Below are 57,671 nucleotides of genomic sequence, written 5' to 3' on the forward strand. Positions count from 1 at the left end.
ACCAGTAGTTACCAACGTTTCACAGGCTACTTTAGACTGCGGGTCCTGCTTCAGGAATTCATCTAACAAGGCATCTGAAATCTGATCTGCCACTTTATCCGGGTGGCCTTCCGATACAGATTCAGACGTAAACAAGTAAGGCATTTTCTATGGGTTTAGGTATAAAGTATAAACCAGCTGCCTTTTATGACAGCGGGTACAAAGCTAAAATAATTCTACAACAGTTTAAAATATATAGATAAATGAGAAGAACTGTATAAGGAGCAATAAGGTTGCCTCATCATTCCCTTTAAATAATCCTATATTCCATCAGATTAAACACACACTGCCCCCGAAAGTAGCCGCTCCCGCCGCCAAAGGCTAAAACCTTTTAAAAAAATGCCCCGTTTCAAGAGCATAAACATATCACCTGACATAAGTATATAAGTATATATGAAACGCATACTAGCAGTACTCACCCTACTCACCTTTCTGGCAGGAGAAGGTTTCAGCCAGGATAACTCCCCCTACAAAACAAGCTTTAAAGTAGATGCCCCCATCATTGCGGCAAGCATGGGACTAAGCTACTATGGCCTTACCAAAATGCAGGATAAGAATGGCCTGACAGAGGAGGAAGTAGCGAACCTGAATAAAAATGACATTAACGGCTTTGACCGGTTTTCTGCAGGCTGGGACTCAGAATCAGCAGACAAAATCAGCGACTACCCCTTTTATGGGTCTTTTGTAGCGCCGCTGGCGCTGCTCCTGAATGACGACATAAAGAGCAATGCCGGACAGGTATTTGTGCTTTACTGGGAAACAATGGCCGTAACAGGAGCTCTTTTCACTATGGCGAACGGCCATGTAGAACGCGTGCGCCCAAATGCTTACAGCCCGGATGTGGCTTTATCAGAGAAGATGAGGGGCAACACCAAAAATGCTTTCTACGGAGGCCATAACTCCGCAACAGCTGGCGCAACCTTTTTTGCAGCCAAAGTTTTCCACGACTTTAATCCTGACTCCCCCGCAAGGCACTATGTATGGGCAGCGGCGGCTACTGTGCCTGCAGTAGTGGGCTATATGAGAATGCGGGCTGGCAAGCATTTCCTCAGCGACGTTATCTTAGGCTACATAGCAGGCGCCGGTGCCGGTATATTGGTACCACAACTACACAAGAAATCAAACAACACCAACCTCAGCCTGTTCCCTGTCGCTGCGCCAGATTACAGAGGTGCAGCCTTGTCCTACACATTCTAAAATTCAATGAAGAAACTCCTGCTGCTGTGGCTTGCTTTGTACGGCTTTGGGGGCCATTATGCCTGGTCCCAAACGGGTAACTCCCCTTACCACATAAACTGGCTCCGCGATGGCGCTATTACAGCAGGAGGCATCGGAGCATCTGTAGTGGGCAGTCTCCTGATCACGAACAAAGAAAGATTAACGGAAGCAGACCTTGTTGGCCTGAACCGAAACGATGTGAACCGATTGGATCGCTTTGCAGCAGGCAACTACAGCGCCAGAGCGGAGGGAACAAGCGACTATTTCTTTTATGGTTCGTTTGCCACGCCCTTCCTCCTGCTGTTGAACGATGACGTGCTGCAGGATGCGCCACAGGTATTTATGCTGTATGGGCAAGCGATGTCTATCGCAGGTGGCATGTACAGTCTCACAGCTGGGTTGATTAACAGGAAGCGGCCAAGCGTTTATGCCACTGATGCCCCGCTGGAAGCACGCTTGCACAAGTATGGCGAAAACTCTTTTTATGCAGGGCATACTTCCGCCACCGCCACGGCCACCTTCTTTGTTGCCAAAGTCTTTCATGACTTCAACCCTGATTCACCCGCCCGTCCCTTTGTATGGGCTGCGGCGGCAGCCGTACCCGCCACAGTGGGCTACCTGAGGCTGAGGGCAGGAAAGCACTTTTTAAGTGACAATATTCTGGGCTATGCCATTGGAGCCAGTATCGGCATATTGGTACCGGAGCTGCATAAGCGTGGCTCCCGCGTAGCATTGCTCCCTGCCAGCACTACCGCGTATGATGGCATGGCTTTCGTTTACACCTTCTAACTTTCGTTTGAAAAGCACCAAAATAAAAAGAGGCTCCCGCTTGGGAGCCTCTTTTTGATAAATAGGATTTAGATGATTAGTAACCAGGGTTTGGTGTAAGTAAATCATTCACCACCATTTCTGCCTGAGGGATTGGGTATTTCAGCTGGTTCTCGTCTGTTACGTTTGGAAGCACCTCCAGGGCTCTTCCTGTTCTGATAAGGTCATACCATCTGTGGCCTTCCACAGCAAGTTCCACCCTGCGCTCCTGCTCAATTTTTAGCCTGAACTCAGCAAGTGAGGAAGCATCTGTAGCACGTAGGCCCCGCGTCTCTCTCACCTGGTTCAATCGCTCCAGCGCACCTTCCAGGTCATTCTGCTCGGCACGGGCTTCTGCACTGATCAGGTACATCTCTGCAATACGCGCAACCGGCCAGGCATCAGAGCCGTCCGCACTCTGGCGGTACTTATAGGCCATGTTGTAGTCCTTGCCACCAAACGTAATTGGCTGCAGCGTGGTGCTCTTGCGCTCATCGCCAGCCTCAAACGCTGCTGCCAGAGAGTTATCGATTGGCAACTCGAAACGGCCACCATTGGTTTGCTGTCCTGTACTAGGCAAAATAACGTTTGCAATCAGGAAGTAGCTCATTGAGGTACCATCGTTTGGTGTGCTGTTCAGGTGGAAGATGTGCTCAGCATTGCCCTTGTTTGTGAAGATATTGTCATAGTTATCAGAAAGCTGGAAATTGCTGTCTGCTATTAGTTCTTCTGCAAGTCTTTCTGCCTCCGCATAGTTTTTGTTTGCAAGATAAACCCTTGCCAGCAGTGCCTTGGCAGCAGCCTTAGAAGCGTAAGCCGGGCTTCTGAATTCTCCTGCATTCTCAGCAGCGTAGGTTAAATCCTCTATAATGAAGTTCCATACTTCCTCTTCTGAGTTTCTGGCTACTTTATCACTCGTCGGCTCTCTCAGGACTGGAACACCGCCCCATCTTGTCACCAGGTTATAATAGCCGTACGCTCTCAGGAAGCGTGCTTCCGCTATCACTTCCTTTTTGCGCTCTGGTCTGCTAAAGGTAGACTCATCCAGCGACTCTACCGTTTGCAGGAAGAAGTTCGTTCTGTAAATTCCCTGATACAGCCCCTGCCAGAAATACTGGATAAGCAGGTTATTGGCTGCAATGGCATTGTTGTCTACCTCACCGTGCTGAAAAAAGGTAGCTCTGTAGGCCAGGTTATCCGCGGATAAGTCATCCGTCAGGAAAGCCAGGTACTGGTAAGGGCTTGAGCCACCCTGGAAACCGTCATACACACCGTTCAGCAGTACTTCTGTATCGCTCGGAGTAACGGCCTCCGGCGATATAGAGCCTCGAGGCTCTATATCTAATTTATCTTCGCAGGCAGTCAGTGATAAACCAGCCACTGCCATGCAAATAACTTTGAATTTTATCTTATGTATCATCTTTCTAAAGTCAATTAATTAAAAGCCGATGTTCACACCCAAGGTCAGGCTTCTTAACTGGGGCAGCGTGCCCTGGTCGTTGGCTGCTGTTACAGCATCCTGTGCATTACCGCTCACTTCAGGGTCAAATCCAGAGTATTTTGTGAAAGTCAGCAGGTTTTGGCCTGTTGCGTAAACCCTTACCTTTCTCAGTCCTACTCTGTCTACCAGTTGCGTTGGCAAAGAATAACCCAGGTTCAATGTTTTCAGGCGCAGGTAAGAGCCATCTTCCAGGTATCTGGAGGAGCGCTGTGTGTTATAAGTACCGGCAGCACCGTAAATAGCTCTTGGCACGGTGTTACTTGTACCCGGAGCAGTCCATCTGTTTTCTGCTTCGTCTCTGGCAATGGCGTTGTTGTTCTCACGGGCACCCAGGTTTCCTGCGGCATCCAGTTCTTTCCACATGGCGTAGATCTCGTTGCCAACACTGTACTGGAAGAACACGCTCAGGTCAAATCCTTTGTAAGAGAAGTTGTTGGTGATACCACCAAAATAGTCCGGCACGGCGCTACCGACAAATGTTCTGTCTGCACCCGTCGTAATGTCACCATCACCGTTCACATCCTTAAACTTTACATCACCGGCTCTTACACCTTTGGCATACAGCTTAGCAGGCACTTCTTCATTTGATTGGTAGATACCTTCCTGCTCCAGCAGGTAAAAAGCACCAATTGGCTGCCCAACCGCCACTCTGTTCACAAAGCCCCTGTCAAACGGCTCGTTGTTGTTCAGCCTTGTTACTTCGTTTTTGATGAAGGCAATGTTGAAATCCGTAGACCATCTGAAAGCGCCATCGAAGTTTCTGGTTGTAATGGCAAACTCAAAACCTTTGTTCTCCACAGAACCAATGTTTTCTGTGATACTGGTGTAGCCGGATGTTCTTGGCAACGGCCTGCTAAGCAACAGGTCGTCTGTTTGCTTGATGAAGTAATCTGCACCAAGGCTGATTCTGTTGTTAAACAAACCAAGGTCTATACCTACGTTGGTCTGCTTTGTCTGCTCCCATTTCAGGTCCGGGTTAGGAAGCTGCGAAGGGGCAATACCAGACTGGTCGTTGTAGTTACGGTCGCCGGTGATAAGTGCCATGGCAGCATAGTCACCAATACCTTCCTGGTTACCGGTAATACCGTAGCTGGCACGCAGTTTCAGGTCGCTCAGGAATTGAAACTGCTGCATGAAGGCTTCCTGCGACAGTCTCCAGCCCACAGAAACAGATGGGAAGGTACCATACTTGTTGTCTTCTGAGAATTTAGAGGCACCATCGCGCCTGATAGCAAGAGACAGCAGGTACTTGTCACCATAGTCCAGGTTAACACGCCCTAAGTAAGACTCCAGCGCATTCGATGTCCAGGTACTGGTACCTGACAGAATTTTGGCTGCAGAAGTAATGTAGCGGAAGCTGGCAGAAGGGAAATCTGTTCCCTGCACGTTTTGTCTTTCTGTTACAAACTCCTGGTAAGTATAACCTGCTAAAGCAGACAGGTTCAGCTCACCAAAAGACTTTGTATAGTTAAATGTGTTCTCGATCAGGTAATTGCTTGCGACACCGTTACCAGCCAGACCATAGCCTTTGGTACCGAAACCCTGGCCAGACGTGATAGGCTCGTACTGAAACTCTTTGTTGTTGTACCAGTCACCACCGGCAGAGAGCCTGTACTTCAGGCCCGGGATGATTTCGTATGAACCGAAAACGTTACCGAAAACACGGAAGATAGTCGTTTCATACTGCGGCTCCAGCGCGCCCTGTACCGGGTTGTTTCGCTGCGTGGCAAAGTAAGTACCGTCTTCGTTATAGGCAGGCTGGTCCGGGCGGGACTGCAGTGCATTTGGCCACGGCGCAAAAATGCTGTTGTCTCCGATGATACGGTTATTGACAGAGCGGCTGACACCTAAATTAGTACCTATTTCAATTTTATCGCTGATAGCGTGGTCTAAGTTCAGGCGCAGGTTTTTACGCTCATATTGATTGTTCAGGATAATACCTTCCTGCAAAAAGCGGGCACCTGAGATATAGAAACGCGTTTTGTCGTTTCCGCCTCTTACGCCTACCTGCAGGTTAGAAATGGTAGCGTTTTCTCTCGTTACTTCGTCTATCCAGTTCGTGTTAACAGCAGGTGCATCCAAAAGGTCAATCGTTCTGCCCGGGTAGTCATTCATGTAGTTCTGGCGCGCTTCGTTCACAATGTCCACATACTCGTTTGAGTTAAGGAAGTCTACTTTTTTGGTGAAGCTCTGCACACCGGAATAAGCATCAATGTCTACCTGTGTTCTGCCGGCTTTACCCTTCTTGGTGGTAATCAGCACCACACCGTTAGAGCCTCTTGAGCCGTAAATAGCAGCAGAAGAAGCGTCTTTCAGCACCTCAATCGACTCGATGTCGTTCGGGTTGATTTCAGACAGCGGGTTGATCTGCTGGTTACCGAAGCCACCCTGCGAGATGTCTGTGTTAGAAACAGGCACACCATCTACTACATACAGCGGGCTGTTACCTGCCGAGATAGAGCTTGTACCACGCACACGCACCGAGATACCTCCCCCCGGAGTACCTGAACTGGAGGTAACGTTCACACCGGCAATTCTACCCTGAATAGCCTGGTCAAAACCCGCCACCGGAAGGTTCTGAATTTCTTCTGATTTAACAGATGCCACGGAGCCGGTAATGTCACGCTTCTCCTGGGTACCGTAGCCTACTACAACAACCTCAGAAAGCGCCTTGCTGTCTTCTTTCAACGTAACGTTTACAGAAGTTTTGCCAGCAGTTTTGATTTCCTGGTTCACATAACCCAGGAACGAAAACACCAGCGTAGCGTTTCCCTCCGGCACATTCACAGAATACTCTCCGCTTGCTCCTGTGAAAGTCCCAACAGTTGTACCCTTCACTACCACGTTCACACCTGGCAGTGGTTGTCCATTCCCAGCGTCGGATACGACCCCTGAGATAGTCTGGCTTTGCGCCCACACCTGGCCTGCAAATGACAGGAGCATCGCCAAACTAAGAAATATAACTTTTCTCATGAAGTTAGATAAAAATAATTGTTGGTTGGTAAATGATTTAAAATTCTAAGTTACAACATTATTTTTTTATTCTTGACTATCACCTGAAAAATTCCTGTTTAACACTCTTTATCAAGGCCTTTGTCTACTACCACTCCTACTTTCTTCTAAAATTGTTAACATAAACGCAGTTGTGGCACACGGCACAAAAATAGACTTATCTAATACTGCAGCTCTTAGCTGCAGTACTTTATTCAGCTTAAATGTCACAACACCGATAGGTTGTTCCAAGGCGGAGGAACTTGATTTTTGCAGGCCTGTTGAACAAAACCATTATTTTCAGATTTCTTTACCCGAAGCAAGCTTAGCCAGGCATTCATGTACACCTAGTGTTACAAGCCCCTGGCAGCGGCTCTTTCCCTTATCTTGAACACCCAGTTTTTTGATGTTGCAGTTTTAAGATTTGCTGAGAGCTTACGAAGCACATACCTTACTTCTACACTTGAAGCAGCGTTTAATGCTAAACCTACTAAAGCCTATAAAAGCAAAAAGCGCATGATGCCAGGCACCATGCGCTTTTTGAAAAAAGGTACAAGAGAAGCTATTCTTTCAGGTTCTCCTCAAAAAGCTTGTAAATACGCTTATACTCATCTGTCCAGCTGGCTGGTTCTGTAAAGCCATGGTCTTCTACCGGATATACCGCCAGCTCCCAGTTGTCTTTACCCAACTCGATGAGGCGCTGCGTCAGGCGCACCACATCCTGGAAGTGCACGTTCGTGTCTACCATACCATGGCAGATTAGTAAAGCGCCCTTCAGACCCTCTGCATAGTAAATAGGAGAACTCTTCACATAAGCGGTGCTATCTGTTTGAGGCGTGTTCAGTATATTAGAGGTATAGCCGTGGTTGTAATGTGCCCAGTCTGTTACGGAACGCAGCGCGGCACCGGCTGCAAACACGTCTGGCTCCGTGAACATAGCCATCAGGGTGATGAAGCCGCCGTAGGAGCCGCCATAAATGCCGATGCGGTTCGAGTCTACATTATACTTCTCTACCAGGTGCTTCGCCCCATCTACATGGTCGCTCAGGTCTTTGCCGCCCATGAACTGGTAAATACCGGTACGCACATCACGTCCATAGCCAGCACTGCCTCTGTAGTCGATGTCCAGCACGGTATAGCCCTGGTCAGTTAGGAAGTTATGGAACATGTACTCCCGGAAATAGCTGCTCCACCACTTGTGGGCGTTCTGCAGATAGCCGGCGCCATGCACAAACACTACGGCTGGCCCGTTGTTCTCCGCGTTCTCCGGGCGATACAGGCGGGCATACACATCAGCGCCATCCTTTGCCTTGAAGGTAATTACCTCCGGCTCCCGCCAGTCATAGGACCTGAACTCCTCTGTCAGCGACTCCGTTACCTGCTTTGGTTTTGCGTTCTTTCTGTTGTCCATCACAAACAGTTCCCACGGCCTGTTACTGGTAGAAGAGCGGATGGCTAATGTCTTCTCATCCGGCGAGAGTGTTACTTCCTGGGCACCTGGCATCGTGGTTAGTTGCACCATCTCCCCTCCCTGCAAAGGCATGCGGTAGAAATGCTGCTCGCCCGGGTGCACTTTGTTTGCTGTGAAGTAGAAGTTTTTTTTATCATCGGACATCTGCACATCCGACACCTCAAACTTACCGCTTGTAAGGGCTTGCTTCCGGCCATTGGTAACATCTACAGCATACAGGTGCGAATAGCCGCTTTCCTCCGACTGGAACCACACGCGCTTGTTATCTGGCATCCAACCAATATCGCCAGGACCATAACCGATCCCGGGGCCGTTGATCCAGGCTTCATCGCGCTGGCGGTCCAGCACTGAGAGCTTGCCCGTGGCAGGCTCTAGCTTCATAATCCAGCGGTCTTTGTTATCCTGTGAACGGGCCACGACCACGGCATGCTGTCCGTTTTCAGACCAGTAAGGGCCATAAATTACTGTTGCGCGCTCCACGGCTTTCTTTGCCTCGCTTTCGCCTGCACTTTTTGCAGCACTGGCTTTTGCCTGGCTCTTCAGCAGGTAAGCAGGCTGCTCCGTTATGCCCTCTACGTCCTTCATGGAAACGGCGAACGCAGTATCACGCTGCGTATCGTACACAAAGAACTCATAGGTTGCCTGTGCGTCGCCTACTTTTGTGCGGGTATTGATGTCTTCGGTATAGCCGGAGGAAGTAACGTAATTGGGAACAATGGCCGTTTTAGCGCTCTTGGGTCTGTTCACCAGCTGGTATGTGACAAAGCGCTCGTCAGGGCTCAGGTTGATGCTGCTGACTGCCTTCTCTTCTATGTAAATTTCCTTCGGGCGGGATGGTGCATCGAGCTTCTTCTGTTTTTGCTGGGCTTCTTTTTCAGCCTCGCGGTCACGCACAATCTGCAGCAGCGACAGCTGCTGTGTCTTCAGCCACTCCCGCTGGGCATCCTTGCCTTCTTCTGCTGCCTTACGTCCTTTTTTGAAATCCGTGAGCTGCACGGTCTGGCCATTAGCCGCATGCCAAGCAAACAGGTTGTTGTCCTTGATATAAACTACCTTTTGCTCGTTATGGCTGAATGAAGGGCTACTCTCCCGCTCTACGGTATTTGTAATCTGCTGTGGCCGCCCAGACTTTACATCATACAGGAAGATATCGCCGTTCTTCTCGTACACTTTCTTTGTCTCGGCACGGTTGTACTCCCCGTAAGGGGACGGCAGGTTCCGACGTTCCTGAGGGCTTACCTTCCGGATGTTTTTTCCGTCAGCTGACACACTGTAGAGAGAATCGGATTTGTTCCCGTCCGGGTTCCAGTTAAAGTAGATCTTTTTGCCGTCTTCTGACCAGAAGATGTTGCTCGGAGAAGTACCCATCCACTTTGGGTCGCGCATGATTTTCTCCACGCTGAGCTCCATCTTCCCATCCTGTGCATGCATCGCTCCGCCACACAGCATCAGGTAGGCCACCAGGGCTACGGCTCGTTTTCTGAATAACATGAATGTTCTTTTGTAGGTTGATGTATTAGTAGCAACTAAAATTAGGAAAACATAAGGCTACAAACAAAACCGCCACCTGAGGCTTTCATTACAGGTGGCGGTTCCGAGGTTCCTTAAGATTTCTTCTTTTTCTTTCCGAAGTTCATGTCCGGGTGCTGCTCGTCGTGGGTTGTAATGCCCTGGTAGAACTTGGCCAAAGCCAGTACGTCTGCTTCACCGAAAAGCTTACCCATGAACGTGATAGTGGTAGGCATGCCATTTTTCTGGAAGCCGTTTGGCACCACCACACACGGATGCCCTGTCAGGTTGGTTACCACCAGGTTGTTGCTGGCAAAGGAAGGACTCAGGTATACATCCACATCTTTCAGCTTCTCCTGCATTTGCTGCACCAGCAAGGTTCGCACACGCTGCGCCTGCAGGTATTCTACAGCCGGCACAAAGCGGCCAGCCCGGAAGATGTTTGGCCAGGCATTCTTATGCTGTGCCACCAAAAGGCTGTCGCGGCCACTGCGGGTAAGCTCATCAAATGCCGCTGCTCCTTCTACAGAAATTGTCAGCGTCAGTTCCCGTGCCGGCAGCTCTGGCAGTTCAATCGGCACCAGCTCTATACCTGCCTGGCGCAGCGCCGCTAAAGTGGCCTCGTCATTTTCTTTGAAACCGTAGTTGCGCTCAAAATCCTTTTTCAGGTACCCGACACGCAGTTTCTTTGCATCGATGTTCGGGTTGTAGTTGAAAGGCGCATCATACACAGACTGATCTTTTCCATCCGGGCCATAAATGGCGTTAAATACAATGGCCGCATCTTCTGCAGATCGGGTGATAGGACCTATTTTATCCATTGACCAACTCAGGGCCATGGCACCATGGCGGCTCACCCGGCCAAAGGTTGGCCGCAGGCCTGTTGTACCACAGGCTGTAGACGGGGAAACAATAGAGCCTAACGTCTCTGTTCCGATGGCATAAGGCAACAGACCTCCCGCTACTGCCGCAGCAGAACCAGCCGAGGAACCACTTGAGCCTTTGCTGATATCCCATGGGGAGCGCGTTTTGCCACCGTACCATACATCACCCATGGCCAGGGCACCCAGTGTTAACTTAGCTACCAACACACCGCCGGCATCCTGCAGGCGCTGCACTACGGTGGCATCCTCATCTATTAGCTGGTCTTTGTAAGGCATAGCGCCCCAGGTGGTTTTATATCTTTTAGTAGACAGCAGGTCCTTTACACCAAACGGGATGCCATGCAGCATGCCTCTGTACTTACCTGCCTTTATTTCCTGGTCCGCCTGGCGTGCCTGCTGCAGGGCCAGCTCTTCTGTGAGTGTTGTTACGCACTCCAGTGTTGGCCCGTACTTCTTCAGGCGTGCGATGTAGAATTTGGTCAGCTCCTCGGAGGTTATTTGCTGCGTACGCACCAGCTCTGCTAACTGCGGAACGGTGTAAAACGCCAGTTCGTCCCGCTTTCTCGGCAGCTTTACGTTGGCAGGGCGCGCCACTTCAAAAGCTGTTTTTTGCTTCTCGAAGCTATACCCTACTGGTATCGGGTTGAACACCAGTGCCGGCGCCACATCATTCGGTAGCGGCACCTTGCGGATAGCCTCGTAACTCTCCTTAAACTCCTCCATCTCTGACAGTGTAGAGTCGAGTTGCGCATTTGTAAAGTTTAAGCCAATGAGTTTTTGCGCATCCTGCAGCACATCCAACGATATCTTATCTTCAGCGACTTTTGTGATAAATGCCCCGGAAACAAAACAGGCGGCACCTAACAAAGCAATTGCGTTCTTTTTCATTCTGGTAATTCGAAATTTTAAACAACTAATGTACTAAAATCAATTAAAAAAATAAGGGGGCAGACTTGATGTCTGCCCCCTTATTTTCAATTATGCAGGAGTAAAGGTTAGTATCCTGGGTTCTGCTCAACTAATTCCTCTGCATTCAAGATTTCTCTTTGAGGAATTGGCCAGCGCAACCTGTTCAGGTCAGTTATGTTCAACTCTTCTGCAGCTCTACCTGTACGGCGAAGGTCAAACCATCTGTGTCCTTCGTTTGCCAGTTCCACTCTTCTTTCTTGCAGAATAGCATCAATAAGCGCTTCCTGTGTTAGTGGAACTATAGGTGCAAGCTCAGCTCTTTCTCTAACTTCATTTAGCAGGTTAGTGGCTTCCAGCAGGTTCTCAGCACCACCTATTCTTGCCAGTGCTTCCGCTCTATTCAAAAGTACTTCTGCGTATCTGATTAGCAACACATGGTCAGTACCATCAGATATTCTGGTGTACTTGCCAGTGTAAGTAGATGTCAGAACGTTTGTATTCAAACGCTCGTCACCTTCCTCATGTGCTGCAGCTAAGCTTGTAGATGGAGACACCTCATTACGGCCTCCTAGTGCTGTTGGCAACCAGAAGAAAGCAATGGAGTTAGAGTTTACAGGGTCAAACTGAAGCTCCCAGATTGCCTCTGCTGTGTTTCGCTGCTCATAGATATCGCGGTAGTTATCTACCAAAGTAAACCTATCAGTCTCTATTACCTGCTGCGCAAGGTCAGCAGCCGCCTGGTAGTTTTTCTGGTACAACTGTACACGCGACTTCAGGGCAAGTGCAGCAGCCTGTGTAGCACGTCCTTTTCCGGCAGCACCGGCAAAAGACTCTGGCAGGTTCTCGATAGCGAAATCCAGATCCGCCAAAACTTGCGCTATCACTTCAGCCTCAGAAGCACGTGCGGTCGGAGCCGCATCCTCTGGCGTCAGCGTAGGCTCTGTACGAAGCGGTACCCCAAGGCCATTGTCGCCATATCCAGTAGTTGAGCCACCGAAGTAGTTGATCAGGTTGAAGTAGTGATAAGCACGCAGGAAACGGGCCTGTGCCAATACAGACTCTTTGTTGAAAGCCGGATCCTCTACATTCGGAACATTTGCAATCAGGTTGTTGGCTCTGTTGATACCAACATAAATTGCGTTCCACATGTTGCTAAGCTCCACGTTTTCAGGCAATATATTTCGTTGAGCAATTTGTGCAAAAGACGGAAACGTTCCGGTATGCATCGCGTTATCTGCTGTTAAGTCAGAAAACACGAAATAACGCAGTCCCATATAGTTGGCACTCTGTAAAGCGCTATAAGCACCTACCAGACCTGCCTCAGCACCTGTTCTGGTGTTAAAGGCTGTTTCTGCAGGCAGGGAAGCCTGTGGCTCCACATCCAGCGGGTCGCAGGCTGTAGACGACAGCAGCAGGCCCAGTGCAATTACTTTGAAAAATTTATTATGAATCATTTTAAGTCAGATTTACTAATTAAAGGCCAATGTTTACACCAAAAGTGATGGTTCTAGCTTGTGGATATACCAGGAAGTCTGTTCCAAGGGCAGTGTTGCTACCACTGAAAGTGTTTACTTCCGGATCAAATCCTGAGTAATCGGTGAATGTTAACAGGTTCTGAGACTGCACAAACACTCTGGCACGCTGCAGGTGGATACGCTCTGTTAAACTAGTTGGCAGGTTATAACCCAGTACAATATTCTTCAATCTTACATAAGAACCATCTTCTAACCATCTGTCAGAAGTTCTTCTGTTGTTGTTCGGGTCACCATATACCGCTCTTGGCACGCTAGTATTTGTGTTTTCAGGAGTCCATCTTTCTAATACACCAGCTGTCTGACCAAACACACCGTTCATACCTTCAGAGAAAGCACGCGTGTTGTTATAGATCTCATTGCCTTGTACAAACTGGAAGAAGAAAGACAAGTCAAAACCTTTGTAAGACAGGTTGTTTGTGATACCACCAGTATATCTAGGCTGTGCGCTTCCGATAATCTGCTGATCTTCACCTGTAATCACACCGTCTCCGTCAAGGTCTCTGAAGCGGATATCACCAGGGCTTGTAGCAGCAGACTGATAAGTAGCACCTGTGTTACCTGTAGCTGCTCTGGCAGCATCGTTCAGTGCATTGATCTCGTCCTGCGTCTGGAAAATACCATCTACTACATAACCTCTGAAGGCACCTAAAGGCTGGCCTTCTTCAACCCAGCTGGCAAAGCCGGCAGCAAATGGGTTTCCACCATACAGTTTCGTAATTTCGTTTCTGTTGAAGGCAATGTTGAAGTTTGTATTCCAGTTGAACCCACCCGGCTCGTTTGACTCGATGTTATAAGAAGTCAAAGCAAACTCAAGACCTTTGTTCTCCATAGAACCAATGTTCTCCTGCACACTTGTAAAGCCTGAGCTACCTACCAGTGGTCTTGCCAGCAGCAGGTTTTCTGTTACTCTTCTGTAAGCGTCAATATTCAACACGATTCTGTTGTTCAATACACCAAAGTCTAAACCTATGTTAGCCTGCTTTGTCTCTTCCCAGGTCAGGTTAGGGTTACCTAACTGTGTCGGGGCAAGACCAGCCTGCTGCAGGTAGTTTGCTCCTGCACCAACAAGTGCCAGGGCGTCAAAGTTTCCAATTTCAGAGTTACCAGTAACACCGTAGCTTGCTCTTAATTTCAGTTCGCTCAGGAAGTCAAGATCCTGCATGAACGCTTCCTCTGATATTCTCCAACCAACAGATGCTGCCGGGAACACACCAAAACGGTTGTTAGCACCAAATCGGGAAGAACCGTCCGCTCTGATGCTGGCAGAGAAGAGGTATCTGTTCATCAGGCCATAGTTGAATCTGGAGAAATAAGACTCAAGACCCCAGGCAGACTCAGAAGAGGTTGCATTTGTTTTAACAGATCCAGCAGAAAGCTGACGAATGTCGTTACCAGGGAAACCGGTAGCAGCAGCAAAAATCGAGTTGAAAGTAGACTGCTGGTAAGATATACCCAATAAAGCAGAGAAGTTATGTATCTCGTTGAACGTCTGGTTATAGTTTAAAGTATTTTCGTTCAACCAGGAAACATCCTGGCGGTAAGACATCTGGCCTAAGCCGTTTGAACCAGCACCAGTGTTAGTAGTAGTTGGTCTGAAGTCTTCTTCACGGAATGTCAGGTAGTCGATACCAAATGTTGTTCTGAATCTCAGGCTAGGAAGGATGTCCCACTCTGCGAATGTGTTACCGATAATACGGGCACTGATAGCAGACAAAATTGGCTCACGAGCCGCAGCAACCGGGTTTTCAGTAGAAGCACCAGGGTCTTTGGCATAAGTGCCGTTTTGCAGGTACACCGGAATATCGCTTGCCACTAACAGGGCCGTACTGATTACACCGTTGATGTTGTTGTCGTTCTGAATACGGCTGTTAATAGAACGGCTGATACCAAGGCTGGTACCAACACGAATCTTGTCGCTGATGCTGTGATCCAGGTTTAACCTACCGTTGGCACGCTCAAAAGCAGAACCAATTACGATACCTTCCTGGTCGAAATAAGTACCAGACACCAGGAACTTCGTGCGCTCGTTACCACCAGAGATAGAAAGGTCGTAGTTAGAGATAGGAGCTGTTCTGAAAACCTGATCCTGCCAGTTGTTATTTACTGCAGTAGAAGGATCTCTGAAAGCAGAAACAGGACGCAGACCATCTGGTCTGTCCAGGGCAACCCACTGTCCGTCAGCATTTCTTGTGCGTCTGAAGCCGTTGAAGATATAAGCGGCAAGGTCCGGAGCAGAAGCGAAACCAAGAGCGGCAGGGTTTGGATAACGGTTTGCCACCATTTCGTTATAAAGCTCAACCTGCTGCTGACCAGTTAAAGTTGGCAATCTTCTCCATGTTTCCTGTGTACCAGTGTAGTAACCGAAGTTGATTTTGGTTTTTGCATTTGCACCACGCTTTGTAGTGATCAGGACAACACCATTAGATGCTCTGGAACCGTAGATAGCGGCAGAAGCAGCATCTTTCAGGATTTCCATAGAGGCGATGTCGTTCGGGTTAAGGTCAGCCAAAGCGTTTGTCTGCTGGCCGCCTGTACCAATAGCAGAATAGTTACCTGTGTTGATAGGCACACCATCCACTACATAAAGTGGCTCGCTACCAGCACCGATAGAAGCCGCACCACGCACACGTACTGCAATACCGCTACCAGGAGTACCTGAGTTCTGCGTTACCTGCACACCTGCCGCACGACCCTGCAAAGCCTGGTCAACAGAAACAACCGGAATGTCTTCCAAAGCCTCTGCAGTAACAGATGCAATAGAACCGGTTAATTCTTCTCTTGTCTGCGTTCCGTAACCTACTACCACCACCTCATCAATATTTCTGGAGGCCTGTGCCAGGGTTACATCAATTCTGTTACGGTTACCAATCTGTACATCCTGGTCAGCAAAACCAAGATAACGGAACGTAAGCGTAGTTGCGTTTGCTGGAATGTTGTTGATGTTGTAACGGCCCTCAACGTCAGTGCTAGCTCCGACAGTTGTACCCTTCACAATCACACTTACACCAGGAAGTGGATCTCCGCCCGCCGAGGTCACTCGCCCCGTCACTGAACGGTTTAGCTGCGCCCATGATTGCACCACAATGGCAAACATAAGCAACATGCTAAGCAGTACTTGTTTCTTCATAAAATTGGTTGTTAAGAAATTGTTTGTTAGATATTGTTTGTAAAGCCCAAGATAGGCACAATAAAAGAAATGGAAAAAAAAATAATTAATTTAGGCAGCCTATCCACCAAGTTCATTTATTAATGCAAAAAAATTGTAGTTAAACAATATTATTACATTCTTTTTCATGGCTTCTCTTCGCTTGTCGTCCCTGCTGGCAGAAGAGACTCAAACGCCATTAAATAACCAAAAAATGCCATCTTAAGACCTGTGATTACGGTTAATACCCCAGTTACCCTAATAACAAATTCGCAGAACATAGCGACAAGCGCTGCAATACGCTTAATGAGACAAAGAAGTTATTCAAACTACCGCAACATCACTCCTACTTTCTGTCTTTTCCGATACCAAATGGTTTGGCCATGAAAGTAACTTTTAACACAATTTCAGGAAACTCGTCCACGCAGATGCTCAATTAAATGTTTAAACATTTTATATAAATAACAAAAATGTATCTTGTAAGGCGCTAAGGTATGTCCTGTGTTAAGTTGCATTGCAATACACCTGCTTCACATAAGCACACCTAAAATATTAATAATAACACATTATAATAGTATAATCGCTTTTCCTGAACTTTAAAAACGCTAGTGTAGCTGCGTAAAAAGGCTACTGTAAAACAGTCTGCCACGTCCCTCACACACTCTACTTCCGGCTTTTCCCTGAACACGTAAAGCAGAACCTCTATCATTGATAGCGCACATGTCAGTTGAAGCACTACACCTGGTTGAAGAACACATGAAGAGCAGTTGGGGGCAAACTCCTGGCCTGGCATCTACATGAACAGGCATAAGGATTGATCTCTCCGGAAAGGCAGGTAATGATTTCTGCTATACCAGGAGCCGGTTAAAAAAGCAGCCCGGAAAGGGAAAAGCGTTGTTCAATCCCATAAAGAAGCTAACCTACTACCTTCGGGTAATGATTTCCAGTTTATCACCTACTTTCACGGCACCTGTATTACCGGACAAGAGATTTTGCCCGAAAATAATCTTATGGCGGAGTTTACGGTAAGTAGCCAGCGTGCGAAGTGGCTCTGCGCTTTTCTCAGCCGTTTCCTGGTTGATGGTGGTCACCACACAGCGTGCGCAGGGCTTAACAGCCTGAAAAGGCACTCCACCAATCTTAAAGCTAGCCCAGGCATCTTCCTCAAATGGAATTCCACCCCTGAAAACAAAGTTAGGTCTGAACTGATTCATATGCACGGGCTGTTCTATCCTGCTGTTGAGGTCATCAAGTGAAGCCTGCCCGATGATAAGAAAAGGATAGCCATCTGCAAAACTCACCACCTCTCCATTATGCGCATAGTCAGGATCTACCAGACGCTGTGCCTGATCAGGCATACGCACCAGCCGCGCTGGCATTCCCAGGGCTTTTGTAAACCAGGCGCTTATTTCCGAATCTACCTCCTGCGCAGCCACTGTATCGTCCCATACAGTGACATGAAGCTCCGGATTGCCAGCACCCTTTGCTTCAAAAGGGATATAGAGTGTTTCCATTGCCCCTTTCTTGTGGCTCACTGACAAACCATCCTGCAACAGCTCCACCTGTAACAGCGCCATTTGGGCATGCTCCCGCTGCGTCAGGAAATTGCCGGCATCATCCACCAGCATCCAGCGGCGGTCGTAGCGCAGGCCACGTTCTTCTACTTCCGCTGCAGGCACACGTATGCCTCCAAGGGATTTGATAGGATAAATGTAGATATCAGCCAAGTACAGGTTGCTCATTTCGCTCAAAAGATGAAGTTGGTCCGGCCAGAGCACGAAGAAGTGCAGCAGGAAGCACAAAAATATACTATGCTTACCTTATATCAAGTAAATACGCCATGGCTGAGCCAATTTTGTATGACTGAAAGAAAATTCAGAACGGCTCTTCTTCCAATGGCACTGCTTATCATACTGCATTTTATCAGGTAATGGCAGCCGGAGGTGTACAACTGCTTATAAGCACCGTAAAGGATATTGTGGCAGGGCACCTTAACTTACGACTTTAAGAATAAAGAACTCCGCACGAGTTGCTTTGAATATTGTTCAGCCTGCCCGGCATCAGGACAAGATGAAACAATTCAACGCTTACATATGTGCACAAAAAGACCGGACCATGCACATCAAAAACCTACTCTTATTACTCTTAGCCTGTTTCTGCTATTTTAACGCATCGGCGCAAAACACCGCAGCCAGCTGCGCTGAAAGCCATTTGAGAACCATACAGCGGCAGGCGGCAGCCACACCTGAACATCAGCGACTGATGAACCAGTATGACATGACGTTCTACAAGCTGGACCTGCAACTGGAACGCAACAGCACGTATATAGCCGGAAACGTAACGTTAGTGGCCAGGGTGAGAAGCTCATCACTTGCCATATTTGCCTTCGAACTTCACCCGAACTTCCAGATTGACTCTGTGCTGCTAAACGGCAAGAGAGCAGCCGCCATCACCCGTAATGCCGGTGATGTAGCGGTAGCGTTATCCTCTCCTGCAGGTGCAGGCGCCACCCTTACCGCCACCATCTATTACAAAGGCACAGCTCCCTCCGGGGCCGGCGCTGCTATCGGGAATGGATTCAGCACCGCCATAGAACCCAACTGGGGCAACTCCGTTACCTGGAGCCTGAGCGAGCCATATGCTGCCTACGAGTGGTGGCCTACCAAACAAGTGCTCACTGACAAAGCCGATTCAGTACACGTCTTCGTCACCACCAGTGCAGAAAACAAGGTAGGCTCTAACGGACTACTGACACGGGTAGTAGATCTGCCTGGCAACAGGAGGCGCTTTGAGTGGAAGTCCCGCTACCCGATAGACTATTACCTGGTGTCGGTGGCGGTGTCTGACTACGAGGAGTACCTGATTACCGCAAATCCGAAAGGTGCTGCAGTTCCTGTACCCATCTTAAACTATGTGTACAGAGGAGGGGCGCTTGAGTTTTACCGGGAAGAGATAAACCACACAGCTCCCCTGCTGGAGTACTTCTCTCAGCTGTTTACGCTTTACCCCTTCCACAGGGAAAAGTATGGCCACAGTATGGCGCCAATGGGCGGCGGCATGGAACACCAAACCATGACCACACAAAGTACCTTCTTCTTTACACTCACGGCGCATGAACTGGCTCATCAGTGGTTCGGCAACCATGTTACCTGCGCTACCTGGCAGGACATCTGGCTGAATGAGGGTTTTGCCTCTTACGCTGAGTACCTGGCCTTGCTGCGCTACAGCCCCACAAACGCAGGCAGGTGGATGCAGGAGGCACACACTCTTGCCTTACAGCGTCCTTCCGGGAGCCTCAGGGTTAGGGACACCACCAGCGTCAGCCGCATTTTTGATTACCGCCTGACCTACAAAAAGGCAGCAGCTGTGGTGCACATGCTTCGTTTTGAGGTAAACAATGATGAGCTGTTCTTTGAGGCGCTGCGCAATTATATGCGGCAGTACGGCGGGGGCACGGCCTATACCGCGGACCTGCAGCGTGTATTCGAGGAAACGACTAATATGGATTTAGGCTATTTTTTTGACCAGTGGTACAACGGCGAAGGCTACCCTGTTTTTAACGTAGAGTGGAACCAGGACGGTAACCGGCTGCTCATCGTAAACCGCCAGGCAACCACCAGCTCCACCACTCTTTTTTTCAGGACCGATTTGCAGTACCTCATCACAACAAGCACCGGAACAAGCACTGTCCGCGTGACACAGGACGAGCCACTGGAACAGCACCTGTTAGAGGTAGAGGGCACTGTGACCAATGTTGAGGTAGATCCCCAGAACTGGATCCTCAACACGGCCCTGCCTGCCCGGCAGAATGTCGCTTTAGAAGTGCCGCCGTTAGAGGATATTGTCCTATACCCCAACCCAACGGCTTCCCTCCTGTATGTTCATAATCTTTCTTTTGGCCCCACTGCAGCCGCTATCTACAACACAGCAGGACAACTGGTAGAGCGCCTGCAGCTAGGAGGGAAACTGGACGCAAGGCTTGATGTTTCTGGCCTGGCAGCCGGATATTATATACTGCAGCTGAGCAACCACAGGCAACACTACCGTGGCCGCTTCATCAAAGTTGGCGGGAGGTAAACGCACGCCTGTTTATTCAGGACGCCTTTCAGTACCGCATCATAGTTATCACCCGCTGTGCTTCCTTCACGTTGTACTCAAAGGCAAGACGCTTGTGATTGATGGCATCAATAATGGTACCTATAAAGCAAAGCCCACCGGTAAAGAAGTACAGCAGGCCCATCCCGATCTGACCAAGTAAGAACCGATGCACACCAGCCACGCCTACTAGCCCGATCAGGGCAGTAATGAGCACCAATTGAGATTCTCTGCGGCGGGTGCGGTAAATGTTCACAAACTGCTGCGCCTCCTGGTCCGGCATATCCCTTACAAGCGTCTGTATATAGTTCATTTCCTCCGGGTCCAGTTCCGGCATCAGGTGTAGAATATTAGCCATAGTTTTATATTAGGTTTTGTTTACAGGTTGTTGATACGGCCACAGCAGCAGTTGCCCGCTGCGCCACAGTAAAATCAGGACGGTAGGCAGCGCCAGCGGATGCGCTGCCCATGATGCCCGCCACTCCCCCCGGAACAGCCAGGCAATGGCATGCCCCAGGCCACAGCCCCAGCACCCCTGCCCCCACACCCAACTGAAAGGACACAGGCTGAACAAATGCCCCCGGGCTGGCTCCATCAGCGCCAGCGCACCAATACCCAGCACCCAAAACAATCCCTCCCACAGGCTGTTCTTTTGTTTTAGCGCCATCAGCTGATGCTTTTGATGAAGGTTTAGTTTCAACTTCATAGAAAGGTGAGCCGTACTGAATGATGATGCTATAATTTAGTATAATATTCTGACAATCAAAAACTATGAAAACACACCTCCGCCTGCTGCCCCTGCTCCTGTTCTTCTGCCTGTGTGGCTGCTACCGCATCCTGCCATCTAAAGGAGGTGGCCAGGGCGACATCCGCACCGGGGCCCGGCAGGTAAACGCGAATGACATTGCGCTGCCAGCAGGCTACACCGCGGAGGCCGTAGCCACCGGCCTTACCTTCCCGACGGCTGTGGCATTTGATGCGCAAGGTCGGCTGCATGTAATAGAAGCGGGGTACTCTTACGGAGAAGTGTTCCTGGAGCCAAGGCTGCTGCGCGTAGAACAGGGAGGCAGCCTCACCACTGTTGCGACAGGGCAGAAGAACGGCCCCTGGAATGGAGTAACTTACCATAATGGCAACTTTTATGTGGCAGAGGGCGGCGTGCTGGCAGGAGGAAAAGTATTGCGCATCTCTCCCGACGGCAGCATCACCAGCCTGGTAGAGGACCTTCCCACCATGGGCGACCACCACACCAACGGCCCGGCAGTGGGCCCTGACGGCAAACTGTACTTCGGCCTGGGCACCGCCACCAATTCCGGCGTTGTAGGCCCTGACAACTACAACTATGGCTGGCTGGAGCGTCACCCTGATTTTCATGACATCCCCTGCAAAGATGTTGTGCTGGCAGGCAGGAACTACACCAGCCGGGTTCCCCTCGAGTCCAAAAGCGGAAAGCAGACCACGGGCGCCTATGTACCCTATGGCACCCCTACCACTGAAGGGCAGGTTATAGAGGGCAGGCTACCCTGCTCCGGCGCTGTTATCCGGGTATCGCCGGAAGGGGGAGAGATGGAACTGGTGGCATGGGGCTTCCGGAATCCTTTTGGCCTGGCCTTTTCTCCTGACGGCACGCTGTACGTAAGCGACAACGGCTACGATGTGCGGGGCAGCCGCCCGGTGTGGGGCAACGGCGATTACCTGTGGCAGGTGCAACCAGACCAGTGGTACGGCTGGCCCGACTATTCCGGTGGCCTCGCCTTTAACGGAGACAGGTTCGATCCGCCTGGCGAAAAGGCACCGCAGCCCCTGCTGGCAAAGCACCCTAACGATCCGCCTCAGCCAGCTGCCACACTCGGGGTACACTCCTCCTCCAACGGCCTTGACTTTTCACGCAGCAGCGCCTTCGGATACGAGGGGCAGGCGTTCATCGCACAATTCGGCGACCTGGCACCAGACGTAGGCAAAGTGCTGGCTCCTGTCGGTTATAAAGTAGTGCGGGTTGATGTAACAAACGGTACGATAAAAGACTTTGCTGCAAACAAAGGGAAAAAGGTGGCTCCGGCCTCTAAGCTAAAATCGGGTGGACTGGAGAGGCCTGTTGGCGTAAAGTTCTCACCGGATGGGCAAAGCCTGTACATCGTGGACTTTGGGGTAATGGAGGTAAAAGGCAAAGAGAAGATACCGCAGCGAAACACCGGCGTTATCTGGAAAATCACCAAAACGAGTAACTAAGCCAATGAAACGAACGATACAATGCTGCACACTTTGCCTGTTAATGTTACTGCTATGCTACTGCGGCACGGCTCGTCGTGGTATGCCTGTTTTTGCCCCTGTTCCTTTAGCAGACCAGGAGCTAGCCAAAGGAGAGGTAGTATACATGAACTACTGCCAGAAGTGCCATCCCGGCGGCGAGGCGGGGCTGGGTCCGGCCATCAACAATAAGCCTTTGCCCGGGTTCATGATAAAACTCCAGGTGCGCAACGGCCTTGGCATGATGCCGGCTTTCGAAGAAGAGGTTATTCCGGATGAGGAACTGGATGACATGGTAGCGTACCTAAAAACACTGCGCAAAGCGAAAAAGGAAGAGCAATAACCACAGCTAAAAAGTAAAACCAGCAAAGTAAAGGAGCTAAGAAATGGTAAAAGCCAGCCCTATGCGAAAGGTGGTGCTCTACATTGCAGCCAGCCTGAACGGCTATATTGCCCGCTCCGACGGCAGCACAGAGTGGCTGCACGACAAAGCCTATGCCATGAAAGGAGAGGACTTTGGGTACAGTGATTTTATGCAGACCATCGACACGACATTAATAGGGCACAGCACCTATAAAGTAATCCTTGGCTTCGATATGCCTTTCCCCTACCCTTACAAGGCGAACTATGTCTTCAGCCGCTCTGCCGGGCACCCGGACACAGCGCATGTTAAGTTTGTAAGCACTGATGCCGCAGGCTTTGTACAGCAACTTAAGCAACAGTCTGGCAAAGACATCTGGCTTATTGGAGGCGGACAACTGAACACGCTCCTGCTCAACCACAACCTCACCGACGAGGTAATCCTCACCTATTTCCCAATGGTTTTAGGACAGGGCATCCCGCTCTTTGCACCCGGGGTGCAGGAAACAAAGCTCAAAGTAAGCAGCAGCAAAAGCTACAGAAATGGCTTTGTGCAGATAAGGCTCAACCGGCAACCACTCAACACCTGATACCCCCACTTTATTTTTTACCTTTGCAGCATATATGCACTGACAACATGTGCAAAAGAATGCACGCTACACTTTGAAAAATAAAACACGAAATCAACTTAAGGCGCTGGCCATTTACCAGATTGCCGGAGGCTGCCTGGGTATCGCCCTTACTATTGTGGTGATGCTGCAGGGCGGCACAATTTTTACGCAGCAGGTACTGCGCACTTCTCTTTTCGCAGGAGGCCTGTTTGTGTTCTCTATTGTCTGCGGCTCTCTCCTGTTCCATAATCCAGCCCGCGGACTCTCTCTTTCGCTGGCAACCCAGGTGCTGCAGGTGGTGTACTTTACCATTGGGGAATACGGCTTCCAGTATGTGTCTGGCCTGCGCGTGGGTTTTGGCTTTGACATGGTTGGCTCCTGGACCTTTAAATTCCGCATGGCCCTCTCCTCCTTTCAGTTTCAACTTGGCACCGACACCGGCCAGAAATTCATTGGTATAAACCTGGTCGCACTACTTTTGATTGTCTGGATAGAAAATCTGCAGGATAAGGTAAAACCGGACCGTCGGGTGTAGTCGTTCCTGCCGTTTGCAAATCTGTGCACCAGGTTAATAACCTGTTCACCTGATGTTGCGGCAACCATTGCCAACTTTTTACCCTGGCAGAGCTATCGGTTTAAAACCGGATGGCTTATAAGCACCTATAGCTCTGGCGGAGCAATCTGTTGGCATAAGTTACAGATTGCCCCGCCCGAGCTATAGGTGGATAATTCATATACATTCTGACGGGTCGTCCCGGCGGAACTGTTACCCGAGGTTTTTCTTTAAAAGAAAGCGATGGCTTCTGTTGTATTGTAGGTGTGAATTACCTCAAGCAAATCAACTGTACGAACTGTAGCTGTTGCCACGCCAGCGCCCACGCCAACAGGCACCCCCACAATAAACGCTGTTGCAAACGGAGGCGCAACAGCACCTACAATAGTGAAGCCCAGACCACCTAAAGCAATTTTCTTAATAAGGTCTTTTCTTCTTGCCTTGTGCTTATGTTCCCGCATAAGCTGCTCGGCCGCCTCATTTCCCGTAACCATTGCCGTTAACATGTCTGCTGTTTGCTCATGAGCCTGCCTGTCTCCTGACTCCAGCGACTGCAGTTGTCCGCTACCTGCACGGCTAATGTGGGTAATATAGCCCGCATTTTTCTCTGCATAAGTGCTGTAACCGTTTATTTTGCCTCTTACCACAGGAAAAAGCCAGCTGTTTTCATATGAAGTCCCGGCAATGGTATCACCAGAGGCCTTGTCAACCCTGTAAATGTATTGCGTGTCTGCTGCTCTGATCGCCTCATGTTTAGAGGCTAGCGTATAGGTAGAATCTTCTTTTGAGTATTTGATTCGCCCGGTAATTTCTTTCTCAACGCCATTATTGAACAGAACCTTGAAAGTGTAAACATGGTGCGCCTTAAAAAGCTTATGTTTACCCTCTTTCCCGGAATTTATACCTCCTGTACCATTGCCATGCCTAAATGACCCCGCATTTAAATTATCAAATTTTACCTCATCCTGCCCAGAAGACTGGGAGTGAGCCTCTAACCCGCAGCACAGGATAAAAAACATCCCTGCCAACACCTTTCCTGCTAATTTTGTTTTCATAGCACCAATATAAACGGTGGGATATGTAGCATCCTAATCGGTAGCTCAAAATATTGGAAAATTTATAAAACTACTTTATTGCTTTCTTTTCAACAGAACTCCTTTGCAGGCGGGAACAAGAAAACCAGTATTTTGTTGTTTTTCGAAGGGAGCTCCGGAAGTTACTCAACTTAACTTTGAGAGGTATGCCTGGCAGGTTCTGCAGCTTTGTTTCACCTGATTGACAGGGCGTATAATCCTGCGATTGCTATAACCAGCCAAGCCGCATACCGCCAATTCTGAAGGAGAATTGGCGAAAGCTTTTGCACAGGAATTTGCACCCGTTTCTGAACTTGTGCCGCAGGCATGTAGCAAAGGCTGCACAGAGATGCTATCTCCATCAATAAGAAAGCAAAAAGGATATTGCCACCTGCTCAGCTTGTTTATTTAGACGCAAAAGAAGTTGTGTCCAGGGGCTTGAGGGACAAAAGCAAGCAAGCCTTAAGTTTTTGCACGACTACAGTTTTCCCGTATAAAACTCAGCTGGCACACCGCGCACACCTGGTTTTACAGCGAACAGTCCTCCGCTCTTAGGAAACTGCGCTAACTGCTCCGGTGTTAACCACTCCCGTACAGTGGTGATATAAAGCACATCAAGGTTTTCACCGCCAAAGGCAACAGAAGTAGTATGCGGGGCAGGCACCTCCACGCGCTGCATAATTTTGCCGGTAGCAGGGTCACAGCGCACCACGGCACCTCCTCCCCAGAGGGCAATCCAAAGTTTTCCCTCCGTGTCTATGGCCATGCCGTCAGGTGAGCCAGGCACAGACGCAGGAATGCGTATCACAACCCTGCCATTGCTGATTTCCCCGGTTTTATCATCATAGTCAAACGCCTGTACGGCTAAAGTAGGCGTGTCTACATAGTACATCGTCTTTTTGTCTGCCGTCCAAACAATGCCGTTGGAGATAGTAACATTATCCACTACCTGATGGAGGCTTTTGTCTTTATCCATCCGGTACAAGGCAGCGGCCCCCTCTTTGATATCGTGCGCCATGGTACCTACCCAGAACCTGCCGGATGGATCTACTTTTCCATCGTTGAAACGCACACTTGAATCATCTATAGGCTTGGCAACCAGAGAGAGTTTTCCTGTTTTCGTGTCCATCTTCTGTATGCTGTTCTGCATGGCCAGCAGAACGCCACCGCCTTTTATGGGAACAACTGTACCTGCCTTTTCACCTGTCTGGAAAGCTATATCTTTTTTAGTGGCAGGATCATAGATGTGCAATTCAGCTCCTTCTATGTCTAACCAGTAAAGTCTTTTTTCAGCCGGGTGCCAGATGGCGCCCTCTCCGAGCCTGGCTTTGGCGTCCAGCACCAGTTCAACAGGCATGTCTTGTGTGAGTTGGAATGCTCCCATAATTATCAGGCACAACAGCAGGTTGGTGCACAGCAACGTTATTTTCATTTAGAAAGAACAGATTAATATAGGACTTACGCAAATGATATACTTGATTCTGTGTCCCCTGAGAAACGAATTGTTCCTAGTTCTGTAAAAATCAAAGCCGGGCAGCGTTATAGCTGCCCGGCTTCGTCTACAAGTTGGATATTCTTCTTTTACCCTTACGGCTCAATACAGGTATTAGCCTTGGCTTTAGAGGAACCAGCTGTTGCTACTTCTTTTTCTTTGCCTTGGCTTTCGCTTTCTTGGCTTTGGCGGCTTTTATTTTTTCATCGGTTTCTTCTGCTTCTTTCATCAGTGCTCTCCAATCATATTTGGCTTCGGCGCTGAAATCGATGGTGGCTTCATAATCCTCCTTGTCTACTTCCAGCACTTTGATGTCTTTTGTCAGGTAGGTCTGGATCTCATCGAGTATAGGCTTTTCCTCGGGCGCACAAAAGCTTACTGCAATGCCCTTCTCCCGGCCACGGCCCGTACGCCCTACACGGTGCACATAGTTCTCGGGCTGCTCCGGCAGGTCGTAGTTGACAACATAGTCTACATTCGGAATATCAATACCACGGGCGCTCACATCAGTGGCAATTAGTAGCTTGGTTTCGCCCTTCCGGAACTTCTTCATGGCTTCAAGGCGGTCTTTCTGCTCTTTGTCGCCGTGGATGGTCATGCTCTGGATATCCACACGCTCCATGGCTTTCATTACCCGCTCGGCCCGCACTTTGGTACGCACAAACACCAGTATCTTCTTATCCGGGTTTTCCTTCACCACACGCTCCAGGAAAAAGCGCTTGTCATCCATGTCTACATACATCACGGAGTGGTCCACGTTCTTCGACACCGGGTCTTTTGGGGAAATCTGGATACGCACCGGCTTGTTCACTAGGGAATAGGCCAGCTCTTTTATCTTCTCATTAATTGTGGCAGAGAAGAAGAGCGTCTGCCGGTTTCGCGGCAGTTTGGTTATCAGTTGCCGGATATCGTGTATAAAGCCCAGGTCCAGCATGTGGTCTGCCTCGTCGAGTATGAGTATCTCCACACGGTGCAGCTGTATATAGCCCTGGCTCACGAGGTCGAACAAGCGGCCAGGCGTGGCCACCAGCACATCAATGCCCGCCTCCAGTTTCGCGATCTGCGGCCCCTGCTCTACTCCCCCAAACACGCAGAAGGTATTCACACGGGTGCCGCGGCCAATTTCGTTGAACACCTCGGTTATCTGAATCGCCAGCTCCCGTGTGGGCACCATCACAATGCATTTGATGCCATCGCCACGCTTCCTGTTCTTGCTGAACTGCAGCTTGTCCAGCACCGGGATTGCAAAGGCCGCCGTCTTGCCCGTACCCGTCTGGGCAATGGCCAGCACGTCCTCCCCTTTCATGATGGGAGGAATGGCTTTGTACTGAATATCGGTGGGCTTCGTGAAATTGAGCTTACTTAAGCTTTTCTTTATTTCATCAGAGATGCGGTAGTCTTCAAACTTCATAGGAATGTAATTTGCTTGGCTCTGCTTATCATACGGCAAAAGCGGGCTACAAAGGTAGCTTATCTTTTTGGCATCTACAGCCTAAGCGCTCCTTTCACGTTTTACCCTTCTTTACCTCACCTAACTTACCAACCCGGAAATCAGCCCTCCCGCTCCTGCCTAAGCATGGCCTTACACTTCCAGCATCAGTTTATCTTCCCCCAGTTCCTCCTTCATCACAATGTTCAGGTCGTGCAGTGCCTGGGCACAGTCGCCGGTGTAGGCAGAGCCGTGCATGGTGGCCAGAGTGGCAGGGTTCAGGTCTGCCAGTTCCTGTAGCATACCTGCTGTTTTATGGGTGTAAGGCATATAATCACCTAAAGGGGATTGCTGCATGTTGCGGAGCGCTATCTTCACTTTGTCTATAATATCCACTGAAGTGCTAGCCGTACAGTTGCCATTGTGGTGGAAAAGATCCGAGCACAGCAAAGTCTTGTTGTTTTCTTCAAACAATACGCCAGCATCCCAGCCATGCGGCAGGTGTGGTGTAGGGATAAACCGGTAGCTGTACTTGCCTGTGTTTAGCACATCTGCGCGCGTTAAGCCCCTGGCTGGCCTTAAAGCGAAGTCGCTCATGTTCACCATAGCTCCTACCTGGCTGCAAACAGCCTGGGCATGAGGCGCTATACGGAGCCAATCGTTCAGCGACCCGCACTCATCTACCTCAAAGTGGCTGAAACCAATCCAGCGAAGCTCTTCAGGAGAAATAAGCTTTGCCACAGCCTCCTTCAGCATCGGAAACATGCTCCGCATGCCGGTGTGGTAGAGCATCGGCTCGTCGTCCTTTATCAGGAAGTGGTTGAACTGCATATCAAAGTCTGGAACGTACAGGCTGATACGGTAAAGGTCCGGGGCAATTTCATCAATGGTTGTCATAGAAGTGAGGTTAGAGAAGAAACTCAAACAAGCCAAATACACCTTAGCTTTATTACATTTTATTTACGTTTCCTGCCTGAAAAAGAACAACACTAGCCGTGCTAAATAACTCACTTAAATAAAAATGATAGTTTTAGAAACTTTTATGATAGCAATACTATTATAGGCAGAAGTTTTTATATCTTTGCAAAAAATAAGCCTGCAAAGAGCAGTAGAGTATCACTTTTACTGTCTCCTAAAGATGAGGCTGGCAAGGCAGAAAACAAGAAGAAAGGCATATAAAGAAAATGGCCACAAGTATACATATTAGTCTGGATCATAAGTCTTACCTGCGCGAACCGGAGAGTACGGAACTGGGCAGAAAGATTATCTCAGAGAGCATCAGGATGATTGATGCCCTGGGCTCTGAGCAATTCACCTTTAAGAAACTGGCAGCGGAGATCGGCTCTACAGAGGCCTCTATTTACCGTTACTTCGAGAATAAGCACAAGCTGCTGGTGTACCTGGTATCGTGGTATTGGGCCTGGGTAGACTATACCGTTTCTTTTCAGACACACAATATTCAGGACCCGCGCCAGCGCCTGAGCAGGGCGCTGGAGGTGCTGACAAAGGCAGGTCAGGATGACGACCCGAATGTGGTTTATATTGACGAGCGCATTCTGTACCGCGTTGTGGTGGCTGAGTCGTCCAAGGTATACCACACCAAAGAGGTGGATGCTGAAAACAAGGCGGGTTACTTTTTAGAGATTAAGCGCCTGTGCCGCCGCCTGGCACAGATGGTACTGGACGTAAATCCTGCTTACCTTTATCCGCATGCGCTCATCAGCACGGTAATGGAAGCGGCACACCAGCAAATGTATTTTGCCAGGCACCTGCCGTCCTTAACAGAAATAAGAGACACGCAACGTCCGGCAGAAGAAACCGCACAGTTCCTGAAGCACCTTACTTTTTCAGCAATTGACAGTACACAACAGCAAAGCAAGCAATAAAACTATGGCTAACTCCAACACTCAACAGCATGCTACGCCCATGCAGCGTTTTTTAAACCTGCTTTCTATTGAGAAACGTGAAATTATTTACCTCTATGTTTATGCAGTAGCTGCAGGACTTATCAGTTTGGCATTACCACTGGGCATACAGAGTATTATTGGCTTTGTGTCCAGTGGTCAGATATCAGTATCAGTAGTCGTATTGATTGGATTGATTGTACTGGCTTTGCTGATTGTAGGCGGCTTGCAGGTAATGCAGCTGTGGCTGGTAGAGTACCTGCAGCAGCGCCTTTTTGCCAGAACCGCCTTCGACTTTGCCTACCGTATACCACGCCTGCAGGCCGAAGCCCTGAACAAATACTACCCGCCGGAGCTGATGAACCGCTTCTTTGATGTGGTGTCGCTGCAAAAGGGTTTAGCTAAAATACTGCTGGACTTCTCCTATGCCGTTATCCAGATTGTGTTCGGCCTGATTCTGCTCTCGCTTTACCATCCTTATTTTATCTTTTTAGGGGTAATACTGGTGGTTGTACTCGTCTTCATCATCTGGAGAACCGGTGACAGGGGCGTAGAGACAAGTATCATGGAATCGAAGTACAAGTATAAACTGGTAGCCTGGCTGGAAGAAATGGCTCGCTCGCTGAGTACATTTAAGCTGGTGGGACACACCAACCTGCCGATGCAGCGCACAGACGGCTATGTGAGCAGCTACCTGAAGGTACGGAAAGAGCACTTCGGCGTGCTCATGACGCAGTACCTAAGCTTTGTAGGCTTCAAGACCTTTATTACAGGCGGTCTGCTGGTATTAGGCTGTGTTCTGGTAGTGCAGCGGGAGATCAACATTGGTCAGTTCGTAGCTTCTGAAATCGTCATCATCCTGATAATGTCAGCGGTAGAGAAAATCATCATGAAGCTGGATACCGTTTACGATGTACTGACAAGCCTGGACAAGCTGGGGCACGTAACAGATCTGCCTCTCGAAGAAGTAGAGGGGATGAAACTGGAGGACCTTCCACTGCAGGGTGGCCTTGCTATTCAGGTGCAGAAATTGAGCTATAAGCATCCGAACACCAGCAAACAAACGCTCCAGAACATCAATTTCAAGATAAAACCGTCGGAGCGTATCTGCCTGGCAGGATATAACAACTCGGGCAAGAGCACGCTCATTAGTCTGCTGCTGGGCCTGTACCAGTCTTATGAGGGGAGCATTGTCTACAGTGGCATATCACTCCGCGACCTGCACATCGGTAATCTTCGCAGCCTTATCGGTGATAACATTTCGAAAGAACAGGTGTTTGATGGTACTCTGCTGGACAACATTACCCTGGGCAGCGATCTGCCACTACAGGACGTGCTTTGGGCCGTAGACCTGATAGGCCTCAGCGACTTTGTGCACGAGCTTCCAGACGGGCTGCAGACTTACCTGATTGGCGGCAGCCTGCGCCTGCCGGGTAGCATTGCCCGAAAGATAGTAATGGCCCGCAGCATTGTAAGACGCCCTAAACTGCTCATTATCGACGATTTCTGGGTGGGCATGAGCAAAAAAGAGAAGATGAACCTGATGCGTGCACTTACCAGCCAGCAGTTTGACTGGACCATGATCATTGTATCGAACGACCTGAATGTGATGGCGCTCTGCGACAATACGTTGCTGCTGCAGGACGGGCAACTGGTTGCCACAGGCAGTTATGAGCAAATCACCCAGCATGAACTATTGAGAGAGTTAACAGAAGTAACAGCTTAAGACGCAATGGCAAATACATTAAAAGATAGAAACCAAACCGACCACCTAGAGTTTGAGGCGATGCAGCAGGTGCAGACACCGCGCCAGGGCCGCATCCTCACTTACTGGATAGCGGGCATCTTTCTGGTAATACTGCTGTGCCTCTTTCTGCCCTGGACACAGAACATCAGTTCGCAGGGCATGCTGACGGCGCTTACGCCACAGGACAGGCCACAGACAGTGGAGGCCATTATAGCAGGCCGTATTGAGCAATGGTACATCATGGAAGGCACTTTTGTGAACAAAGGCGACACCATTGCCAGCTTATCAGAGATAAAAGAAAAATTCATGGACCCGAACCTGCTGGCCAACCTGAACGAGCAGCTGGAAGCAAAGCAGGGTTCTGCCGTAGCAACCGGAGACAAAGCCCGGGCCATGCAGGAGCAGATACAGGCACTGCGCGAGGGGCTGGTGTTCAGCCTGCAGAAAGGCCGCAACAAGGTAGAGCAAACACGCCTGAAAATGCAAAGCGACAGTATGGATGTGGTAGCACAGCGCACAGATCTGGCTATCGCCGAAGCCCAGTTTGCCCGACAGGAAAATCTCTACAACCAGGGGTTAAAGTCGCTGACAGAACTGGAGCAGCGCCGCCTGAAGCTGCAGGAAGCACAGGCAAAGCTCTTATCGGCTATAAATAAATTTGACGCGTCGCGTGCAGAATTGCAGAATGCCCGCACAGAGCTGAACTCGCTGCAGGCAGAGTATGCCGACAAGATTGCGAAGGCGGAGGCAGAGCTAAGCTCTACACGCTCCTATATTCTGGGTACCCAGGCAGAGGTGGCGAAGCTACAGAGCGAATACAACAGCACACAGGTCAGAAGCCAGTACTATCACGTGGTGGCACCGCAGGACGGTTACCTGGTCAGGACACTGAAAGCGGGTATCGGCGAAACAGTGAAAGAAGGCGAGGCCCTGGCTACTATCATGCCGCACAACCCGCAGCTGGCCGCCGAGCTGTACGTAGATGCCCTGGACTTGCCGCTGATAAAGCCGGGAGATGATATGCGCCTGCAGTTTGAGGGATGGCCTGCCCTGGTTTTCTCTGGTTGGCCGGGCGCCAGCTTCGGTACTTTTGGGGGCGAGGTAGCTGTTATTGACAATACTGGAACCAATGGCCAATACCGCCTGCTGGTAGTGCCGGACCCGGACCAGGAAGAATGGCCGGACGCCCTGCGTGTAGGCTCTGGTGTGCAAGGCTGGGCTATGCTGAACACAGTGCCTATCTGGTACGAGATCTGGCGCCAGCTGAACAATTTCCCTGCTGATTATACAGGGGATGCAAAACCTGCTGGAGCAAAGGACAATACTAAAACTACTGCCCAGGCGAAAAAAGAATAAGCTGAAGCATGACACTTAAGAATAACTATATGAGACTGCTGCTGGCACTGTTGCTGCTTGTGTTCTGTATGCCGATAACAAAAGCTCAGGTACAGGATTCGGCTCAGGTGCTAACGCTGCGGGATTTTCACCGACTGATATTGCAGCACCACCCGGTTGCCTCCCAGGCGGCTTTGCTCACAGAGCAGGCACGCCAGGAGCTACGGATGGCACGCGGCACCCTCGATCCTGTTGTCAGCAGCAAGGTGTACCGCAAAGAGTACAATGGGAAGGAATACTACAGCCTCTGGAGCAATACGCTGCGCATCCCTACCTGGTTCGGACCGGAACTTATAGCCGGCTATGATCAAACCCAGGGGCAATACCTGAACCCTGAGGCCAGCACTCCGGACAGGGGACTCAGCTATGCCGGCATCTCTGTTCCGCTGGGCCAGGGATTATTTATAGACGAGCGGCGTGCTGTTATCCGGCAGGCTGACCTGATGCAGGGTATAGCAGAAGCAGAGCGTGTAAAGCTCATCAACAAACTCTTGCTGCAGGCCACAAAAGACTATTGGGACTGGCTGCTCTACTTCCGTGAAATGCAGTTGTACCAGGAGTCGCTGGAGCTGGCAGACTTCAGGCTGAGAGCAGTGCGTACTCGTGTGCAGGAAGGAGACCTTGCCGCCATCGATACCGTAGAGGCACTCGTGGCTGTACAGGACCGCCTGGTAATGCTACAGCAGGCGCAGCTGGCCTACAACAACTCCAGACTGATGGTGGCTACCCACCTCTGGGGCCCTGACCAGGTGCCGCTCGAGCTGCAGGATAAAACAATACCTGCCTTGATCGGCAGCGAACTAACCTCTCTGCCTGAAGACTCTGTGCAGCAACTCCTGGAAATAGCCAAGCTGAACCACCCCGACTTGCGCAAGCTTTCCCTTAAGGGGCAACAGCTGGAGGTAGAACAGCGCTTTGCGGCAAACAAACTACTGCCCAAGTTGAATGCCGAATACAATGTGTTGCAAAGCGATTTCTACCTGAATTCGGATGTACTGGAGCGCCAGCACATGGGAGCGAATTACAAGCTAGGAGTGAGTTTTAGTATGCCGTTGTTTTTGCGGGAGGCACGGGGAAAGTTGCAGCTCACAAAAGCCAAGCAACAGGCAAACAGCCTGGAGTTCATACAAACTGCCCGTGAAGTAGAGAACCAACTCCTGGCTGCTTTTAACGAATGGCAGGCCCTGGAAGAACAAATCAGGTTACAGGAGCGAATGGTCGCCAATGCCGAGATTCTCCGGAACGGGGAGGTTATCCGTTTCCAGAACGGTGAAAGCTCACTTTTCCTGGTAAACTCCCGGGAGGTGAAACTAATGGAGTCACAGCTCAAGCTCTACGCTCTCCGGGCAAAATATGCTAAAGCCAAAACCATGTTGTATTGGTCTGCAGGTGAAATTTCAGTTGATTAGAACACGTTTGCAGCAACAGTGGAAAGATAAATATAAAGTTCCTGTAGAGGCGCAAAGTATTGCGCCTCTTTTTATTTCTGCCACAGCCACTTACAGCCAATAACCTCCTGTTTCTTTCTCCAGCGGCAGCCCCAGCACATGTGTTCCTGGTACCGAAAGCAAGAATATTTGTTAAAGCAGATGGTACAATTATTGAACTCTCCTCTTTGCAGAAGATGTTTAGACATCTTTCAGAATCAGCGCAGTCTATAAGTTTAAATAAACCAAACGTGTTAAAGATAATTCTTGCCTATACATTACTATTGGGCTTCCTTCTCCTGAATACAGGCTGTGAGAAGGATGCTTTCGCCTCCTCTGAGGCAGTGCCTGTGGAACCGGAGAAGGAGAAAGAATACTACCTCTCGTCGGAGCTGCTGACCAGTGTGCCTCATAATATGCTGCAGTCTGTTGCGTCCTCACAGGGTTATGCCACCTATGGCAACCAAATCAAGTATGGTGTGTCTGTTTATAAGGTAGTTTACAGCACCACCTACCAGGGAAAAGACATCAAAGCATCTGGTTTGATTTGTGTCCCGCAGGGTATCACCACTCCTGCACCCATCCTAAGCGCACAGCATGGCACCATTTTCACACAGAATGAGGCCCCTACTAATTTTAACGGCCTCTCCGGCTTCGAGCTTTTCGCCGCCGCCGGCTATGTCACGCTTATTCCGGACTACATCGGGTTTGGCGAGTCGAAAGACATTTTTCACCCTTACTATGACCAGAAGCACTCGGCACTGGCAGTGGTGGACATGATCAAGGCTGCCAAAGCTTTTGCCGAAGAGAAGGATATCCAGTTAAATGACAAGCTGTTTTTGGCAGGCTATTCTGAGGGAGGATACGTAACCCTGGCAGCACAGAAAGAAATAGAGACGAACCCGGCCCATGGCCTGCAAGTAACAGCCTCTGCTGCCGGTGCCGGTGGTTATGATTTAACAGCCATGTTAGCGGGTGTCGCCTCAGGTAAGGCTTACTCGTACCCGGCTTACCTGGCCTATGTGCTGCAGTCTTACATCCACACCAACAACTGGAAACGCCCGCTGACGGAATTCTTCCAGGAACCATACGCCACGAAGCTTCCGTCACTCTTCAACGGCCAGAACAGCGGTGGCGCTATTAACCGCAACCTTACAACAGACCCGAAGAAGCTTTTTGCTCCCGCTTTCTTCAACTCTCTGAAAGATGCAAACAAAGAAATAGCACTGAAGCAGGCCTTACAAACCAACAGCTTTCTGGATTGGGTACCACAAAGCCCTACCCGCCTCTACCACGGCACGGCCGATAACATTGTACCATTTGAGAACTCGAAGACGACATACGAGCGCTTTATTGCCGAAGGAGCTACACAAACAGAGTTCATCCCCCTAAAAGGCGGCACCCATGGCACCGCCTTTGTACCGATGCTACAGAACATGGTGCCCTGGATACAGTCGTTTTAATCTAAGTTTATCTTATGTAAAAGTCCCACAGTTGATTGCTATGGGACTTTTCTATTTTCTACCGTCTCCATCATTCATAAAAGAACAGCGCATCAACTATTCACAAAGACTAGAACCTCCCTCCTACCACTACCTTCTCTTTGTACTCCCGCTTCTGCCCATTCAGATCAAAGAGCTCGATGTAGAAAAGATAGTAACCGATAGCTGCCTTGGCACCGTCTTCCCTGAGTCCGTCCCAGCGAAAGAAGCCATTGGCAGCTAACAACTCGTTTCGGGCCAGCTTCCGAATTTCGCGGCCATGTGCATCGAAGACCGTGATGTTGGCAACAAAACCTGTCTGGGCGGTGGTGTAGTTAATAGTAGTAAAATCTTCATAGCCATCACCGTCCGGAGAGAAAACCTGAGGCTCCACCTGAAACAGCTGCTGCGCTGCCGCCACCTCCTGCGACTGCGAATTGCGGTAGCCGGGCGTGGCATAGCCAGCAGTGCTGGCAGCAGAATGAAAATTGCTCGCCTGCGTTGGCCCCTCCAGCCGAATCCGCTCCAGCGACACACCATTCAGGTCGTCTATCAGTTCAAAATGCATTGCAGCACTATAAGCGAAACGGTCGGCGGTGCGGCCATCCGGTTGCAGCACCACTACTGTGCCGGCATCGTCTGGGTAGCTAGGCAGGTTGCTCATTCTGATAAAGGCCTCCTGACGGGCAGCGGGATAGTTCATTCTGATATTGTCGGGGTTGGAAGTGAGCACCACGTACTGCCCGGGTGCCAGTACATAGTTTGCGGCTGTGATGGTGCGGTTGTTGGCGATACTGTCGCCGCTGATATTGGCAAGCTGCCAGTGCTTCAGGTTCAGGTGCTTGCTGCTGCGATTCACCAGCTCCACAAAATCCACTCCTCCTGAACGTGGGTTAAAAAGAACTTCGTTGATCACCACATCACCAGGCGCTGGCGCAGAAGGCAGCGCAAAAGTAAAAGTCAGAGGTTGGGAACTGAGGTTACCGGAACAGTCACTTATTTTAGAGGCCGTTAAGGTATACTGCCGGCTCTCCTGCAGAGGAGTAGCTAAAGTAATTATGGCTTCTGTAAAGAGTGGCCCCTGCACTTCCACATTGGCAATCGTAATCTGTGGGCTGAGGCTGTAGTTAGCCATTGTAGCCGCCTGTGCACTATCGAGCCGCTCACTGAAGCGTAGCAGGAGTTGTTCAGGGGCAACAGTTGTGACATCTGTTAACGTAGGTGGCGTATTATCAGGGTTGGCAGTCGCTACGGAGTTTGCCTGTGCAGGTGTACCGCCACGTGGATCAACAGAAGCTGTCCAGTTTTCGATACCGCCGCAGGGGTTGGCTACATCTACCATTTCGAGGCTCCAGCCACCTTCCCGCTTGCCGTTGTCTTTGTACCAGGCGTCGGAGTAGTGAACTGCATAAATGAGGCGGCCATTGGGCTGGCGCAGCTGCAGCAGTTCACCGCTGTTATTTAAGCCAGGAAAGTTACTGATGCCGATCACTTTGCCGTACCCGCTGAAGTGCTGTACCTGCGCATTCGGCACCACCACGGCATACTCTTCTGGCAACAACTGCACATTCGGAAAAGTAGCCGTAGAGGTGGCATCAGCGTAGCGTATACCCTGCAGGCTGAGCACTTTGTTTGTAGGATTGTGCAGCTCGATATACTCCTGTGGTGGCAGCCCCACGGCTGGAGATTCATCGGCCATAATTTCGGTGATAATTAGTTCATTGTAACCAGGCAATACAGCCGGCGGCATAAAGCTGAAGATCCTGTTAACAGGAGCTGACAACCTGTTTCCATGTAGGTCTGACAAACCGGTTATGCTGAGTTGGTTGGTACCTCCACTAAAGCCCTGGCCGAAGACCAACCGGACAGTTCCGGCTTCGGTTAGCTCTGCTATGAGTGGCTTCTGGCTTCCGTTCAAGGTATAGTTCGCTTCCTCCTGCGCTGCCGCTGATTGCAGCGGCTCGTTAAAATAAAGTGTCAGCTCCTGCGTATTTGCCGTTTGCAGTTCCTCCAGCACGGGCGGCTGCATATCAGTAATGGTAAACTCGTCAAAGAAGAATTTCTGGCTGTTCGCTGACGAGTACCGCAGCAGCAATCCAAAGTAATGGGAGCGCTTGTACCTGGCATCAATGGCAGTACCCTGACTCACGTAATGCTGCCCGGTGCCGGAAAGGTCAATTGCCAACTCCCACTCATACGCTACGTTTCTTGTCACGCGCACCCGCACCACGTTGTCGGTAGGACTGCTGATGGTCTGGTCTTCGCCGTTGATAAGGTTGACAGCCGGTCTTCCTGCGTCTTTCCGGAAAAGGCTTACCTCATCCGGTGTGCCACCAATGCGCACAAAATACCCGCTGGTGCTATTGCTTTGCAGATCTTCGGAGTCAGCGATGAGGAAGACATCGGCATAATTACCAGCGGATGTAGCAAGCTTTAAGTTGGCCCAGAATTCCCAGGTAGTGCCTACTACGGCCCGGGAGGGTGTAACCAATTGCAGTACGGTGCCGGTGATAGCCGGCCCATTGCTTTGCAGTTGCCCTTGCGGGTTCACCACAAAGCTGTTTTCGTCGCCAACCCAGGCAGGATTATGGGTAAAGTTGCCATCTGAGAAACGCTCCTGTAGTTGTGCCTGCGAAAAGAACGGGAGCAGTAGAAGCAGAGTTAGTAAACGGTTTTGCATAGGCTACCGTGCAGTATGGACTTTAAATTATAAAAGGTGCTGGCTCATGATGAATCTAACTTTATTTCCGGCAGGAAACGCTTCATCGTAAGGCCATAGTTTAGAACATAACCGATTGCACTTTAACAGCTTCGTTAACTGTAGAATACAATTTTTAGTTATAAAAACAATGAATATGTGCTAATTAAGGCTGTTCTGAACCTCCCGAATGCTTTTACGTCTTGGCATCAGCACCTTAAACGCACAGCCTGCCAAGTATACTTTCTGCAGCAGCAGGTTACCTGCTCAATAAACCCGTTCTGCGAACTGTTTTTGATAATAAAGCATAGCAACTGCCCCGCTGGTTAAGATTTTTGCATAAAAAACTCTAAAAAACTGCGGAAGTAGCAGAAGTATAGCGTTTAATGTTTCTATCGTTTGCATATTTGTGGAGAAATCTTATTTACTTTGCGAATGTATAGCAGGTCGTACCGGCATTCTGCAACTCTAACGAAGTAAGGTTGTAAGCCTGCCTGCAAAGCAAAAGTATGCCCGTAGCAGCATCGCCCACTTTAGGGCTTTCAGCTTCAAGGAGCACAGGTAGTTGAAGAACGCCTGCCTTATAGAAGAAACATTTATCTATTTATACCTTAAAACAATGAAAGTAGCAGTTGTAGGCGCCACAGGATTGGTTGGCGGCGAAATTTTAAAAGTACTGGAGGAGCGTAATTTTCCGGTGGATGAGTTGTTGTTGGTTGCTTCTGAGAGGTCTGTTGGTAAACAGATGGAGTTTAAAGGTAAACAGATAAAGGTTATCGGGATGCAGGATGCAATTGCAGCTGCCCCGCAAATTGCGATTTTCTCTGCCGGTGGCGGCACTTCCACAGAGTGGGCTCCTAAGTTTGCAGAGGCCGGAATCACGGTGGTAGACAACTCATCGGCCTGGCGCATGGACCCAACCAAGAAACTGGTAGTACCTGAAATAAATGCAGATGAGCTAACGCAGGACGATAAAATCATTGCAAATCCAAACTGCTCTACCATCCAGATGGTGGTGGTGCTGAACAAGCTGCACGAAGAGCTGAAAGCGAAGCGTATTGTGGTAAGCACCTACCAGTCGGTAACAGGCACGGGTAAGGCGGCTGTAGATCAGCTGATGAACGAGCGCGCCGGCAAAGACGGAGAAAAAGCATACCCGTACCAGATTGACCTGAACGTATTGCCACACATTGACGTGTTCCAGGACAACGGTTACACCAAAGAGGAAATGAAAATGATCCTCGAGACAAAGAAAATCATGGGCGATGATTCTATTCGGGTTACGGCTACAGCAGTGCGTATCCCGGTGATGGGAGGTCACTCTGAGTCGGTGAACGTGGAGTTTGAGAAAGACTTTTCTTTGGATGACATCTACCGCATCCTGAACGAAACAGAAGGCGTGGTGGTGGTAGACGATGTAAAGAACCTGCAGTACCCGATGCCGAAAGACGCACACGGCAAAGACGAAGTATTGGTAGGCCGTATCCGCTTAGACGAAACGCAGCCGCGCACTGTGAATATGTGGATTGTGGCTGATAACCTGCGCAAAGGCGCTGCCACCAATGCCGTGCAGATTGCAGAGTACCTGATGAAGCACGAACTGGTGTAGACAGCATAACATAAACAGCACGATTAAATACTCTTCCGTACCATGAAGTACGGAAGCTACAATGGGGGCTTGTTAGCCCCCATTTTTTATTTACACATGCTGGAAAACCAGTTAGGTTTAACGGTAGACAGATAGAGGGCAAACAGGCGTTTTAGGCCTAAACGGAAGGTTTGCTTGTTCATACCGGAAAAATCAGTTAACCAAATTGAGGTTTAAAATAAAAATATCTTTAAATTAAGCACCTCATTGAAAACCAGAATTTTAAGTAATGCTGCTGTAAGCACTTACCTCAACCCTATTTATCACATGAAATTAGTCACACGCGTTTTATTATCTGCCGCTGTTTTAGGCTTTGTAGCCTGCTCTGAAGCAGAACAGAAAGAAACTATCACGACGGCTCCTCTTAATCTGCCAACATCTGCACCAGTAACAGATACTTCAACGCAAGATGCAACAGCAGGCTTAAATCCGGCACATGGCCAGCCAAACCATCGCTGCGACATACCAGTTGGAACGCCTTTGAGCGCTCCTGCACAGCCTAACCTGAGTGTGCAGCCAACTGTAGCGCCGCCTACCCCTAAAATAAAAGGCGCCGTAGCAGGCGGCATCAACCCGCCTCACGGCGAACTGGGGCATGATTGCTCTGTTCCGGTAGGGGCAGCACTAAACTAATAGTTAAGACAGATTTAAGTTACCATAAGAACGGGTACATTCACTGAGCTGCTATTCATGCGGACCATTGAATGTACCCGTTTGTTGATAGGTTATTCTGACACTACAAGCGCAGCTCAGGGATGGTAATACCCTACCATGTACATGGCTAAACCGGCCAGTGCACTTATTCCTATCCATGGAATCATACCGACCTTGAACCGGTACATGGCCACCAAAGAGATAAGTATCCAGCCGAGGCTGAAATAATCTATTGTAACCGTATCACTGCCTTCCCTGAATACCACAGCCTTTCCAAAATAAACGGTCAGGTTCAGGACAACACCAACAACGGCAGCGGTGACAACACTCAGAATGGCTTTTATACGCGCATTATTTTGTGTTCTTTCTATGATAGGTGCCCCAATCAGTATAAAGAGAAAGCAGGGCAAAAAGGTATAAAAAACGGTAGCAAACAGCCCCAGAGTGCCCATCAGCAGTGAACTGCTGAAATGGTTATACCCTGCCATAAATCCGACAAAAGCCAGCACCATAATCAGGGGCCCCGGTGTGGTTTCGCCCAGCGCCAGTCCGTCAATCATCTGATAGCTACTGAGCCAGTCGAGTTTTTCAACTGCTACCTGTGCCACATAAGGCAGCACCGCATAGGCACCGCCAAAAGTAACTAGAGCAGCCTTCGTAAAAAACAGCGACAGCTCAGACCAGAAATCGGTGTTCTGTAGCAGTAGGTGGTAAAGTATAAACGGTGCTCCCCAGAGCAGCAGTGCTGTTCCAAGCTGCACTGCCACTCTTTTCCAGCTAAACCCAACATAGGGCAGCACGGTGGCTTTGTTGATGTAGTACCCTGATTCATGGTCTGTCTTCTTTTCTTCTGATATTCGCTGCTGAAGCACACCCGGGAATAACCATAGCATGGCCAGCGCCACCACAATAGTACCCAGAATAATAAAGGGGAACGGTACATTCAGGAAATATATCAGAATAAAGCTCAGCGGCGCCAGCACATAATGCGGCCAGCTAACCAGCGCTTTTTTACTTATCTTAACTAAAGCCAGCGCTACAATAGCCACTACAGCAGGCTTTAACCCATAAAACAGAGCGGACACCCAGGGAATGCTGCCGTATGTAACATAAACCACACAAAGCCCCAGCAGGATGAATACGGAGGGCAGCACAAACAGTATTCCGGCTGTTAAGCCGCCCCGCACGCCATGCAGCAGCCAACCAGTGTATGTTGCCAGTTGTTGCGCTTCTGGGCCTGGAAGCAGCATACAATAGTTAAGTGCATGCAAGAACCGGGAATCAGATATCCACTTCTTTTGCTCTACTACAAAGGCATGCATGATGCCAATCTGTCCCGCTGGCCCGCCAAAGCTGATGAATCCCAGTTTCAGCCAGAAGAAAAAGGCTTCTCTGAAACGTGGTGCATCCTGGGCCAGTACAGGGGTATCAGCTTGCATAGCAGAATAATTGATTGATGAAAGTTTAAGGAACCGGCACCACTGCAGGTGACTGATCCCCTATTATGGGGCTGCTGTCGCCTCCTCCTCCGGGCACCCTGCTTCTATCATTTCGCTTAAGTTAGCAGCACATTCTACAGGAATGAAGGGATATACGGTATTCCCGTTGTTACAGTACTTAAAGGTCGCAAACCTGGTTCGGCTGCGGGGATACACCCACCTGTCTTCGTTACACCCATAGACAAACAAGGGAAACTCTCTGTAATTGTAGTCGGTGTAGGAGACTACCTGTCCGTCTTTTACAAACAGGAGCCTTCTGTTAAGCTCCGGAACAGTGGCACCTTCCCATTTAAACCCGATGGCATCGCTGATAGCACGCTTGTCTTCTCCCGCCTGGAAAAAGTACAGGGTATCCCACTCGAATTCTGTAAGGTTTGCCAGGTCTACTACATTATACCTATTTTCGCCCATCTCCTCTTCCTCCACCGCAGACCGCAGCTTGTCCAGCAAATCGTTATTGCTGTCGGAACAACTCAGGAACGTTGTGATTGTGAATAACAGGAATATTTTTCTTAGCATAATACGTCTTTTATAATGCAGGTTAACGGCAACAAACGCCGTGCTACGTTTTACGAGCAAGAACATGTTTCTTAAAAAGGCAGGTTCAAGCCGAAAGTAGTCATTTTCAGCTAAAAGTCTACCTTATACAGCCACTCCATCTGGTTTTGAGTGACAAACTGGGGCATTGCCCGGAAAAGGCCGTTGCGGATGCTGCCCAGCAGCGGTTGCTGCCATTGCGCCACCTGCCCCAGCAGCCTTGAAAGGCGAACGACTTTTGCTGTCCGGGCTATCCGCCGCTTTTCGTAAAGCACCAGCGCCCCAGCCAATTTTGTTTGCTGCTTCAGGCACTGCCCCAACACAACCGCATCCTCAATGGCCTGGCAGGCACCCTGGCCCATATTAGGAGTGGTGGCATGCGCAGCATCTCCCAGGAGCACAACCCGCCCAAACACAAACTTGTCCAGGGGCTTTATGTCTGCAATGTCGTTCCAGATAAGTTGCTCCGGTTTTGTGCCAGCCAGTACAGCCTCTATAGGAGGATTTACCCCTGCAAAATGTGCTGCTAAATCCCCTGGAGTCATTTGCTGCATGCGCTCATCCCGCTCCAGTGCATTGATACAGGCATACCAGTAGATACTATTGTCCTGCAGTGGCGCTATGCCTACGCGCCCCTGCGGCGCCCAGGTTTCAGCCGAAATCATAGTATTGATTTCAACTCCCGGGTTCTGAATAACAGCGCGCCAACAGGTGTAACCGGCATAGCGGGGCCGGCTCTGCGGCAACAGCTGCCGGCGTACTACCGAGTTGATGCCATCGGCGGCAACAACTAGCTCAGCTGTGGACTGGGTGCCATCTGAAAAGCTTACCTGCACCTGATCTGCCAGTTGATGTATGTCTGCGCAGCGCTTGCCTAAGATCAGCGAGCCAGGCTTTAAGTGATTTTGCAGCACTTCGTGCAGGTCCGCTCTGTGGATCACAAAGTTGCTAATGCCGTACTTCCTGCTCAAAGGGCGGGTGTCAAGGTTGCTGATTACGTTTCCGTTTTCATCAAACATGACCAGCGCTGTCAGCTGTTTTCCACGCGCCACCACAGCATCGTGTACGCCTAAACGCGCTAAACCCTGCATGGCATTGGCCGCCAGCCCCACTCCTGCTCCTACCGGCCTCAGTTCAGGTGCGGCCTCATATACCACCGCCTCTATGCCTGCTTTCTGCAGCGCAATGGCAGCACATAAACCACCAATTCCTCCTCCTATAATAATGACTTTCATTTAGCTTGATTTATAGCGTTACGTCAAATATAGCGTTGCGCCAAAGTCCCGGCGGGGCGGCTGTTGATAGCTTAGGATTTCATAAGCTTCTTTAGCTCCAGAGGGGCGGCCTGTTATTATATCGTAAACAGGTCGCTCCTCTGGAGCTCTGCCGTTTTTGGTACATCAAACTATCAACAGGCCGCCCCGCTGGGACTATAGCTTGACGAACGTTGGTTTGCGTAACACCTGATTATATAAACATATGGCTTCTTCACCTTCTGCTTATACTGACACCTACTATTTCTACCTATAAAAATAAAGAAGCAGCACAAGTATACCTCATGCTGCTCTCTCTGTTCATTTTTTTCATTTGTTTTCCTTCGCGTCAGGCACGCACCTCGCTTTGCTTCGGGTAGTGTCCGAATACTTTTGCAATCCACCTTGGCAGGAAGATAGACCCTAGCACAAGGTAGGGATAATACGTAATCAGGCGGTACAGCACGACCACAATGCTACTGAAAGCACCCAAGAAAATGCCAAAGAAGCTAGGGAAGGCCATCTCCACAATACCAGCCCCTCCCGGTGTAATGGCTATCAGCATCACAATCCAGAAAATAAGGTTGCGGGAAATGATGAGCATATGCTCGCTGAACGTAACATCGGTAAAAGCCGCAATAAGGCAGTTGAGCAGGAAATAGCGGGCACTCCACACAAAGATGGTGGAGATAATAGCCCTAGCCCAGTAATTAAAACCCTTGCCTTTCAGTTGCTCTGATGCCCACACAATCTCGTTGCCATGCTGGAAGGCATTCACGCGCCACTTGCGCAGGAAACGGGCAGAAGTAATCTTTAACAACAGCCACTTAAATGCCCTCGGTTTTACAAAAAGGGCGTAAATCATGGCGAAGGTATACACCGCAATCAGGCTATAGCTGATATAAAAGGCAGATTGCAGCTTGGCTACATCAGAGGGCTCGAGGTTAAAGGTCGGGAAAACCTGCCCCTGCGTCAGCAGCAACGCGATAGGCGCCGCCACAATAAAGAACATATTATCCAGCACAGCCGTGAGCATGACATATGCCAGCGACTTGCCCAGCGGAATTCCTTCTTTGTTCAGGATGATAGTCGCAATGGTAGTACCGCCCACCACGGAAGGCGTAATAGCGGAGGCAAACTCCCAAAGCATGATCACGTCAATGCTATTGCGCCAGGTCAGGAACTTATCGGTGAGGCTCCGGATACGGTACATATAGCCGGCATCGCGCACTACCAGTACCAGCAGCGCCGCCACTAGCCACCACACGTTAGCCTGGGCCAGGCCCTTCAGTTCGCTTACTTTATCGTCTCGTATAAAAAGCCAGGCCGTCGCTGCCAACCCCAGAACTACTGGTATCAGTATTTTGACAGGGCTAAAGCTTTTAAGTATTGTCTTCTCGTTCTGGTCCATGTAGGTGTAATGGCTTACTTCCTGCCCATGCCTGCATTACACATGCGGCGGCAGATGCATAAGCTTTTAACTAATTGCTTGCCAACAACTGGCCTTAGCCATAATTTGTTTTGTGTCACCTGCTTATTCCTCTATCAACAGCTGCATTACCTGCGCAGCCTGCCCTTCGGCTACGGTGATGATGAAGTCGTTGAAGCCCTCTCCCACTTCCACACCTATCAGGTTTAGCTGCAGCATGTCCAGAATAGCCAGGAAATTAAAAATCATTCCTATTTTATCCGGAAATTCCGCGATGAGCTGTGAGAAAGCCAGCTGGCTGCGCTCCGTCACCATCCGCATAATAAGGTCCCGCTGTTCTTCAATGGTATAGGGATACGTGATAACGGTGTGTTTAGGTCGGCTTTGCTCCTCGTCGTAGCGCACCATTACCTTCTCGAACACCCGCATCAGCTTGTACAGGCTCAGGTCCTGCAACTCGTATTCAAAGTGGTTGGCAAGGGCTATCTGCTGCAACTCCTCGTGTATGTTGCCCCTATTCTCCTGTGCCAGGCGCTGGTCCTCCATTGCGGTCAGGTCCGGAATGGCACTCTTGTACTTTTTGTACTCCAGCAGGTGCTGCACCAGCTCCTCCCGCGGGTCTATCTCATTGCCTTCCTCGTCTTTCTCCACGCGCGGCAGCAGCATCTTGGCCTTGATGCGCATGAGTGTGGCAGCCGTCAGGATAAAATCGCTAGCCACCTCTATATTAAGCTGCTCCAGCTGCTGAAGGTATCCCATGAACTCATTCGTAATCTGAAAGATAGGAATGTCATGAATGTTCAGTTCGTCGCGCTCAATAAAGAAGAGCAGCAGGTCGAAAGGGCCTTTGAACAATGGTAATTTAATCTCGAAACTCACCTGTTAATAAGCTATGTTTTAGGCGCCTGGGCAGCGCGGTTCGCAAAATTAAGGATTTTCGGCAGATGGCTGCCATAAAAGCCTCCTCTACAACCAAAAGCAGAACGGGCATGGTTCAGAACTTGTAACTTAAATAGGAATACATCATGTAAACTACTGCCCCTGCCGGCTCGCTTCCCCTTTCGGAATGCCAGCAGGAACAGCTTTTTTAAGAATAAATATATTTTTCACTATATACAATCAGGCCTTTTTTCCTTCGCTCCCGTATGAAACAACGGCTAAAGAGAACGCTTTTTATCTAATTTTATTAACTTTACCCGTTGGCTGTAAGCGTAAATGTCGCCTTTGTAAACTTTCGCTGCATTTTTTTGTTGGGTCTATTAAAGACAATCCTATGATTATTAAACCCGGAGAGCTGCTGGCCTCTATCGACACACCTGCCGACCTGCGGAACCTGAAGGAAGCGCAACTGTTGCAGGTATGCCAGGAACTAAGGCAGTATATCATTGATGTCGTTTCGATACATGGTGGCCATTTTGGTGCCAGTCTCGGCGTGGTAGAGCTTACAACAGCCCTTCACTATGTATTCAACACACCTTATGACCAGCTGGTGTGGGATGTGGGGCACCAGGCGTACGGGCATAAAATTCTGACCGGCCGCCGCGACATTTTCCACACTAACCGTAAGTACGGCGGTATTTCCGGCTTCCCGAAAAGAAAAGAGAGCGAATACGACACCTTTGGCGTAGGCCACTCCAGCACCTCCATCTCGGCGGCTCTGGGTATGGCGGTTGCCTCTAAATATAAAGGCGAAGAAAAACGCCAGCACATTGCCATAATCGGGGATGGCGCTATGACAGGCGGAATGGCCTTTGAAGCGCTGAACCATGGCGGCGTGGCAAATGCCAACCTGCTGGTGGTGCTCAACGACAACTGCATGAGCATTGACCCGAATGTGGGTGCCCTCAAAGAATATTTAACGGATATTACCACCTCCCGCACTTATAATAAGATGCGCGATGAGGTGTGGAAGATATTAGGCAAAATCAGTAAGTTCGGCCCTGATGCCCGCACAGTTGTTTCGAAGATTGAGAGCGGTGTAAAAGCGGCTATCCTAAAGCAGAGTAACCTGTTCGAAGGCCTCAACTTCCGTTACTTCGGCCCTATCGACGGCCACGACATCAACCACCTTGTGTCGGTGATGGAGGACCTGAAGCATATTCCAGGTCCGAAAATCCTGCACTGCCTCACTACGAAGGGGAAAGGCTTTGCGCTGGCCGAAAAAGACCAGACCAAATGGCATGCACCAGGCCTGTTTGATAAGATTACTGGAGAAATCTATAAAAAGCACCACGACACGCTACAGCCTCCGAAGTACCAGGATGTTTTTGGCCATACCATTGTGGAGCTGGCCGAGCAGAATCCGAAGATTATGGGTGTTACGCCTGCTATGCCATCTGGCTGCTCGCTTAATATTATGATGAAGGCGATGCCAGAACGCGCTTTCGACGTGGGCATTGCCGAGCAACATGCAGTTACGTTCTCTGCCGGTTTGGCCACGCAGGGGATGATTCCGTTCTGCAACATCTACAGCACGTTTATGCAGCGCGGCTACGACCAGGTGGTGCACGATGTGTGCCTGCAGAACCTGCCGGTGGTTTTTTGCTTAGACAGAGCGGGCTTTGCCGGCGCCGATGGTCCGACACACCACGGTGCCTATGACATTGCCTACATGCGCTGCATCCCGAACATGGTCGTATCCGCCCCGATGAACGAGCAGGAACTGCGCAACCTGATGTATACGGCCACACAAGACGGCGCCGGCCCGTTCACTATCCGTTACCCACGCGGTGAGGGTGTGATGCCGAACTGGCGCACGCCGCTGGAGCTAATTGAAATTGGCAAAGGCCGCACCGTACAGGAAGGCGAGGAAGTAGCTATCCTTACCTTTGGCCATATCGGAAACTATGCGGTTGATGTGTGCAAGAAGCTGAAGTATGACGGCATTACGCCTGGCCACTACGACATGCGCTTTGCCAAGCCACTGGATGAGGAACTGCTGCACCATGTCTTCAGCAAGTATGACAAAGTAATTACTGTGGAAGATGGCTGCCTGCAGGGCGGTTTTGGTAGTGCCGTGCTGGAGTTTATGGTTGACAACGGCTATACCGCACAGGTTAAACGCCTGGGTATTCCGGACAAGATTTTCGAGCATGGTTCACAGCTTGAGCTGCACAAAGAAGCAGGTATGGATCCTTCCGCCATAGAGCGCACTGTTCGCCAACTGGTTGGCGCTTCAGTAAAGGCCCCCATTTAGACTAAAGACGTATTGATTATATAAAGCCCCACAGCGTTTCAGAACCTGTGGGGCTTTTTGTTTGTCTGAATCAGGATTTACTGGATGTTTGGAATGAGCAGGATTATCGCCGAATCTTAATCTACACTATAAGATAACTTAAAAGCCGCCTTCAGCTGATAGTGAAGTATAAGGGACATAAATGAAATAAATTTGTAAATTCAATCTTGTGTATCCTCAACATCCAGTAAATCCTGATTCAGACAAACTATGGCAAACACTTACATTGATGCGGGTTCTGTTGATGCATTGGTCTTTCTGCATGGCTTCTGTGAAAGTAAAGAGGAATGGGCAGAATTCATGAAACCGCTGCAGCAACAGTTCAGGACCATTGCATTAGACCTTCTGGGGCACGGCGACAACACAGAGAACATCAGCAGCTACAGCATGGAAAGCATGGCAGAAGATGTGAAGCGCCAGTTAGATGAGTTAGGTGTAAAGAAATGCCTCCTGATCGGGCACTCTATGGGCGGCTACGTTAGCATGGCCTTTGCAGAAAAATACGGTCATATGCTGAACGGTCTCTGCCTCTTCCACTCCTCTGCCCTACCCGACACAGAAGAGAAAAAGGAAAACCGAAACAAGACGATAGATTATGTGGAGCGCCACGGGGTAGTGAACTTCATCAATCCTTTTGTGGAGCCGCTCTTTTACCGCGAAAACCGGGACCGCCTGAGTAGCGCAGTAGAAATGATGAAAGAGATCGGCCGCCAGACGCCAAAAGAAACAGTATTGGGTGCCCTCGCTGCCATGCGCGACCGCCCGGACCGCTCAGAAGTGTTGAAAGAGGTAAAATCCCCGGTGCTGTTTATTTTCGGGAAAGACGATGGTGCCGTGCCGCTCGAGAAGGCCCTGGAGCAATGCCACCTGCCTGATAACAGCATGGTTTACTTTATCGCAAAGACAGGGCATATGGGCATGTTCGAACGCACATACGAAACCCGCAAAACGCTGCAGAAATTTGCCGAAACGATTTTTGGATAGTAAAGAGGTAGAGAGTTTAGGAGGTAGAGAGTTAGCTTAAACTTGGCACTGTTAACCTGAAACAGAAGCAGGTAAGGAAATCATTCTGCATAAAGGAATTCAAACGCCTGTTAATCCTTATAGCTATTAATAAGAATAAGCTCAGCTTTTATTTTTAACTTTCTAACTCTCTGACTCCCCTACTTTCTAACTCAAAAAAGCTCTCTAACTTAAATGTCAGTTGTGATTGCGCCAGCGCCGGCCCGTATTTTGCCCACCATTGTGTTCTCCCAGTTTGCCGGCACTTCGCTTTGGTTTGCTGGCAATGCGGTGCTGCCAGAGCTGCAGGCATCGCTGCAGCTGCAGGAAGGTGCACTGGGCCTGCTGACATCGGCTGTGCAGTTTGGCTTCATACTGGGCACTCTCTGCTTTGCCCTCTTCTCACTGGCTGACCGAATATCGCCGAGGCTGCTGTTCCTGATTTGTGCGTTACTGGGCGCCACAGCTAACGTACTGGTAGTCTTCTCTGCTACCAGTGTGGGAGGCGTACTGCTGTTGCGCAGCCTTACAGGCTTTCTGCTGGCTGGCATTTATCCGGTGGGCATGAAGATAGCCGCCAATTGGTACAGCGGCAGACTGGGCAAAGCTATCGGTTATCTGGTGGGGGCGCTGGTGCTGGGCACCGCTTTCCCGCATCTGCTGCGCGGGCTAGGGACCGCTCTTCCCTGGCAGACTATGTTGCTGGCGGTAAGCGTGTTGGCAGCGTTGGGAGGGTTACTGATGTACCTGCTGGTGCCTGACGGCCCTTACCATAGCAAAGGTGCCCGTTTTGATGTAGTTAATATGCTCAAGGTCTTCAGGGCTAGGGAGTTTCGCGCTGCTGCTTTTGGGTACTTCGGGCATATGTGGGAATTGTACACGCTGTGGGCTTTTGTGCCATTCCTGCTGGCCTATGCACTTCCGCAGACGCCACCAGAGCAGCTCTCCATCTATAGCTTTTGCGTAATAGCGGCGGGGACTGTAGGGTGCATTGGAGGCGGTTACTTGTCCCAGCGCTGGGGCAGTGGCCGTGTGGCGTTTGTGCAGTTGCTGCTGTCAGGCATTTGCTGCATCCTGTCGGTGTGGCTGCTCCAGGCACCTCTCCTGGTGCTGCCATTTATGCTGTTCTGGGGATTAGTAGTGGTCGGTGACTCGCCTCAGTTTTCTGCGCTTACGGCCAAAACGGCACCGCCACAACTGGTGGGCACTGCCCTCACCGTAGTGACCTGTATCGGGTTCGCCATCACCATCGGGAGCATACAGCTTACAGGTTATCTGATCACCCTTGTACCGCCGCATTTCGCGTTCCTGCTCCTTGCTTTTGGGCCTCTGGTTGGCTTGCTTTCGATACGCCCTTTACTCCGAAAATAAAAGCGGCAGCCTGATGTACACAGACTGCCGCCTAAAAAATCGAAACTTCTCTATTATATACTTTGAATGCCGGAAAGAGTTGTTTTATTTTTTTGCTTTCAGCTTCATTTCTGAACCATCCGGTACCTTCAGGTTCATTTCATCTTCCGTCAGCTTTGTCACTTCAAAGTTCTGGGTTACGTTCTGGTCTTCAAACTGAAGCGTCAGGCGTTTGGCAGATTGGTCAAAAGACCAGGTACCTGTGCGGAGAACTCCGCTCTCACCCAGCGCAAAGCGGCCATCTGCATAAAACTGCATGCCTCCCTGCTGATCTTTATCTACCGGCTCTACTTCCTGGCCGGATGAATTCATTTCCTCATCCGCTACCCAGGTTTTATTGTTAGTCCCCGAAATCATATTTTCAGAACCAACTTCGTTGTTCCCCCCACAACTCACCAGCACCACTGCAAACAGCATAGCCAGCAGCATGTTTAGTGGGTTCTTATAATTGTTTTTATTCATAGTTATCATAATGTCTCTCGTTTGTTCATAATGTATTTCACTGCTTCTAGCAGGCCACAGCCTGTCTATGCTTGATGCTTACGTTCTTCGCTTTGTTGCCGTTGCAATAACGGCACCTACACAACTAACTCCCATTGCCGGCGTATTTTAACATAAGCGGCTTTCGCTAAGCACCGTAGCCGCACTTAATGATTACGTTTGACTTAAAAATTTATACCGATATGGGATTAATGGATTTTTTTAAAAAGGGAAAAGAGGAACCTGCAAAACCAGCAGCAAAACCTACTACAAACCCTAAAGGAACAGATACAGTAACACGCACTCCGGGCAACCCGAATCATGCTTTTTATAATGAAAATGACATGAACAAAATAAAGCCCACCACTCCTTCGCAGGACATTTATTCTGTGCAGAGCGGGGATTCACTTTCCAAAATCGCTAAAAAGCATTATGGCGATGCCAATGCCTGGAAACGCATTTATGAAGCAAACAAAGATACAGTAGGGCCTAATCCAGACCTGATCCGGCCTGGCCAGCGCCTCGTGATTCCGAGAGACTAGCTATATGCTTATAAACAGCAGCGGCCGGCATTGTACAATGCCGGCCGCTGCTGTTTATGAGTACCTTTGATTTTTCTGAACATAAAAAAGGAAGCCCAACATTTACAGTCAGGCTTCCTTTCAATAAATCAATAAGTAATTTTTAATGCTTAGAAGCGCTCATCGGCAGAGAAGAAGAAGTCGCCTTCAATCTGCGCGTTCTCATCAGAGTCAGAACCGTGCACGGCGTTAGCCTCAATAGACTTCGCGTATTTTTTACGGATAGTACCTTCCTCAGCCTGTGCCGGGTTAGTAGCACCTATCAGTTTGCGGAAATCTTCCACCGCGTTGTCTTTCTCCAGAATCATCGCCACAATAGGGCCGGAAGACATATACTTTACAAGGTCGCCGTAGAACGGACGCTCCTTGTGTACTTCATAAAATTTACCGGCACGCTCCTCAGATAGCTTTGTTTTTTTCATTGCTACAATACGGAAGCCGCCTTCCTCAATCATTTTGGTAATGCCGCCAATGTGGTTTTCAGCAACCGCATCAGGCTTAATCATAGTGAATGTCTTGTTTCCGGCCATGTCTCTTTAATCTATATTAGGTTATACTTTAAGTTTCGGACTGCAAAAGTAGGGCATTTCAGATAAAAACAGCATACTTTCTATTATACTTTAGTTAACTCTTACATTCCTCCCAAGGTTATTCCGCAGCGCCTAATCATGCCTAAAGCGCTAATTAATTGCTTTAGAAGTATTTTCTTCTCAAATTTGCGCCTTATATCCTTATTAATCAGAGGATTTAAATCTATAGTATGCACAATATCAATGCGCTGCAAGAGCTTTTGCAGGAGCCTAAAGAGGTAATGATCACCACCCATCATAAGCCGGATGCGGATGCATTGGGTTCTTCGCTGGGTTTGGCCGGATACCTTAAAAAGAAAGGCCACCGTGTTACGGTTATCACGCCTTCTGATTACCCCGAATTCCTGAACTGGATGGAGGGCAACGATGACGTTATCGTGTACTCTGAGAAAAACGATGCCCTGGTGCAGCGTATCATAGCGGAGTCGCAGGTGATTTTCTGCCTTGACTTTAACACGCTTTCCCGCATCAACGAGATGGGCGAATACATCCGGCAGGCTCAGGGCACAAAGGTCCTGATTGACCACCACCTGGAACCGGAGCAATTTGCTGACCTGGACTATGCCAACACCAGTGCAGCAGCTACTGCCGAAATCGTGTATGACCTGATAAAGGCGATGGGCGATGCAGACCTGATAGACACGGGCATCGGGGAGTGCCTCTATGCCGGCATTATGACCGATACAGGCTCTTTCCGCCATCCCAGCACCTCCAAAAACGTGCACCTGATTATTGCAGACCTGCTGCAGATTGGGGTAGAAACCTCTAACATTCACCGCCTTATTTACGACAGCTCCACGGAACTGCGCCTGCGCTTTCTGGGTTATGCTTTGAAAGATAAGCTCGTGGTGCTGCAGGAGTATAATACAGCTTACATCGCTATTACGGCAGATGAACTGAAAGCTTACAACTCTAAAACAGGTGATACAGAGGGCCTTGTAAATTATGCGCTTTCCATTGAAGGCATAGTATTTGCAGCGCTCATCATCGACCGCACACAGGCAGTAAAAATGTCGTTCCGGTCGGTAGGTGATTTCTCTGCAAACGAGTTTGCACGGGCCCACTTCAACGGAGGAGGTCATAAAAACGCAGCTGGCGGTATCTCTATGGATACACTGGAAGCCACTGTACAAAAATTCGAAAGCCTGTTGCCGCTCTACAAGGACCAGCTGCAGCACGCTAAAACCAAGTAAAATTTATCACAACTTATATCAATGCTATCTAAAACTAAATTTTTGCTGCCAGTGATAGCTGGTGCTTTCCTGTTGCAAAGCTGCAACAATAACAAGGACGAGTTTTATACAACGGCTGATGGCCTGACCTATAAAATTTACGAAAAAACAGAAGACGGTGAGTACAAGAACAAAGGCCAGGTTGCCCCTGATGATTCTACTGGTGCCAAAATCGGACAAGTAGTAACCATGCAGATGTCTTACAGAAACGCTGAAGATTCTGTCCTGTTCGACTCCCGCACACAGGATCAGCCTGTTATGATTCCGGTAATGGAGCCAACGTTTAAGGGTAGCTTAGAGCAGGCCCTCATGATGCTTTCTCCGGGTGATAGCGGCGTGTTTAAAGTAAGCGCTGACTCTCTCTTCGCAAAGACTTTTGCCCAGCCAATGCCCCCATTCATTAAGCCAGGCTCACACTTGACTTTCTTCATCAAAGCCGAGAAAGTGCAGTCTAGAGAGCAGGCAATGGCAGACCAGCAGAAAATGTTTGAGGAGCAGATGCAGGCAGCACAGGCCCGTGCTGCGGAGCAAATCAAGATTGATGACAAGAAGATCCAGGAGTACATCCAGCAAAACAACCTGCAGAATGTACAGAAAACTGAATCCGGCGTTTATTATTTAGTGAATGAGCCGGGTAAAGGCCCTCAGGCCAGTGTAGGCGACCAGGTTTCAGTACACTACAAGCTGTCTCACCTGGATGGCAAGGAGCTGGAGAGCTCACGCAACAACCCAATGGCAAATGGCGAGCCATTCAAATTTACACTTGGCCAGGGCCAGGTAATTAAAGGATGGGATGAGGCTATCCAGGAACTGCAGGAAGGCAGCGAAGCTACTTTGCTAATTCCTTCTACGCTGGCTTACGGTGAGCAGGATCGTGGTCCTGACATGCCAGCCAATTCCATTCTGCGTTTCGACGTGGAATTGGTAGATGTACAGAAGCAGTAATCAACGTATTTTTTTCTCATGCAAAACATTATGTCATATCTTGGTAATAGAAGCCGCCTGCTACAGGCGCTTCTGTTCTTTGTAACTCTCGGAATCCTTGCTTCCTGCTCCAGCGATGAACAATTGTACTTCGACCCTGTGCAACAGCGCGAAAAGGATGATAAGCTCATTCAGGATTACCTGAAAGCTAACAATGTGGATATGGCCACTGTAACCAAGACCAACTCCGGGTTATATTATCAGCCGGTGGAGCAAGGCACCGGCATCAAGGTAGAGTCTGGTGACAATGTAGAGGTACACTATACCGGCATACTGATAAATGGCACTAAGTTTGACTCCAGCGTGGACAGAGAGGAAACCTTTAAGTTTATGGTTGGTGCAGGAAGAGTGATTAAAGGATGGGACGAAGGTTTGAAAATGATGAAAGTGGGCGAAAAGGCCCGCCTGTACATTCCTTCCCATTTAGGCTACGGCCGTTATCCTACCGGAGGCATACCAGCAAATTCAGTGCTTATCTTCGATATAGAGGTTATCAGCATACAGTAATTTAATTTCTGATAAAACAGAAAACCGGGGTAATGTAGCTGTACATGCCCCGGTTTTTTTATGCCTTCCCGTTTCCGGAAACCTACTCTGCCAGTACCTCTGATAGAATGGCTAGCGACTTAATTTCCCCCAGCCTGTCTACATGCAACTGGTAGTAGCGAATCAGGATGTCCAGCAGTTCACGCCGGATCCGCCCGTTCGGGATAATCCCTGGCACTGCCTCCCCTAAAAGTAAATCAAAGTAATGTTCGTGCGCCTGCAGCGCCAGCACGGGTGGTGCCGAGGTAGCGGACTGTGCGTTGCCCGAAAAAGCTACCTGCTCCACAATCTCTGCCCCGGAACCCGGGCCGAAACCCAAGTGGTAGCTAAGCTGCAGCAAAAACACAAGGTGAAAATTCTCGAAATCCCGATCCTGCTCATCAAAGAAAATAATGGCATTGTAAAGGAAGTGAAACAGCACCGGGTTTTCCTCCTCCTCCTTTATAGTGCGCGATACCATTTCAGACAGAAACAGCAGAATACTGCTCTTCCGGATATCAAATGGAATAGTGGAAAAGGGATGTGCGCTCTTGAACTCCGACATACGGGTAAGGCCCCCTCTGTGAGAGGTATACACCACCATTTCCAGCAGCGTGAAGGGCTGGAACAGCGCAACACGGGAACCCGGCCCTTTCTTGCGCACCCCGTTCACAACATAGGACTGCACCCCCAATACCTCTGTATATACCCTGGCAATAACAGAAGTCTCGCGGTACTTGATGTGGTTCAGTACAATGCCCCGTGTTTTAACTAACATATTTTAATATAGTAACTCAAATTGGGCTTCTCGAATCAGGTGCAGGTATGTTGCTGAAAAGCTCATTCCTGCTACGCTATAATTTAAATCTTGCTGGCGTTCTACTCCAGTACGGCTATTTTACTGATACAGGTTTGCCCGCCGTCCCCACCTGAACTCATCACTAAATACACACCTGCCTTCACGCGTTTGCCATTATAGTCGCGGGCATCCCAGGTGAGGGTGCCACCCAAAGCTTTTGTTTTGTACACCAGCGTTCCGGAGATATCGGTGATGCGGACATTGGCATTGTTAGGTAAGCCTGAAACCCCTACCAGTCCCGTATAATCACGGCGCACAGGGTTCGGGAAAACAGTGGCGCACTCTGGTTCTCCTTCTGTTATAGTGGCGCCTGCCCTGTAAGAGGCAACGCCTGCCTCCGTTGCCACAAACACTTGCCCTGTTTTATGCTCTATCGCTACCGAAAACACCTTATTAGATGGCAGCGGGCTGTTTTGCGTAGTGAAATGATGTATTACCGCATCGCCATCAGGGCTGAAAAGCCAAAGGCCGTTGTCGGTGCCCATCCATTTCCGGTTAGCACCGTCTACGGCTATAGAACGTACAACCTGCCCATGCAGCAACGGTCTTCTGTCAACAATCGGGACATGGGCATCGTAAGGCTGCGTTTCAAACACAAAACCGGGATTGTAATAAACCCCTACCCCACTGCTTGTACCTACCCAAATATCACCATTCAGGTCTTTCGCTATGCTATAAACAGCACCATCCGGCAAACCGCCGTTTCCTTCCCCGCTTCTGAGCTGGCGCACCTGGTTCTGTACCTCATTAAACACTACCAACCCACTGCCGGCGTTTCCCTGCCGGGCAAATGAGAGCCATTTCTGCCCATAGTCGTCCACCTGAACCACCTCCAGGTTACCCCCACTTGCTACACCCGGAACCACAAAGGCCCTCCAGCTACCATCGGGCCGCAGTACATGCAGTCCCGGTGCTCCGGCAGTCTGGTGCCGGTTTACCACCCACACATTGCCCCCGGCATCCACGTCTATGTCTGTAACCCGCACAGCATTGGCATTTGCGTCCGGGGAAGCGCTGATCAGGGTGCTGTTGCTGTTATTGTGGAGAACGGCCTTACCTACTCCTTCCCACTCCAGCAGGCCATTTCCATAGCTCCCGAAGTACATTTTACCTGTAACAGGATTATGTGCAGCCGCTACTAAATCCTGCACCGGAACGTAGTCTTGTGGGTTTGGGTACAAAAACTGGTTATAGCTTATCCACTCACTGTTTTCATGCACGAAAAAGCCATC

General features: G+C 49.6%; 45 protein-coding genes (2 of these 45 only partly in view). 21 read left to right on the forward strand and 24 right to left on the reverse strand.

From position 1 onward, the window contains the following. Positions 1–144 carry the 5' end (the start) of a methionine adenosyltransferase gene (gene metK / locus ACYVB1_RS20635; protein WP_460925703.1) on the reverse strand. The gene continues 1,164 nt to the left of window position 1, outside the view, so the window shows 144 of its 1,308 coding nt (coding positions 1–144); the start codon lies at positions 142–144; the stop codon falls past the left edge of the window. 288 nt (positions 145–432) lie between these two features. Here metK and ACYVB1_RS20640 point away from each other — a divergent pair, with 288 nt between their 5' ends. Next, entirely contained in the window at positions 433–1,236 is an 804-nt protein-coding gene (locus ACYVB1_RS20640; RefSeq protein WP_460925704.1) for a phosphatase PAP2 family protein, read from the forward strand. A 6-nt stretch (positions 1,237–1,242) separates the two neighbouring features. Further along, positions 1,243–2,046, forward strand: coding sequence for a phosphatase PAP2 family protein (locus tag ACYVB1_RS20645; protein ID WP_460925705.1), 804 nt, complete (start codon positions 1,243–1,245; stop codon positions 2,044–2,046). A 76-nt stretch (positions 2,047–2,122) separates the two neighbouring features. Here the strand turns inward: ACYVB1_RS20645 and ACYVB1_RS20650 are convergent, their stop codons facing one another. The 7 genes from ACYVB1_RS20650 to ACYVB1_RS20680 form a co-directional block, all read right to left on the reverse strand. Beyond that, complete coding sequence (locus tag ACYVB1_RS20650) at positions 2,123–3,484, reverse strand: RagB/SusD family nutrient uptake outer membrane protein (RefSeq protein ID WP_460925706.1); 1,362 nt, start codon at positions 3,482–3,484, stop codon at positions 2,123–2,125. An 18-nt stretch (positions 3,485–3,502) separates the two neighbouring features. After that, the gene (locus ACYVB1_RS20655; protein ID WP_460925707.1) at positions 3,503–6,538 is read right to left on the reverse strand and encodes a SusC/RagA family TonB-linked outer membrane protein; all 3,036 of its coding nucleotides are present in this window, start codon (positions 6,536–6,538) and stop codon (positions 3,503–3,505) included. A 580-nt stretch (positions 6,539–7,118) separates the two neighbouring features. Beyond that, positions 7,119–9,518, reverse strand: a complete 2,400-nt coding sequence (locus tag ACYVB1_RS20660) for a prolyl oligopeptidase family serine peptidase (protein WP_460925708.1) — start codon at positions 9,516–9,518, stop codon at positions 7,119–7,121. 113 nt (positions 9,519–9,631) lie between these two features. Continuing rightward, positions 9,632–11,308 (reverse strand): amidase, encoded by a 1,677-nt coding sequence (locus ACYVB1_RS20665; protein WP_460925709.1) that lies wholly within the window; start codon positions 11,306–11,308, stop codon positions 9,632–9,634. Between the two features lie 107 nt (positions 11,309–11,415). Further along, a complete protein-coding gene (locus ACYVB1_RS20670) occupies positions 11,416–12,783 on the reverse strand; it encodes a RagB/SusD family nutrient uptake outer membrane protein (RefSeq protein WP_460925710.1) in 1,368 nt (455 codons plus the stop codon). Between the two features lie 19 nt (positions 12,784–12,802). Continuing rightward, positions 12,803–15,991: a SusC/RagA family TonB-linked outer membrane protein gene (locus tag ACYVB1_RS20675; protein ID WP_460925711.1), complete on the reverse strand. Its 3,189-nt coding sequence runs from the start codon at positions 15,989–15,991 to the stop codon at positions 12,803–12,805. A gap of 941 nt (positions 15,992–16,932) precedes the next feature. Next, the gene (locus ACYVB1_RS20680) at positions 16,933–17,751 is read right to left on the reverse strand and encodes an MOSC domain-containing protein (RefSeq protein WP_460925712.1); all 819 of its coding nucleotides are present in this window, start codon (positions 17,749–17,751) and stop codon (positions 16,933–16,935) included. Between the two features lie 469 nt (positions 17,752–18,220). Here ACYVB1_RS20680 and ACYVB1_RS20685 point away from each other — a divergent pair, with 469 nt between their 5' ends. After that, entirely contained in the window at positions 18,221–20,086 is a 1,866-nt protein-coding gene (locus tag ACYVB1_RS20685; protein ID WP_460925713.1) for a M1 family aminopeptidase, read from the forward strand. Between the two features lie 28 nt (positions 20,087–20,114). Here ACYVB1_RS20685 and ACYVB1_RS20690 read toward each other — a convergent pair whose 3' ends face one another. Further along, positions 20,115–20,462, reverse strand: coding sequence for a TM2 domain-containing protein (locus tag ACYVB1_RS20690; RefSeq protein ID WP_460925714.1), 348 nt, complete (start codon positions 20,460–20,462; stop codon positions 20,115–20,117). A gap of 9 nt (positions 20,463–20,471) precedes the next feature. Beyond that, positions 20,472–20,771, reverse strand: coding sequence for a DUF2752 domain-containing protein (locus ACYVB1_RS20695; protein WP_460925715.1), 300 nt, complete (start codon positions 20,769–20,771; stop codon positions 20,472–20,474). A gap of 104 nt (positions 20,772–20,875) precedes the next feature. Here ACYVB1_RS20695 and ACYVB1_RS20700 point away from each other — a divergent pair, with 104 nt between their 5' ends. The 4 genes from ACYVB1_RS20700 (at position 20,876) to ACYVB1_RS20715 (ending at position 23,857) form a co-directional block, all read left to right on the forward strand. Beyond that, positions 20,876–22,333, forward strand: a complete 1,458-nt coding sequence (locus ACYVB1_RS20700) for a PQQ-dependent sugar dehydrogenase (RefSeq protein WP_460925716.1) — start codon at positions 20,876–20,878, stop codon at positions 22,331–22,333. Positions 22,334–22,376: 43 nt separating this feature from the next. Continuing rightward, positions 22,377–22,694: a c-type cytochrome gene (locus ACYVB1_RS20705; protein ID WP_460925717.1), complete on the forward strand. Its 318-nt coding sequence runs from the start codon at positions 22,377–22,379 to the stop codon at positions 22,692–22,694. Positions 22,695–22,737: 43 nt separating this feature from the next. After that, the gene (locus ACYVB1_RS20710; protein ID WP_460925718.1) at positions 22,738–23,301 is read left to right on the forward strand and encodes a dihydrofolate reductase family protein; all 564 of its coding nucleotides are present in this window, start codon (positions 22,738–22,740) and stop codon (positions 23,299–23,301) included. 73 nt (positions 23,302–23,374) lie between these two features. Then, positions 23,375–23,857, forward strand: a complete 483-nt coding sequence (locus ACYVB1_RS20715; RefSeq protein WP_460925719.1) for a hypothetical protein — start codon at positions 23,375–23,377, stop codon at positions 23,855–23,857. A 248-nt stretch (positions 23,858–24,105) separates the two neighbouring features. On the opposite strand, the gene ACYVB1_RS20720 is transcribed toward ACYVB1_RS20715, so the two are convergent. The 4 genes from ACYVB1_RS20720 to ACYVB1_RS20735 all read right to left on the reverse strand — a co-directional run bounded on the left by ACYVB1_RS20720 (position 24,106) and on the right by ACYVB1_RS20735 (position 28,766). After that, a complete protein-coding gene (locus ACYVB1_RS20720) occupies positions 24,106–24,930 on the reverse strand; it encodes a hypothetical protein (protein WP_460925720.1) in 825 nt (274 codons plus the stop codon). 496 nt (positions 24,931–25,426) lie between these two features. Next, on the reverse strand, positions 25,427–26,380 hold the full coding sequence (locus tag ACYVB1_RS20725; RefSeq protein ID WP_460925721.1) for an SMP-30/gluconolactonase/LRE family protein: 954 nt from the start codon (positions 26,378–26,380) through the stop codon (positions 25,427–25,429). Positions 26,381–26,585: 205 nt separating this feature from the next. Continuing rightward, on the reverse strand, positions 26,586–27,851 hold the full coding sequence (locus ACYVB1_RS20730; RefSeq protein WP_460925722.1) for a DEAD/DEAH box helicase: 1,266 nt from the start codon (positions 27,849–27,851) through the stop codon (positions 26,586–26,588). A 171-nt stretch (positions 27,852–28,022) separates the two neighbouring features. Beyond that, positions 28,023–28,766 (reverse strand): oxygen-binding di-iron domain-containing protein, encoded by a 744-nt coding sequence (locus ACYVB1_RS20735; protein WP_460925723.1) that lies wholly within the window; start codon positions 28,764–28,766, stop codon positions 28,023–28,025. A gap of 287 nt (positions 28,767–29,053) precedes the next feature. Here ACYVB1_RS20735 and ACYVB1_RS20740 point away from each other — a divergent pair, with 287 nt between their 5' ends. From ACYVB1_RS20740 to ACYVB1_RS20760, 5 genes are all read left to right on the forward strand, one after another. Further along, the gene (locus tag ACYVB1_RS20740; RefSeq protein WP_460925724.1) at positions 29,054–29,755 is read left to right on the forward strand and encodes a TetR/AcrR family transcriptional regulator; all 702 of its coding nucleotides are present in this window, start codon (positions 29,054–29,056) and stop codon (positions 29,753–29,755) included. Between the two features lie 4 nt (positions 29,756–29,759). Continuing rightward, complete coding sequence (locus tag ACYVB1_RS20745; protein ID WP_460925725.1) at positions 29,760–31,499, forward strand: peptidase domain-containing ABC transporter; 1,740 nt, start codon at positions 29,760–29,762, stop codon at positions 31,497–31,499. A gap of 6 nt (positions 31,500–31,505) precedes the next feature. Then, entirely contained in the window at positions 31,506–32,876 is a 1,371-nt protein-coding gene (locus ACYVB1_RS20750) for an HlyD family secretion protein (protein ID WP_460925726.1), read from the forward strand. Positions 32,877–32,884: 8 nt separating this feature from the next. Then, a complete protein-coding gene (locus ACYVB1_RS20755; protein WP_460925727.1) occupies positions 32,885–34,324 on the forward strand; it encodes a TolC family protein in 1,440 nt (479 codons plus the stop codon). A 269-nt stretch (positions 34,325–34,593) separates the two neighbouring features. Further along, positions 34,594–35,805 carry a lipase family protein gene (locus ACYVB1_RS20760; RefSeq protein WP_460925728.1) on the forward strand — a complete coding sequence of 404 codons (1,212 nt, stop codon included), beginning with the start codon at positions 34,594–34,596 and terminating at the stop codon, positions 35,803–35,805. Between the two features lie 109 nt (positions 35,806–35,914). Here ACYVB1_RS20760 and ACYVB1_RS20765 read toward each other — a convergent pair whose 3' ends face one another. Next, entirely contained in the window at positions 35,915–38,503 is a 2,589-nt protein-coding gene (locus ACYVB1_RS20765; protein WP_460925729.1) for a lamin tail domain-containing protein, read from the reverse strand. Positions 38,504–39,140: 637 nt separating this feature from the next. On the opposite strand from ACYVB1_RS20765, the gene ACYVB1_RS20770 reads away from it, so the two are divergent. Next, positions 39,141–40,130, forward strand: a complete 990-nt coding sequence (locus ACYVB1_RS20770; protein ID WP_460925730.1) for an aspartate-semialdehyde dehydrogenase — start codon at positions 39,141–39,143, stop codon at positions 40,128–40,130. 306 nt (positions 40,131–40,436) lie between these two features. Then, positions 40,437–40,802 (forward strand): hypothetical protein, encoded by a 366-nt coding sequence (locus ACYVB1_RS20775; protein WP_460925731.1) that lies wholly within the window; start codon positions 40,437–40,439, stop codon positions 40,800–40,802. 116 nt (positions 40,803–40,918) lie between these two features. Here ACYVB1_RS20775 and chrA read toward each other — a convergent pair whose 3' ends face one another. From chrA to ACYVB1_RS20800, 5 genes are all read right to left on the reverse strand, one after another. After that, positions 40,919–42,262: a chromate efflux transporter gene (gene chrA / locus ACYVB1_RS20780; protein WP_460925732.1), complete on the reverse strand. Its 1,344-nt coding sequence runs from the start codon at positions 42,260–42,262 to the stop codon at positions 40,919–40,921. Positions 42,263–42,325: 63 nt separating this feature from the next. Beyond that, entirely contained in the window at positions 42,326–42,841 is a 516-nt protein-coding gene (locus ACYVB1_RS20785; RefSeq protein WP_460925733.1) for a hypothetical protein, read from the reverse strand. A gap of 110 nt (positions 42,842–42,951) precedes the next feature. Beyond that, positions 42,952–44,094: an FAD-dependent monooxygenase gene (locus tag ACYVB1_RS20790; protein ID WP_460925734.1), complete on the reverse strand. Its 1,143-nt coding sequence runs from the start codon at positions 44,092–44,094 to the stop codon at positions 42,952–42,954. Positions 44,095–44,461: 367 nt separating this feature from the next. Further along, positions 44,462–45,523, reverse strand: a complete 1,062-nt coding sequence (locus ACYVB1_RS20795) for a lysylphosphatidylglycerol synthase transmembrane domain-containing protein (RefSeq protein ID WP_460925735.1) — start codon at positions 45,521–45,523, stop codon at positions 44,462–44,464. A 123-nt stretch (positions 45,524–45,646) separates the two neighbouring features. Beyond that, positions 45,647–46,420, reverse strand: coding sequence for a segregation and condensation protein A (locus tag ACYVB1_RS20800; protein ID WP_460925736.1), 774 nt, complete (start codon positions 46,418–46,420; stop codon positions 45,647–45,649). A gap of 394 nt (positions 46,421–46,814) precedes the next feature. On the opposite strand from ACYVB1_RS20800, the gene dxs reads away from it, so the two are divergent. From dxs to ACYVB1_RS20815, 3 genes are all read left to right on the forward strand, one after another. Then, the gene (gene dxs, locus ACYVB1_RS20805; protein ID WP_460925737.1) at positions 46,815–48,737 is read left to right on the forward strand and encodes a 1-deoxy-D-xylulose-5-phosphate synthase; all 1,923 of its coding nucleotides are present in this window, start codon (positions 46,815–46,817) and stop codon (positions 48,735–48,737) included. A gap of 249 nt (positions 48,738–48,986) precedes the next feature. Next, entirely contained in the window at positions 48,987–49,760 is a 774-nt protein-coding gene (locus ACYVB1_RS20810) for an alpha/beta fold hydrolase (RefSeq protein WP_460925738.1), read from the forward strand. 213 nt (positions 49,761–49,973) lie between these two features. Continuing rightward, positions 49,974–51,149, forward strand: coding sequence for an MFS transporter (locus ACYVB1_RS20815; protein WP_460925739.1), 1,176 nt, complete (start codon positions 49,974–49,976; stop codon positions 51,147–51,149). Between the two features lie 84 nt (positions 51,150–51,233). Here ACYVB1_RS20815 and ACYVB1_RS20820 read toward each other — a convergent pair whose 3' ends face one another. Continuing rightward, positions 51,234–51,650, reverse strand: a complete 417-nt coding sequence (locus ACYVB1_RS20820) for a lipocalin family protein (protein WP_460925740.1) — start codon at positions 51,648–51,650, stop codon at positions 51,234–51,236. A 230-nt stretch (positions 51,651–51,880) separates the two neighbouring features. Between ACYVB1_RS20820 and ACYVB1_RS20825 the strand changes: the two genes are divergently transcribed. Then, positions 51,881–52,210, forward strand: a complete 330-nt coding sequence (locus ACYVB1_RS20825) for a LysM peptidoglycan-binding domain-containing protein (protein ID WP_460925741.1) — start codon at positions 51,881–51,883, stop codon at positions 52,208–52,210. Between the two features lie 149 nt (positions 52,211–52,359). Here ACYVB1_RS20825 and ACYVB1_RS20830 read toward each other — a convergent pair whose 3' ends face one another. Next, positions 52,360–52,779, reverse strand: a complete 420-nt coding sequence (locus ACYVB1_RS20830; RefSeq protein ID WP_460925742.1) for a nucleoside-diphosphate kinase — start codon at positions 52,777–52,779, stop codon at positions 52,360–52,362. Between the two features lie 230 nt (positions 52,780–53,009). Between ACYVB1_RS20830 and ACYVB1_RS20835 the strand changes: the two genes are divergently transcribed. The 3 genes from ACYVB1_RS20835 to ACYVB1_RS20845 are packed head-to-tail and all read left to right on the forward strand — an operon-like array spanning position 53,010 to position 55,562. Further along, the gene (locus ACYVB1_RS20835) at positions 53,010–54,032 is read left to right on the forward strand and encodes a DHH family phosphoesterase (protein ID WP_460925743.1); all 1,023 of its coding nucleotides are present in this window, start codon (positions 53,010–53,012) and stop codon (positions 54,030–54,032) included. 21 nt (positions 54,033–54,053) lie between these two features. Then, positions 54,054–55,016 (forward strand): FKBP-type peptidyl-prolyl cis-trans isomerase, encoded by a 963-nt coding sequence (locus ACYVB1_RS20840; RefSeq protein ID WP_460925744.1) that lies wholly within the window; start codon positions 54,054–54,056, stop codon positions 55,014–55,016. Between the two features lie 30 nt (positions 55,017–55,046). After that, complete coding sequence (locus ACYVB1_RS20845) at positions 55,047–55,562, forward strand: FKBP-type peptidyl-prolyl cis-trans isomerase (protein WP_460925745.1); 516 nt, start codon at positions 55,047–55,049, stop codon at positions 55,560–55,562. Positions 55,563–55,644: 82 nt separating this feature from the next. On the opposite strand, the gene recO is transcribed toward ACYVB1_RS20845, so the two are convergent. Together recO and porZ are read right to left on the reverse strand one after the other, a co-directional pair. After that, a complete protein-coding gene (recO, locus tag ACYVB1_RS20850; protein ID WP_460925746.1) occupies positions 55,645–56,358 on the reverse strand; it encodes a DNA repair protein RecO in 714 nt (237 codons plus the stop codon). A 101-nt stretch (positions 56,359–56,459) separates the two neighbouring features. Continuing rightward, positions 56,460–57,671: the 3' portion of a type IX secretion system anionic LPS delivery protein PorZ gene (gene porZ, locus ACYVB1_RS20855; RefSeq protein ID WP_460925747.1), read on the reverse strand. 1,095 nt of this gene lie beyond the right edge of the window; only the last 1,212 of its 2,307 coding nucleotides appear in the window; its start codon lies beyond the right edge, outside the window; the stop codon is at positions 56,460–56,462.

This window comes from Pontibacter brevis (assembly GCF_054779655.1).

Coding starts and splice junctions, on each gene's coding strand:
- ACYVB1_RS20640 (WP_460925704.1), top strand. CDS start 433: ATGAAACGCATACTAGCAGTACTCACCCTACTCACCTTTCTGGCAGGA.
- ACYVB1_RS20645 (WP_460925705.1), top strand. CDS start 1,243: ATGAAGAAACTCCTGCTGCTGTGGCTTGCTTTGTACGGCTTTGGGGGC.
- ACYVB1_RS20650 (WP_460925706.1), bottom strand. CDS start 3,484: ATGATACATAAGATAAAATTCAAAGTTATTTGCATGGCAGTGGCTGGT.
- ACYVB1_RS20655 (WP_460925707.1), bottom strand. CDS start 6,538: ATGAGAAAAGTTATATTTCTTAGTTTGGCGATGCTCCTGTCATTTGCA.
- ACYVB1_RS20660 (WP_460925708.1), bottom strand. CDS start 9,518: ATGTTATTCAGAAAACGAGCCGTAGCCCTGGTGGCCTACCTGATGCTG.
- ACYVB1_RS20665 (WP_460925709.1), bottom strand. CDS start 11,308: ATGAAAAAGAACGCAATTGCTTTGTTAGGTGCCGCCTGTTTTGTTTCC.
- ACYVB1_RS20670 (WP_460925710.1), bottom strand. CDS start 12,783: ATGATTCATAATAAATTTTTCAAAGTAATTGCACTGGGCCTGCTGCTG.
- ACYVB1_RS20675 (WP_460925711.1), bottom strand. CDS start 15,991: ATGAAGAAACAAGTACTGCTTAGCATGTTGCTTATGTTTGCCATTGTG.
- ACYVB1_RS20680 (WP_460925712.1), bottom strand. CDS start 17,751: ATGAGCAACCTGTACTTGGCTGATATCTACATTTATCCTATCAAATCC.
- ACYVB1_RS20690 (WP_460925714.1), bottom strand. CDS start 20,462: ATGGCTAATATTCTACACCTGATGCCGGAACTGGACCCGGAGGAAATG.
- ACYVB1_RS20695 (WP_460925715.1), bottom strand. CDS start 20,771: ATGGCGCTAAAACAAAAGAACAGCCTGTGGGAGGGATTGTTTTGGGTG.
- ACYVB1_RS20700 (WP_460925716.1), top strand. CDS start 20,876: ATGAAAACACACCTCCGCCTGCTGCCCCTGCTCCTGTTCTTCTGCCTG.
- ACYVB1_RS20705 (WP_460925717.1), top strand. CDS start 22,377: ATGTTACTGCTATGCTACTGCGGCACGGCTCGTCGTGGTATGCCTGTT.
- ACYVB1_RS20710 (WP_460925718.1), top strand. CDS start 22,738: ATGGTAAAAGCCAGCCCTATGCGAAAGGTGGTGCTCTACATTGCAGCC.
- ACYVB1_RS20720 (WP_460925720.1), bottom strand. CDS start 24,930: ATGAAAACAAAATTAGCAGGAAAGGTGTTGGCAGGGATGTTTTTTATC.
- ACYVB1_RS20725 (WP_460925721.1), bottom strand. CDS start 26,380: ATGAAAATAACGTTGCTGTGCACCAACCTGCTGTTGTGCCTGATAATT.
- ACYVB1_RS20730 (WP_460925722.1), bottom strand. CDS start 27,851: ATGAAGTTTGAAGACTACCGCATCTCTGATGAAATAAAGAAAAGCTTA.
- ACYVB1_RS20735 (WP_460925723.1), bottom strand. CDS start 28,766: ATGACAACCATTGATGAAATTGCCCCGGACCTTTACCGTATCAGCCTG.
- ACYVB1_RS20740 (WP_460925724.1), top strand. CDS start 29,054: ATGGCCACAAGTATACATATTAGTCTGGATCATAAGTCTTACCTGCGC.
- ACYVB1_RS20745 (WP_460925725.1), top strand. CDS start 29,760: ATGGCTAACTCCAACACTCAACAGCATGCTACGCCCATGCAGCGTTTT.
- ACYVB1_RS20750 (WP_460925726.1), top strand. CDS start 31,506: ATGGCAAATACATTAAAAGATAGAAACCAAACCGACCACCTAGAGTTT.
- ACYVB1_RS20755 (WP_460925727.1), top strand. CDS start 32,885: ATGACACTTAAGAATAACTATATGAGACTGCTGCTGGCACTGTTGCTG.
- ACYVB1_RS20765 (WP_460925729.1), bottom strand. CDS start 38,503: ATGCAAAACCGTTTACTAACTCTGCTTCTACTGCTCCCGTTCTTTTCG.
- ACYVB1_RS20770 (WP_460925730.1), top strand. CDS start 39,141: ATGAAAGTAGCAGTTGTAGGCGCCACAGGATTGGTTGGCGGCGAAATT.
- ACYVB1_RS20775 (WP_460925731.1), top strand. CDS start 40,437: ATGAAATTAGTCACACGCGTTTTATTATCTGCCGCTGTTTTAGGCTTT.
- chrA (WP_460925732.1), bottom strand. CDS start 42,262: ATGCAAGCTGATACCCCTGTACTGGCCCAGGATGCACCACGTTTCAGA.
- ACYVB1_RS20785 (WP_460925733.1), bottom strand. CDS start 42,841: ATGCTAAGAAAAATATTCCTGTTATTCACAATCACAACGTTCCTGAGT.
- ACYVB1_RS20790 (WP_460925734.1), bottom strand. CDS start 44,094: ATGAAAGTCATTATTATAGGAGGAGGAATTGGTGGTTTATGTGCTGCC.
- ACYVB1_RS20795 (WP_460925735.1), bottom strand. CDS start 45,523: ATGGACCAGAACGAGAAGACAATACTTAAAAGCTTTAGCCCTGTCAAA.
- dxs (WP_460925737.1), top strand. CDS start 46,815: ATGATTATTAAACCCGGAGAGCTGCTGGCCTCTATCGACACACCTGCC.
- ACYVB1_RS20810 (WP_460925738.1), top strand. CDS start 48,987: ATGGCAAACACTTACATTGATGCGGGTTCTGTTGATGCATTGGTCTTT.
- ACYVB1_RS20815 (WP_460925739.1), top strand. CDS start 49,974: ATGTCAGTTGTGATTGCGCCAGCGCCGGCCCGTATTTTGCCCACCATT.
- ACYVB1_RS20820 (WP_460925740.1), bottom strand. CDS start 51,650: ATGAATAAAAACAATTATAAGAACCCACTAAACATGCTGCTGGCTATG.
- ACYVB1_RS20825 (WP_460925741.1), top strand. CDS start 51,881: ATGGATTTTTTTAAAAAGGGAAAAGAGGAACCTGCAAAACCAGCAGCA.
- ACYVB1_RS20830 (WP_460925742.1), bottom strand. CDS start 52,779: ATGGCCGGAAACAAGACATTCACTATGATTAAGCCTGATGCGGTTGCT.
- ACYVB1_RS20835 (WP_460925743.1), top strand. CDS start 53,010: ATGCACAATATCAATGCGCTGCAAGAGCTTTTGCAGGAGCCTAAAGAG.
- ACYVB1_RS20840 (WP_460925744.1), top strand. CDS start 54,054: ATGCTATCTAAAACTAAATTTTTGCTGCCAGTGATAGCTGGTGCTTTC.
- ACYVB1_RS20845 (WP_460925745.1), top strand. CDS start 55,047: ATGTCATATCTTGGTAATAGAAGCCGCCTGCTACAGGCGCTTCTGTTC.
- recO (WP_460925746.1), bottom strand. CDS start 56,358: ATGTTAGTTAAAACACGGGGCATTGTACTGAACCACATCAAGTACCGC.